Origin of the sequence: Qipengyuania benthica, from assembly GCF_030717865.1 — a bacterium.
Classification (GTDB): Bacteria; Pseudomonadota; Alphaproteobacteria; order Sphingomonadales; family Sphingomonadaceae; genus Qipengyuania; species Qipengyuania benthica.
In genome coordinates, this window is the sequence record NZ_JAVAIL010000001.1 from 334100 (window position 1) to 389573 (window position 55474).

58 protein-coding genes, 2 tRNA genes and 2 pseudogenes (1 of these 62 only partly in view) are annotated in these 55474 nt (G+C 66.3%); 36 read left to right on the forward strand and 26 right to left on the reverse strand.

What is annotated here, in order from left to right:
• Positions 1-39, reverse strand: partial view of a hypothetical protein gene (locus Q9K01_RS01645; RefSeq protein WP_305928472.1) — the 5' portion only. It extends 1659 nt beyond the left edge of the window; 39 of the gene's 1698 nt are visible here — the first part of the coding sequence; it begins with the start codon at positions 37-39; its stop codon lies beyond the left edge, outside the window.
• 131 nt (positions 40-170) lie between these two features.
• On the opposite strand from Q9K01_RS01645, the gene Q9K01_RS01650 reads away from it, so the two are divergent.
• The 8 genes and pseudogenes from Q9K01_RS01650 (at position 171) to Q9K01_RS01680 (ending at position 4647) form a co-directional block, all read left to right on the forward strand.
• Positions 171-1661, forward strand: a complete 1491-nt coding sequence (locus tag Q9K01_RS01650; protein WP_305928473.1) for a helix-turn-helix domain-containing protein — start codon at positions 171-173, stop codon at positions 1659-1661.
• Between the two features lie 184 nt (positions 1662-1845).
• Entirely contained in the window at positions 1846-2085 is a 240-nt protein-coding gene (locus Q9K01_RS01655) for a RebB family R body protein (protein ID WP_305928474.1), read from the forward strand.
• Between the two features lie 95 nt (positions 2086-2180).
• Positions 2181-2399, forward strand: a pseudogene (locus Q9K01_RS15440) (RebB family R body protein); the annotation flags it as partial.
• 94 nt (positions 2400-2493) lie between these two features.
• Positions 2494-2700, forward strand: coding sequence for a RebB family R body protein (locus Q9K01_RS01660; protein ID WP_305928475.1), 207 nt, complete (start codon positions 2494-2496; stop codon positions 2698-2700).
• 96 nt (positions 2701-2796) lie between these two features.
• A pseudogene (locus Q9K01_RS15510) lies at positions 2797-2862 on the forward strand (hypothetical protein); the annotation flags it as partial.
• Positions 2863-3028: 166 nt separating this feature from the next.
• Positions 3029-3208: a hypothetical protein gene (locus Q9K01_RS01670; protein ID WP_305928477.1), complete on the forward strand. Its 180-nt coding sequence runs from the start codon at positions 3029-3031 to the stop codon at positions 3206-3208.
• Positions 3209-3231: 23 nt separating this feature from the next.
• Positions 3232-3585, forward strand: coding sequence for a hypothetical protein (locus tag Q9K01_RS01675; protein WP_305928478.1), 354 nt, complete (start codon positions 3232-3234; stop codon positions 3583-3585).
• Positions 3586-3597: 12 nt separating this feature from the next.
• Entirely contained in the window at positions 3598-4647 is a 1050-nt protein-coding gene (locus tag Q9K01_RS01680) for a hypothetical protein (protein ID WP_305928479.1), read from the forward strand.
• 182 nt (positions 4648-4829) lie between these two features.
• On the opposite strand, the gene Q9K01_RS01685 is transcribed toward Q9K01_RS01680, so the two are convergent.
• Positions 4830-5456: a TetR/AcrR family transcriptional regulator gene (locus Q9K01_RS01685; RefSeq protein ID WP_305928480.1), complete on the reverse strand. Its 627-nt coding sequence runs from the start codon at positions 5454-5456 to the stop codon at positions 4830-4832.
• A 94-nt stretch (positions 5457-5550) separates the two neighbouring features.
• Between Q9K01_RS01685 and Q9K01_RS01690 the strand changes: the two genes are divergently transcribed.
• Genes Q9K01_RS01690 through Q9K01_RS01705 form a run of 4 tightly spaced genes read left to right on the forward strand, consistent with a single transcriptional unit; the run spans position 5551 to position 9933 of the window.
• On the forward strand, positions 5551-6687 hold the full coding sequence (locus tag Q9K01_RS01690; protein ID WP_305928481.1) for an ABC transporter permease: 1137 nt from the start codon (positions 5551-5553) through the stop codon (positions 6685-6687).
• Complete coding sequence (locus Q9K01_RS01695; RefSeq protein ID WP_305928482.1) at positions 6684-7430, forward strand: ABC transporter ATP-binding protein; 747 nt, start codon at positions 6684-6686, stop codon at positions 7428-7430. The genes Q9K01_RS01690 and Q9K01_RS01695 overlap by 4 nt, the downstream gene beginning before the upstream one ends.
• Entirely contained in the window at positions 7430-8485 is a 1056-nt protein-coding gene (locus Q9K01_RS01700) for an efflux RND transporter periplasmic adaptor subunit (protein ID WP_305928483.1), read from the forward strand. The genes Q9K01_RS01695 and Q9K01_RS01700 overlap by 1 nt, the downstream gene beginning before the upstream one ends.
• The gene (locus Q9K01_RS01705) at positions 8482-9933 is read left to right on the forward strand and encodes an efflux transporter outer membrane subunit (RefSeq protein ID WP_305928484.1); all 1452 of its coding nucleotides are present in this window, start codon (positions 8482-8484) and stop codon (positions 9931-9933) included. Before Q9K01_RS01700 ends, Q9K01_RS01705 begins: the two co-directional genes overlap by 4 nt.
• Before the next feature lie 3 nt (positions 9934-9936).
• Here the strand turns inward: Q9K01_RS01705 and Q9K01_RS01710 are convergent, their stop codons facing one another.
• From Q9K01_RS01710 to Q9K01_RS01730, 5 genes are all read right to left on the reverse strand, one after another.
• Complete coding sequence (locus tag Q9K01_RS01710) at positions 9937-10236, reverse strand: TFIIB-type zinc ribbon-containing protein (RefSeq protein WP_305928485.1); 300 nt, start codon at positions 10234-10236, stop codon at positions 9937-9939.
• Between the two features lie 95 nt (positions 10237-10331).
• On the reverse strand, positions 10332-12440 hold the full coding sequence (locus Q9K01_RS01715; protein WP_305928486.1) for a TonB-dependent receptor: 2109 nt from the start codon (positions 12438-12440) through the stop codon (positions 10332-10334).
• Between the two features lie 13 nt (positions 12441-12453).
• Positions 12454-12660 carry a hypothetical protein gene (locus tag Q9K01_RS01720; protein ID WP_305928487.1) on the reverse strand — a complete coding sequence of 69 codons (207 nt, stop codon included), beginning with the start codon at positions 12658-12660 and terminating at the stop codon, positions 12454-12456.
• Positions 12657-13814 (reverse strand): PepSY-associated TM helix domain-containing protein, encoded by a 1158-nt coding sequence (locus Q9K01_RS01725; protein WP_305928488.1) that lies wholly within the window; start codon positions 13812-13814, stop codon positions 12657-12659. The genes Q9K01_RS01720 and Q9K01_RS01725 overlap by 4 nt, the downstream gene beginning before the upstream one ends.
• A gap of 98 nt (positions 13815-13912) precedes the next feature.
• The gene (locus tag Q9K01_RS01730; protein ID WP_305928489.1) at positions 13913-14860 is read right to left on the reverse strand and encodes a GGDEF domain-containing protein; all 948 of its coding nucleotides are present in this window, start codon (positions 14858-14860) and stop codon (positions 13913-13915) included.
• A gap of 248 nt (positions 14861-15108) precedes the next feature.
• Here Q9K01_RS01730 and Q9K01_RS01735 point away from each other — a divergent pair, with 248 nt between their 5' ends.
• Positions 15109-15657 (forward strand): pseudouridine synthase, encoded by a 549-nt coding sequence (locus tag Q9K01_RS01735; protein WP_305928490.1) that lies wholly within the window; start codon positions 15109-15111, stop codon positions 15655-15657.
• A 9-nt stretch (positions 15658-15666) separates the two neighbouring features.
• On the opposite strand, the gene Q9K01_RS01740 is transcribed toward Q9K01_RS01735, so the two are convergent.
• The 4 genes from Q9K01_RS01740 to Q9K01_RS01755 all read right to left on the reverse strand — a co-directional run bounded on the left by Q9K01_RS01740 (position 15667) and on the right by Q9K01_RS01755 (position 18315).
• Positions 15667-16827, reverse strand: coding sequence for a cupin domain-containing protein (locus Q9K01_RS01740; RefSeq protein ID WP_305929152.1), 1161 nt, complete (start codon positions 16825-16827; stop codon positions 15667-15669).
• Between the two features lie 4 nt (positions 16828-16831).
• A complete protein-coding gene (locus Q9K01_RS01745; RefSeq protein ID WP_305928491.1) occupies positions 16832-17098 on the reverse strand; it encodes a hypothetical protein in 267 nt (88 codons plus the stop codon).
• Between the two features lie 95 nt (positions 17099-17193).
• Positions 17194-17280: transfer RNA gene (locus Q9K01_RS01750), tRNA-Leu, on the reverse strand.
• Between the two features lie 135 nt (positions 17281-17415).
• Complete coding sequence (locus Q9K01_RS01755; RefSeq protein WP_305928492.1) at positions 17416-18315, reverse strand: MJ0042-type zinc finger domain-containing protein; 900 nt, start codon at positions 18313-18315, stop codon at positions 17416-17418.
• A 164-nt stretch (positions 18316-18479) separates the two neighbouring features.
• Between Q9K01_RS01755 and ftsE the strand changes: the two genes are divergently transcribed.
• The 4 genes from ftsE to Q9K01_RS01775 are packed head-to-tail and all read left to right on the forward strand — an operon-like array spanning position 18480 to position 21383.
• On the forward strand, positions 18480-19235 hold the full coding sequence (gene ftsE, locus Q9K01_RS01760) for a cell division ATP-binding protein FtsE (protein ID WP_305928493.1): 756 nt from the start codon (positions 18480-18482) through the stop codon (positions 19233-19235).
• Positions 19232-20164, forward strand: coding sequence for a cell division protein FtsX (locus Q9K01_RS01765; RefSeq protein WP_305928494.1), 933 nt, complete (start codon positions 19232-19234; stop codon positions 20162-20164). Before ftsE ends, Q9K01_RS01765 begins: the two co-directional genes overlap by 4 nt.
• Positions 20161-20691, forward strand: a complete 531-nt coding sequence (locus Q9K01_RS01770) for a YdcF family protein (protein ID WP_305928495.1) — start codon at positions 20161-20163, stop codon at positions 20689-20691. The genes Q9K01_RS01765 and Q9K01_RS01770 overlap by 4 nt, the downstream gene beginning before the upstream one ends.
• 11 nt (positions 20692-20702) lie before the next feature.
• Complete coding sequence (locus tag Q9K01_RS01775; protein WP_305928496.1) at positions 20703-21383, forward strand: lysophospholipid acyltransferase family protein; 681 nt, start codon at positions 20703-20705, stop codon at positions 21381-21383.
• Between the two features lie 3 nt (positions 21384-21386).
• On the opposite strand, the gene hisC is transcribed toward Q9K01_RS01775, so the two are convergent.
• Positions 21387-22493: a histidinol-phosphate transaminase gene (gene hisC, locus Q9K01_RS01780; protein WP_305928497.1), complete on the reverse strand. Its 1107-nt coding sequence runs from the start codon at positions 22491-22493 to the stop codon at positions 21387-21389.
• A gap of 65 nt (positions 22494-22558) precedes the next feature.
• Here hisC and metX point away from each other — a divergent pair, with 65 nt between their 5' ends.
• The 3 genes from metX (at position 22559) to Q9K01_RS01795 (ending at position 25952) form a co-directional block, all read left to right on the forward strand.
• Positions 22559-23650: a homoserine O-acetyltransferase MetX gene (gene metX, locus Q9K01_RS01785; RefSeq protein ID WP_305928498.1), complete on the forward strand. Its 1092-nt coding sequence runs from the start codon at positions 22559-22561 to the stop codon at positions 23648-23650.
• The gene (gene metW, locus Q9K01_RS01790; RefSeq protein ID WP_305928499.1) at positions 23647-24267 is read left to right on the forward strand and encodes a methionine biosynthesis protein MetW; all 621 of its coding nucleotides are present in this window, start codon (positions 23647-23649) and stop codon (positions 24265-24267) included. The genes metX and metW overlap by 4 nt, the downstream gene beginning before the upstream one ends.
• A gap of 119 nt (positions 24268-24386) precedes the next feature.
• A complete protein-coding gene (locus Q9K01_RS01795; RefSeq protein WP_305928500.1) occupies positions 24387-25952 on the forward strand; it encodes a globin-coupled sensor protein in 1566 nt (521 codons plus the stop codon).
• A gap of 72 nt (positions 25953-26024) precedes the next feature.
• Here Q9K01_RS01795 and Q9K01_RS01800 read toward each other — a convergent pair whose 3' ends face one another.
• Positions 26025-26384 (reverse strand): argininosuccinate lyase, encoded by a 360-nt coding sequence (locus Q9K01_RS01800; protein ID WP_305928501.1) that lies wholly within the window; start codon positions 26382-26384, stop codon positions 26025-26027.
• A gap of 211 nt (positions 26385-26595) precedes the next feature.
• On the opposite strand from Q9K01_RS01800, the gene Q9K01_RS01805 reads away from it, so the two are divergent.
• Entirely contained in the window at positions 26596-26919 is a 324-nt protein-coding gene (locus Q9K01_RS01805) for a hypothetical protein (RefSeq protein ID WP_305928502.1), read from the forward strand.
• A 22-nt stretch (positions 26920-26941) separates the two neighbouring features.
• Here Q9K01_RS01805 and fghA read toward each other — a convergent pair whose 3' ends face one another.
• Genes fghA through Q9K01_RS01820 form a run of 3 tightly spaced genes read right to left on the reverse strand, consistent with a single transcriptional unit; the run spans position 26942 to position 29360 of the window.
• The gene (fghA, locus tag Q9K01_RS01810) at positions 26942-27817 is read right to left on the reverse strand and encodes an S-formylglutathione hydrolase (protein WP_305928503.1); all 876 of its coding nucleotides are present in this window, start codon (positions 27815-27817) and stop codon (positions 26942-26944) included.
• Positions 27817-28197, reverse strand: coding sequence for a VOC family protein (locus tag Q9K01_RS01815; RefSeq protein ID WP_305928504.1), 381 nt, complete (start codon positions 28195-28197; stop codon positions 27817-27819). Before Q9K01_RS01815 ends, fghA begins: the two co-directional genes overlap by 1 nt.
• A 53-nt stretch (positions 28198-28250) precedes the next feature.
• Positions 28251-29360, reverse strand: a complete 1110-nt coding sequence (locus Q9K01_RS01820) for an S-(hydroxymethyl)glutathione dehydrogenase/class III alcohol dehydrogenase (protein ID WP_305928505.1) — start codon at positions 29358-29360, stop codon at positions 28251-28253.
• A gap of 106 nt (positions 29361-29466) precedes the next feature.
• Between Q9K01_RS01820 and Q9K01_RS01825 the strand changes: the two genes are divergently transcribed.
• The 5 genes from Q9K01_RS01825 (at position 29467) to Q9K01_RS01845 (ending at position 33941) form a co-directional block, all read left to right on the forward strand.
• Positions 29467-29847: a hypothetical protein gene (locus tag Q9K01_RS01825; RefSeq protein WP_305928506.1), complete on the forward strand. Its 381-nt coding sequence runs from the start codon at positions 29467-29469 to the stop codon at positions 29845-29847.
• Positions 29848-29933: 86 nt separating this feature from the next.
• A complete protein-coding gene (locus Q9K01_RS01830) occupies positions 29934-30410 on the forward strand; it encodes a hypothetical protein (protein ID WP_305928507.1) in 477 nt (158 codons plus the stop codon).
• 69 nt (positions 30411-30479) lie between these two features.
• Complete coding sequence (locus Q9K01_RS01835; protein ID WP_305928508.1) at positions 30480-31151, forward strand: glutathione S-transferase family protein; 672 nt, start codon at positions 30480-30482, stop codon at positions 31149-31151.
• 48 nt (positions 31152-31199) lie between these two features.
• Complete coding sequence (gene msrB / locus Q9K01_RS01840) at positions 31200-31607, forward strand: peptide-methionine (R)-S-oxide reductase MsrB (protein WP_305928509.1); 408 nt, start codon at positions 31200-31202, stop codon at positions 31605-31607.
• 123 nt (positions 31608-31730) lie between these two features.
• Complete coding sequence (locus Q9K01_RS01845; protein ID WP_422785275.1) at positions 31731-33941, forward strand: transglycosylase domain-containing protein; 2211 nt, start codon at positions 31731-31733, stop codon at positions 33939-33941.
• Between the two features lie 89 nt (positions 33942-34030).
• Here Q9K01_RS01845 and Q9K01_RS01850 read toward each other — a convergent pair whose 3' ends face one another.
• The 3 genes from Q9K01_RS01850 to hflK all read right to left on the reverse strand — a co-directional run bounded on the left by Q9K01_RS01850 (position 34031) and on the right by hflK (position 37691).
• Complete coding sequence (locus tag Q9K01_RS01850; RefSeq protein ID WP_305929154.1) at positions 34031-35557, reverse strand: Do family serine endopeptidase; 1527 nt, start codon at positions 35555-35557, stop codon at positions 34031-34033.
• Positions 35558-35703: 146 nt separating this feature from the next.
• On the reverse strand, positions 35704-36537 hold the full coding sequence (gene hflC, locus Q9K01_RS01855) for a protease modulator HflC (RefSeq protein WP_305929155.1): 834 nt from the start codon (positions 36535-36537) through the stop codon (positions 35704-35706).
• 2 nt (positions 36538-36539) lie between these two features.
• A complete protein-coding gene (gene hflK / locus Q9K01_RS01860; RefSeq protein ID WP_305928510.1) occupies positions 36540-37691 on the reverse strand; it encodes a protease modulator HflK in 1152 nt (383 codons plus the stop codon).
• A 116-nt stretch (positions 37692-37807) separates the two neighbouring features.
• Between hflK and Q9K01_RS01865 the strand changes: the two genes are divergently transcribed.
• From Q9K01_RS01865 to Q9K01_RS01880, 4 genes are read left to right on the forward strand one after another with little or no spacing between them, the layout of a single operon-like run.
• Positions 37808-38770 (forward strand): Mrp/NBP35 family ATP-binding protein, encoded by a 963-nt coding sequence (locus Q9K01_RS01865; RefSeq protein WP_305928511.1) that lies wholly within the window; start codon positions 37808-37810, stop codon positions 38768-38770.
• Positions 38749-41043, forward strand: coding sequence for a molybdopterin cofactor-binding domain-containing protein (locus Q9K01_RS01870; RefSeq protein WP_305928512.1), 2295 nt, complete (start codon positions 38749-38751; stop codon positions 41041-41043). The genes Q9K01_RS01865 and Q9K01_RS01870 overlap by 22 nt, the downstream gene beginning before the upstream one ends.
• Positions 41040-42062 (forward strand): ferrochelatase, encoded by a 1023-nt coding sequence (hemH, locus tag Q9K01_RS01875; protein ID WP_305928513.1) that lies wholly within the window; start codon positions 41040-41042, stop codon positions 42060-42062. Before Q9K01_RS01870 ends, hemH begins: the two co-directional genes overlap by 4 nt.
• Positions 42063-42106: 44 nt before the next feature.
• Positions 42107-43492: a cytochrome P450 gene (locus Q9K01_RS01880; RefSeq protein ID WP_305928514.1), complete on the forward strand. Its 1386-nt coding sequence runs from the start codon at positions 42107-42109 to the stop codon at positions 43490-43492.
• A 36-nt stretch (positions 43493-43528) separates the two neighbouring features.
• Here the strand turns inward: Q9K01_RS01880 and Q9K01_RS01885 are convergent, their stop codons facing one another.
• Positions 43529-43687, reverse strand: a complete 159-nt coding sequence (locus Q9K01_RS01885; RefSeq protein WP_305928515.1) for a DUF1674 domain-containing protein — start codon at positions 43685-43687, stop codon at positions 43529-43531.
• Between the two features lie 55 nt (positions 43688-43742).
• On the opposite strand from Q9K01_RS01885, the gene Q9K01_RS01890 reads away from it, so the two are divergent.
• Complete coding sequence (locus Q9K01_RS01890; protein ID WP_305928516.1) at positions 43743-44993, forward strand: RsmB/NOP family class I SAM-dependent RNA methyltransferase; 1251 nt, start codon at positions 43743-43745, stop codon at positions 44991-44993.
• 84 nt (positions 44994-45077) lie between these two features.
• Here the strand turns inward: Q9K01_RS01890 and Q9K01_RS01895 are convergent, their stop codons facing one another.
• The 3 genes from Q9K01_RS01895 to msrA all read right to left on the reverse strand — a co-directional run bounded on the left by Q9K01_RS01895 (position 45078) and on the right by msrA (position 47229).
• Positions 45078-45839, reverse strand: a complete 762-nt coding sequence (locus Q9K01_RS01895; RefSeq protein ID WP_305928517.1) for a hypothetical protein — start codon at positions 45837-45839, stop codon at positions 45078-45080.
• Positions 45840-45997: 158 nt separating this feature from the next.
• On the reverse strand, positions 45998-46537 hold the full coding sequence (locus Q9K01_RS01900) for a hypothetical protein (RefSeq protein ID WP_305928518.1): 540 nt from the start codon (positions 46535-46537) through the stop codon (positions 45998-46000).
• A 155-nt stretch (positions 46538-46692) separates the two neighbouring features.
• Entirely contained in the window at positions 46693-47229 is a 537-nt protein-coding gene (gene msrA / locus Q9K01_RS01905) for a peptide-methionine (S)-S-oxide reductase MsrA (RefSeq protein ID WP_305928519.1), read from the reverse strand.
• 127 nt (positions 47230-47356) lie between these two features.
• On the opposite strand from msrA, the gene Q9K01_RS01910 reads away from it, so the two are divergent.
• The 5 genes from Q9K01_RS01910 to Q9K01_RS01930 all read left to right on the forward strand — a co-directional run bounded on the left by Q9K01_RS01910 (position 47357) and on the right by Q9K01_RS01930 (position 51089).
• Positions 47357-48214 carry a class I SAM-dependent methyltransferase gene (locus Q9K01_RS01910; RefSeq protein ID WP_305928520.1) on the forward strand — a complete coding sequence of 286 codons (858 nt, stop codon included), beginning with the start codon at positions 47357-47359 and terminating at the stop codon, positions 48212-48214.
• 49 nt (positions 48215-48263) lie between these two features.
• A complete protein-coding gene (locus tag Q9K01_RS01915; RefSeq protein WP_305928521.1) occupies positions 48264-49139 on the forward strand; it encodes a nitrilase-related carbon-nitrogen hydrolase in 876 nt (291 codons plus the stop codon).
• Positions 49140-49195: 56 nt separating this feature from the next.
• Entirely contained in the window at positions 49196-49651 is a 456-nt protein-coding gene (gene folK / locus Q9K01_RS01920) for a 2-amino-4-hydroxy-6-hydroxymethyldihydropteridine diphosphokinase (protein WP_305928522.1), read from the forward strand.
• A 41-nt stretch (positions 49652-49692) separates the two neighbouring features.
• Positions 49693-49768, forward strand: a tRNA-Lys gene (locus Q9K01_RS01925).
• A 421-nt stretch (positions 49769-50189) separates the two neighbouring features.
• Complete coding sequence (locus tag Q9K01_RS01930) at positions 50190-51089, forward strand: aminoglycoside phosphotransferase family protein (protein ID WP_305928523.1); 900 nt, start codon at positions 50190-50192, stop codon at positions 51087-51089.
• A gap of 287 nt (positions 51090-51376) precedes the next feature.
• Here the strand turns inward: Q9K01_RS01930 and Q9K01_RS01935 are convergent, their stop codons facing one another.
• Genes Q9K01_RS01935 through Q9K01_RS01945 form a run of 3 tightly spaced genes read right to left on the reverse strand, consistent with a single transcriptional unit; the run spans position 51377 to position 55320 of the window.
• Positions 51377-52570, reverse strand: a complete 1194-nt coding sequence (locus Q9K01_RS01935) for a zinc-dependent alcohol dehydrogenase (RefSeq protein WP_305928524.1) — start codon at positions 52568-52570, stop codon at positions 51377-51379.
• Entirely contained in the window at positions 52567-53217 is a 651-nt protein-coding gene (locus Q9K01_RS01940; RefSeq protein WP_305928525.1) for an SRPBCC family protein, read from the reverse strand. Before Q9K01_RS01940 ends, Q9K01_RS01935 begins: the two co-directional genes overlap by 4 nt.
• A 9-nt stretch (positions 53218-53226) precedes the next feature.
• Positions 53227-55320, reverse strand: a complete 2094-nt coding sequence (locus Q9K01_RS01945; protein WP_305928526.1) for a catalase — start codon at positions 55318-55320, stop codon at positions 53227-53229.
• Between the last annotated feature and the right edge of the window lie 154 nt (positions 55321-55474).

Here is a 55474-nt window from a genome sequence, read left to right on the forward strand (position 1 = left end):
GTCGGTGAGCTGGTGCCGGGAGCGAACACGATAGCTCACCAGCAGGCGCTGGAGATAGAAGCGCTCGATAATGTAGAAGGCCTGGACGCTCGCATCACCGCGATCTGCCGGGCACGCTCGAGGCTTTGGCCTGCGCTCTGGTTTCGCACGCCCGACTGCAGTCGCTCGATATGCACCTGAATGAAATCGGATCGCTGACGGTCGAGCGGCAGGCGCGCGAACCTGTCTCACGCTGGCAAGCGCCCTCCGAAGCGTCCGCGACCGCAGCCACGGTCACGAGCAACTCGGAGCTCGATCACGAAATCTCCTACGCCGGACGAAAGCTTGGCCGGATGCGCGCGCGCACGACGGGAGCGCGTGCGACCACCGGCCCGTATCCCGACCTGCTTCCGCAATTCGCGCGCCAATGCGGTCGGCTGGTCATGCGCGACCGGCTCGAGAAATGGTCGCTGGGGCGGTTGGGTCAGCCTCTAAGGCTGATCGGGCTGAGCGGCGCGATGCGCGATCTCGACCGTTTCGTCGAGATCGCGTCCGCCAGTCCGCTCCCGGTCCTGCTGCACGGCGAATTCGGGACCGAGAAACTTGCGGCGGCGGCGGCAATCCATTGCAGCGGACCGCGACCTGAAAAGCCCTTCGTTGCGGTGGACTGCAGCGATCCGGACGCCGCGCCTGCGGACTGGCTGGACAGGTCCAAGGGGGGAACGCTCTACCTGTCGGCGATCGACCGGCTTTCGTCGCCGCTGCAATCGGCACTGCCGCGCCATCTGCCATCGCGGCTGGCGCTCTGGCCGCACACCGCAAGTCAGCGGGCTCCGCGGATCATCGCATCGACCACGCTGGATTTGGCCCCGCTCGTGGCCGACGGCCGGTTTTCGCGCGAGCTGGCCATCGAGCTTTCGGTCCTCGAAGCAAGGCTGCCGCCCATCCGCGAACGCACCGGCGACATCGCCGCACTGATGCGCGATACGATCGCCCGGCTGGGCTACGACGCGGACGAAAAGATCACACAAGACCTTCTGAGCGCCTGCCTCGCCTACGACTGGCCGGAGAATTGCGCCGAGTTCGAGCGCCTGCTGGCACGCCTGGCGACGATGACCGGCGCGGCGCCGATCGACGCCGCTGCTATTCGCCGCCACGCTCCCCTGCTTGCCAAGGGACAGAGCGAGCCGCCGGGCACGATCTCGATCTGGACGCCGCCCAGGACCACGCTCCTCGATCGATGGGCCCTGCGTGCCATCGATCCCGACGAGGATTTCGCCGAGCTCGATGATACCTTGGCGAAAGCGCTCAGGCATATGGGCAAGCGCTTCGAGGAGACGATCGACCTCGCCGAGCTTGCGGCGATCGGCGGGGTCGCGCCCCTGCGGATGAGCGAGCTGTTCCGCTCCGCCATCGGAGTTTCGTTCAAGAAGCTGCTGCGCCAGATCCGCATTCTCGCCGCTTGCGAGCGGTTGGCGAGCCAGCCGGCGCTCTCGATCACGCAACTCGCCTTCGAGGTCGGCTTCGGGGACCTGAGCTATTTCGAACGCAGTTTTCGCAGCGCGATGGGCGAGACCCCGCGTCAGTTTCGCCAGCGCCGCCGACTCGGCAAGCAGGCTGCGCCTCGGCCGCTTTTGTCCGACTCGGGTCGATATTCGTCCGAACTGCGGTGGGAGGCCTGATTGTCGGCCTGAATTCGCTTCTTGCGCCGCATTAGACGCTAGACGAGACGGATTTCCGCCGCATTGGCCCGCGATCGCAGCGCCGCTTTCGTCCAAGTATTGCCGCGAGCCGGGGCGCATTCTCCTTCCAGCTCGACTCGCTTGGCAGACGGGCGATGCGACCCAGCTTCAGAAAGGGGATGAAATGGCTTTTCCAACTCATGTGAACGACCAGATTACCGACTCGGTCACCCAGGCGAACGTCAAGGTTCTGGGCGACGCGCCGGCAATCGCGATGGGCAATCTCTACCAGGCGACCTCGCAGGCTCTGGCGAATGCCGCACACAATGCGACCGTCGCGCAGCAGCAGATGAATGTGGCGGCGCAGGCCGCGACTACCGCCGGGGTGGCGCTGCTCTACGCGATCCAGACCGGCAAGAAGTGATCCCGGGCGCAATCCCGCCCCAGCGATGGAGACGAAACCCAGTGTGAACCCGCGGCCCCGCCCCGACGTGCGCCGCACAGCAAAGGAAGCAGACAATGGCATTTCCCAGCCACGTGAACAGCCAGGTCACCGATTCAATCACCGAGGTCAACACGCTGGTGCTCGGGGATTACCCGTCGATGGCCACCGGCAACATGTTCATCGCCACCAGCCAGGCGCTGGCCAACACCGCGCACAACGCGACCAACCAGCAGAACCAAGGTTTCCTCACCTTTCAGGCTTCGACCGCACAAGGCGTGTCGACTCTTTATGCGCTCAATATCGCCTCCACCGCACCGCGACCGTCGAGATCGCCCGGCGCGGACTGCTCTAGCGGAGCAATTCCGCGCGCGCGGTTGAGAATCGCCGATGGCTGCGCTCAGCGGAATCGCACCGGTCGCCGCGCTGACCATCGGCGAAGCGCCGTCGGCGGCGATGGCGATGACCTATCTGGCGATGACCAACAGCATCGGTCACGCCATGGAAAACGCCGTCGCCGCCCAGCATCGCGGCCAGCTGATGGCAGAAGCCGCGACCTTCAAGGTGCTCGCAATGGTTCTGAAAAACGGAGCGTAAGAAATGCCCAATCAATATGTGAACGATCAAATCGTCGAATCCGTTGCGAACGTGGTCACGCTCAATGTTGGCCAGGCTCCCTCGCAATCCTCCGCGATGCTCGATGTCGCGATGGCCGAGACGATCGGCATGACCATGTACAATGCGGTCAGTCGACAGCAATCGTCGAGTACGGTGGGATCGGCGGCAGTCACTACGGCTTGCGCCAAGATGTTGCAAACTCCGTTTCCGATCATCCATCTCCGGCCGCCCATTCCCCCCGCCCGACCACGGCGTCGAGCCGCTTCCCCACGACGAAAGCATCGCCAGTGTCGATGCCCGCGCCACCATGGCGATCGACGAGCTCACCGGGATCGCACGGGCGAGCGACGCCGCCGCGGCGACCGCGACACTCAAGGCGCTCGCCGACCATATCGCCGATGCGATCAAGTCGCTGCAGGGGGGCAACACGCCGCGGCCCAGTCCGCCTTCGCCTCCAAGCCCGCCCCCTTCTCCCAGTCCCGCCTAGAGCAGATGTAGGAAAGCCCAGCCATGACCCAGGTCAACCCGCTCATCACCGACGTCATTACCCAGACGCAGCGCGCCACGCTCACCAAGGGCCCGATCCAAGCCAGCGGCCAGGGCAAGGCCTATCAATCGGTGGCGCAATCGACCGCGATCGCGGTGCAGGACGCCACCGACGCGCTGCGCATTGTCACCACCGTGGCGAGCACCGCCGCCGGGGTCGCGCTGGCGCAGATCCTCGCGACCGGCAATGCGAAGCAATACCAGCCCGCGCTCGACACCGCGAAAGCCATGGTCACCACCGCGATCGAGGGTTTCGCCGCGGTCGGCGAGGCTGCGGGCAAGGTGCTGAGCTCCTTCCCCTCGGGCCCCTCCAGCTAAGCGAGCCGCGCCATGACCGTCCAGCTCGCCGATACGCCGCTCACCAGCGCCTTCGCCCTGTCCGAGACCGGACGGCTGGTGCTGGGTCTGATCGACGGCGGATTGCACTGGCTGGACTATGCGATCTCTGCGAGCTACCGGACCTACGGCTTTCCCGACGAGAGCACACTGGTCGCCGCGGTCCAGTCCGGTCTGCACGCCAACCGGCTGATGCTGCTCGGCGGGGTCGAACTGCCGGTCGCCCCGGTCAAGCTGATGACGATGAACCCGCGCGAACTGCAGATCCTGCGCCGCGCCGCGTTGGGGCAAATCGACCCCGAGGACCCGCAGGTAGAAGAAATTCTCTCCCGGCACAGCCTCGCCACGATTCAGGATCTGGCCGCAGTCGACGCCATGCTCGATCATCTCGAGATCGCCGACGATCCGCTGTTCCAGACGATGACGCTGGACGAGCGGCTGACCCTGCTGGCGCTGCAGACGGACGATCGCATCGCCGATCCGGGCAAGCCGGATCTGCGGCTCGAAGCGGCGCAATTCGCTCTCGATCAGGCGGGATCGCCGGTGGAATTCGCCGATTACCTGCGGGTCTTCCTCGATCTGATGCGCAATCTCGACGATCCCTTCGAAACCCCGGAAGAGCGCTACGAGCAAGCCGAACGCGCGGTCTATACGCTGGGCCCGATCATGCTCGCGGCGCTCGACTGCCCCGATGCTTGCATTCCGCGTATCGCGGCTGGAACGCCCGATCCTTCTGCGCAGCCAGCTCGGCACGAATGGTACGCCGCGCGCGAAGGGCTCGCTGCCGGTGGCGGCGGTGCCGCGCGGATCGACGCAACCCGCCGGGCGCTGGAACGCGTGGCGCAGCCCTTCCTGCCGCCCGAGAACCCGGCCGGGGCGGTGGTGCCCAATGTGGCGCAGGCCAGGCTGCTGATCGCCGCCGCCGCGCCCGCGCCGGCGGTGCTCGCCAATCTCAAGAATGCCATCAAACTGCTCGGCGAGGCGGTGGAAGGCCCGATCGCCCAACGCTTTCGAACAGACGCTCGCCAAAGCTGTCACTGGTGAATGCCACATGCCCCCCGACCAGCGCCCCCAAGGGGGCATGCCCCGAGACGATTGCGGAGCGCAAACGCAGCGATTGTGGAGAATGGGCGATTTAGCGAGTCTCGAGCGGCGTACATCCTCTGGTTGCAAGTGCGCGGCCATGCGCGATTTGCCTCCGCAATGGAGCTAATATTTCAGCCCGCTCAGCCGGTTGCATAGGCGCGGCAGAACACTTCGACCGCGCCGTCGATCCGCTGGCGGTCGCGCGCCTCGTCCCTGGGCATGCCGAAGCGGCGGTCGAGATCGCCCATGCCCTTGCACATCGCCGCGAACTGTTCGGCCGCCAGATCGGCATCGTCGATCTCGACTTCCCCCGCGGCGTTCATCGCCGTGAGCAGCGCCGCGAAATCCGCCTTCATCCGGTGGGGTCCGGCGGCGAGGAAAGCTTCGCCGATCGCCGGTTCCTGTTCGGTCTCGGCGGCGATGCGGCGCTCGAACTGGACCATCTCGGGGCGCGAGAGGAAGGCGGACATCGCCTCGCCGATCGCGGTCAGGCGGGCGCGCAGGTCCGCGCCCTCGGCAGGCGCGATGGAGAAGTGGTCGCGCAACCGCTCGCATTCGGACTCGACTGCGGCGGTGAAGAGTCCGCGCTTGTCGCCGAAATGATTGTAGACGGTCACCTTGGACACGCCGGCTTCGGCGGCGACCTGCTCGATCGAGGTGGCCGCGAAACCGACATCGAAAAAGCTGCGCCCGGCGGTTTGCAGAATCGCCTGCCGCTTGGCGAGATCGGCTGGTCGCCCCTGCTTGATATCCTTGCTGCTTGACAAAGTGAACGGCTCCGTTCAATTAAACGCTGTCGTTCAGTAATGGCGGGCGCCGGTCGATCCGGCAAGCCCTTGCCTCGTCGGGGGAAATCGGTCGATGCTCTGGATCGCGATCCGCATGCTGACCGGCGACAAGCAGAAATTCTACGGGCTGGTGTTCGGAATCGCGTTCTCGACGCTGCTGATCACCCAGCAGCTGACCATCTTCGTCAATCTGGTCGAGCGCGGCGCCAGCGGGGTCTACAACGTTCCCGCCGCCGACATCTGGGTGATGGACGAGGTCAGCCGCACGACCGACGTCAATTTCCCCATGCCCTCGACCGCGCTCGACAAGGTGCGCAGCGTGCCGGGCGTCGAATGGGCGGTTCCGCATCTGCGCGCCAATGCCTCGGTGCGCAGCGGCGACGGCGATCTGGAAGGCGTGAGCGTGATCGGGGTCGACGATGCGACGCTGATCGGCCTGCCCAAGCGGATGGCGCGAGGCAGCGCCGATGTGCTGTCGAGCCCGGACAGTGTCATCATCGACGATGTCGGCACGACGCGGATGTTCGAAGCCGGCCAGAGCCCGATCGGGCAGCGGCTCGAATTGAACGATCAGCGCGCGGTCATCCGCGGGATCGCCGATGCCATCCCCAGCTTCACCAGCCAGGTCACGCTCTACACCAAATACAGCCGCGCGCTGAACTACGTCCCCGGCACTCGCAACCGGATGAGTTTCGTGTTGGTCGGCGCATCCGACGATGTCGCACCCGCCGAATTGACCGAGAGGATCACGGAGCTGACGGGTCTCCGCGCCCGCACCCGCGACCAGTTCGCGCAGGACGGGGTCGATTTCATCATCCAGAACACCGGCATCCCGCTCAATTTCGGGATCACCGTGATGCTCGGCTTCATCGTCGGGGTGGCGATCGTCGGGCTGACCTTCAGCCTGTTCATCCGCGACAACATCAAGCAGTTCGGCGCCCTGAAGGCGATCGGAGTCACCAATGCAAAGATCCGCGGCATGGTCGCGAGCCAGGCGGCACTCGTCGGGCTGGTCGGCTACGGGCTGGGCGTGCTGGGGACCGTGGGCTTCATCTGGGGCTTCTCGGGCAATCCCACTTTCAAGGGGTTCTACATCCCCTGGCAGGTGCCGCTGGTCAGCCTCGCCGCGGTCACGCTGATCCTCGCGCTGACCGGCTGGCTGGCCTTGCGCAACGTCCTCAAGACCGAACCCGCCTCGGTGTTCCGGTGAGCGGCGTCCCCCCAACCGGCGCCCCCCCAACCGGCGTAGCCACCGGCGCGGCGATCAGCACGCGCGGCGTGACCCGCGATTTCAAGGCGGGGCAGCAGAGCATCACCGTGCTCCACGGGATCGATCTCGAGGTGCAGGCGGGCGAGCTGACGTATCTGGTCGGCGAGAGCGGCTCGGGCAAGACGACGCTGATCTCGATCATGTGCGGAATCCTGTGGCCGACGCTGGGCGAGGTCGAGGTGTTCGGCACCGATATCTACAATCTCACCGACACCCAGCTGGTCGAGTTTCGTCTCAACAACATCGGTTTCATCTTCCAGCAGTACAATCTCATCCCCTCGATCGACGCGGCCTCGAACGCGGCGGTGCCGCTGATCGCGCAGGGCATGAACCGGCTCGAGGCACGCGAGCGCGCCATCGCGATGATGGAAAAGCTCGCTATCGGCGATCAGAGCGACAAACTCCCCAACCAGCTCTCCGGGGGACAGCAGCAGCGGGTCGCGATCGCCCGCGCGCTGGTCCACGAACCGCGGCTGGTGGTCTGCGACGAGCCCACCGCCGCGCTCGACGCGCGTTCAGGCCGACGGGTGATGGACCTGCTGCGCGAGGTCGCGGTAGCCGAGGATCGCGCCTGCATCATCGTCACCCACGACAACCGCGTCTTCGATCTCGCCGACCGCATCCTCGTTCTCGAGGACGGGCGGATCACCCATGATGGCACATCTATGCCGGAGGACCACTGATGGCCTTACTCCCCGAGAATTTCAGCTTTTCGCGTCAGGGCCTGCCGGTGGTCGCGGTGATCGCCCTGGTTGGGGCGGCGATCTTCGTCGGCTCCGGCCTGCCCGACCGCCAGCTCGAGGAACCGACCCGTGAGCCGCCCCGCGCAACCGGCGAGCTGGCCGGTTCGCCGCGCGTAGCGGGAGCGGGGGTGGTCGAGCCGTCGAGCGAGACCATCCAGGTCGGCACGGCGCTCTCGGGTCTGGTGACCGATCTGCGCGTGCAGCCCGGAGACTATGTTTCGAAGGGGCAGCCGCTGTTCGTGGTCGATACAAGGGCGCTGCGCTCGCGGATTGCGGAGACCGGTGCTGCGGTCGGCGAGGCGCGTGCCGCCATCGCCGAAGCCCGCGCCGCGATCGCCGAAGCCCGCAGCGCCGAGGCGACGGCCGGGAGGCAGCTCGGGCTCTACCGCGAGGTCGAGGATCCCGCCGCGGTGAGCCGCGCCGAAGTCATCCGCGCGGAGGGCGAGGCGAATGCCGCGCGCGAACGGCGGCAACTGGCGGAAGCGCGGCTCGCGGCGGCGCAGGCCAGACTTGCCAGTGCGCAGGCGCAGGTCGGCAGCGCGCAGACCGAGCTGGACCGCGCCACCGTCCGCGCGCCGATCGCGGGCGAGATCCTCGCGGTCAACATCCGGCCGGGGGAATATCTCTCGACTATGGGCGGGAGCGGATCGCAGGCCTTCATCGAGATGGGAGAAACCCGCCCGCTGCATATCCGCGTCGATGTCGACGAGGAGCAGGCGCCGCGCGTCGCGCTCGGCGAGCCGGCCACCGTCTCGCCGCGCGGCGCAGCGGAGCGCCAGGTCAAGGCGCGCTTCGTCCGCGCCGAACCGCGCGTGGTGCCCAAGCGCTCGCTGACCAACAGCGCCGCCGAGCGGGTCGATGTCCGGGTGCTGCAGATCATCTACGAACTGCCCGATGCCGACGGGCTGTTCCGGGTGGGGCAGCAGGTCGATGCTTTCATCCCGGCACGGAACAGCGCAGGACAGCGCGGCGAAGCGGGACGTGCGGCGAAATGAACGCTCGGCTTCTCGTCCTCGCATCGGCGCTGGCCCTCGGCGCCTGCGTGGCCGGCCCCGCGCCCGAGATGGATACGTCGCTCCCGGCCTTGCCCGAACGCTTCGCCTTCGCGCCGGATGCCGCCACCGGCGAATCGCTGGCCGCTCTGCTGCCCTCGGAGGATCCGGCCTTCAGGGGCCTCACCGCGCTTGCGCTGACCAACGCTCCGACGCTGGCCGAGGCCGTGGCCCGCATCGAGATCGCTCGTGCGGGTGTCGCCCGAACCGGCGCGGAGCGGCTGCCGTCGATCGGCGGCGATGCTTCGGTCACGGGGGTGCGGAGCAATCCCGACCAGTTTGGCGGCCCGCTTCCGCCGGGCGCCGCTGTCGATAGCGAACGACTTCGCTATGGTGCCAATGTGACCGCCAGCTGGGATATGGACCTCTTCGGACGGTTGCGCGCCCGCGAACAGGCGGCACAAGCCCGGCTCGACGCGGCGGGTTTTGCCGCTGCGGCCGTCCGCAACGCTCTACTGGCCGAAATTGCCGCCGCAACGATCGACTGGCGCACGCTTGCCGCGCGGCAGACCGCACTCGAACAGGACCTCGCCGCGGCCGAGGAATTGATGCGGTTGGCCGGGGTGCGCGAACGCGCCGGCATCGCCCCGGGCTTCGACCGGGTGCGCGCAGAAGGCGCCGCAGCGGCGAGCCGCAGCCGGATCGCCGCGCTGGCGAGCGAGCGCGCGCGGATCGTCGGGCGGTTGGTCGCCCTTACGGGCCAGCCGGGGCAGCGCGTGGTGGAGGTATTGGCATCGTCCGCGGCGGAACCGGGCGAGCCGGCGCCGCCAGTGGCGCTCCCGAGCCGCTTGCTAATCAACCGGCCCGACGTGCTGGCTGCGGCGGCCACCTTGGCGGCGGAGGATGCCGAACTCGCGGCTGCGGCCGCGCGGCGGTTCCCGCAGCTGACCCTTTCCGCCACGCTCGGTCTGCTGTCCTTCGATCTGGGCGACCTGTTCGACGAGGATGCGGTGGTGGGCTCCGCAGGCGGGAGCCTGCTCGCTCCGCTGCTCGATTTCGGGCGCATCCAGGCCGACATCGACGCTGCCGCGGCGGGCAAGCGTCTGGCTTTCGCGAGCTATCGCGATGCGGTGTTCACGGCCCTGGGCGACGCGGAGGCGGCGTATGGTCTGATCGCTGCCGCCGATCGCGAACTCGCTGCCGCGCAGCAGGAGCGGGTCAGCGTCGATCGCGCAGCACGGCTGGCGGAGACCCGCTTTCGCGCGGGGCTGTCGGATTTCCTCACGGTTCTCGAAGCCCGGCGCACCGCCGACGCCAGCGGTGAGCGCGCTGCCGCGGCGCAGGGCAGAGCGCTTCGCGCACGGGTGCTGTTGTGGCAGGCGCTGGGCGGGACTTCGCCGGTTGCAGCGGAAGAACCCCAGCCCGCGTTTCCGCGGACCGAGGCCCGATAGCCGTCAGTCGAACAGCTCTTCGAGGAAGGACTTCTTGCGCTTGGGCTGGCGATAGCCGGTGTTGCCGTAGCCGCGCGCCTGATCGTGGCCGTAGCCGCGCGGATCCTGCGGCGGCGGCGGAGCCGCTTGCTGCTGCGGCGCCGCGGCTTGCGAGTTGCGCTCGATGATCTTGTCGAGCTCGCCGCGATCGAGCCAGACGCCACGACAGGTCGGGCAATAGTCGATCTCGATCCCCGAACGTTCGCTCATCACCAGCGTGGCGCCATCGACCGGGCAGGACATTGCAGGGCTCTGGTCGTTCATTGCGATCGTCTCTCCATGATTGCTCGAAAACCCAAGATAGGGTCCTGCAGATGAATGACAATCGAAGCGGGCCACGCGGACCCGCTTCGGGGCATTCAGAAATCCGCCGAGATCGAGGCCTTGATCGTGCGCGGCGAGCCTTGCAGCAATGCCGAGGAAAAGGCGTCGAAGGCCGAGGCCCAGTAGCGTTCGTTGGCGAGGTTATCGACGGAGAGCCGCAGCGTCACCGGCGTTGCATCGGCGACGAAGACGTAGCGCGCGCCGAGATCCAAGCGGGTCCAGCTGTCGAGCTTGAGCGTGTTGGCCTGATCGACCCATTGCTCTCCGGTATGGAGGATGCGCCCCGTCAGGGTGAAGCCGGGAGCGAAGCCCAAACCCCATTCGACATTGGCGTTGGCGGTGTATTCGGGAACGCCGGCCACCTGGTTGCCGCCGTCGAATTCGGCATCGTTCAGTGTCGCGCCGCCGATCAGGCGCAGGCCGGGTGCGAGTTCGCCGTTGGCGGTGAACTCCAGCCCCTCGTGCCGCTGGTCGCCGATATAGCCGAAGCTGCCGTCGGGCAGGATGCCTTCGCCGGGGCGCTCGATCCGATAGGCGCCGAGCGTCAGGAACATGTCGCCCAAGGCGAGCTTGCCGCCGATCTCGTACTGGACCGATTTGCGCGGGGCCAGCGTCTGGCCCGGATTGGTCACCGGTACGGCGGGGTCGATGGGTGCGGTCGCGCCGATCTGCAGCGCCTCGATCCGGTTGGCGTAGAGCGAGAGATTTTCAACCGGCTTGACCACCACCCCAGCTACGGGCGTGACCGCGCTTTCGTCGTAGGTCGTACCCGGAGTGCCATCGTAATTGATGTTCTCCTGACGGATGTCCTGCAGGCGCAATCCCCCCGTGATCAGGATACGATCGTTCAGCAGACCGATCGTATCGCTGGCAAAGGCGCTCCACAACCGGGTGTTGGTGATGGGATCGGGATCGCCGAGATTTCCGCCGACGAAGCCGCTCTGCGGCTGGCCGACCCGCGGCGTTGCGTAGAGATTGGTCGAATAAGGCGTAAACCCGCCGAGGAAATCGAAGGCGGTGCGGAACTCCTGCCAGTTGATGTTGCCGCCGAAATTGAATTCCTGCGTGATCGTGCTGCCGAGCGCAACGCGCAGGCCCGCCTCGATCGCTTCGTTATTGGTCGCGGCCGGAACCAGCAGCGCCGTCCCATCGGCCGCTCCGGTGGCGGCATCGGTCACGGTGATCCCGCCGTAGATCCCGTCCTCGCGCCCGTCGCGAGCGCCTGCTCGGGCGTAGAGCATGGCGTTGTCGGCGAGGTCGTATTCCAGGTTTACCGTGCCGAACACGTCGCGCAATTTGCTGTAGGTGAAATCCTGCGCGTAATTGGCGTCAGCTTGCGGCACTGCGGGTATCACGGCGGTCGCGATGGTCACCTTGGGACGCAGATTGTCGACCCGGATTTCCTGGAATGCGAGATCGAGTGCAGCGCGGAATGGGCCCGAATCATAATCGAACGCACCGCCGACCACCGCGGTGCGGCGGTATTCATCGTCGATCGAGGTTTCGCCGTCGCGATAGGCGGCGTTGATGCGCAGGCCCCATTCGCCGCCCGAGCCGAACCGCCGCGATACATCCACCGCGCCGCCGAAGCGGGCGGTCTCTTCAACACCGACCGTCGCGCGGAGAAAGTCGCGGGTTCCGGCGCGCTTGAGCACGAGATTGACATTGCCGCCCAGGCCCGAACCTCCGGGCGCCGCGCCGTTCAGGAAGGCGCTCGCCCCGTTCAGAACCTGAACGCTCCCGAACAGCTCGGGGGCGACCAGCTGACGGGGCGCGATGCCATAGAGGCCGTTCAGGCCCAAATCGTCGCCGAACAGCGGGAAACCGCGGATCACGAATTGCTCCGCCGCATTGCCGAACCCGTAGGTGGTGCGGATCGTCGGATCATTGTCGAGGACATCGCCCAGCGTCTGTGGCTGCTGGTTGAGGATCAGGCTCTCGTCGTAGGAGCGAATCGTGAAGGGCAGGTCTTCGGCGGGCTTGAGACCCAGCGCGCCCGCATCGCCGGCATTGACCACTTCGGTGGCGTTCCGGGCCTGCGCAGTAACGACAATTTCATCGGCCTGCTGCGCGAGCGCGGGCGGCGCGAAGGCGACAAGCGTGGTGGCGATAGCAAGGGCGGATACGCGCGGCAGGGGAGACATAGAATGGTGCTTTCTAAAGACGTGAAAAGGAGGAATCGGGTTGGCGGCGCAGCATGGCGCGAAAAATAGCGAGCGGGGTGAGGCCGAGCAGCACCCAGGCAGCGATATCGCGCCAGCCGTCGCCGGTGAGGCCCAGCACGAGTCCGGCGAGCGTCGCCACCGCCAGCGCCAGGGGCCAGAGAAAGATGCGCGCCGTCGTCTGGCGCGAAACGCGGCTCATGCGGGCACCCCCGAACGTGCGCCGCTGCGGATTTCCTCGATCCGCTGCTCTATGGAACGCGGGCTGCGCCGGAACCACAGCATCAGCCCGGTCCACAGCACCCAGATCGTCGCCAGCGTCAGCAGCGTCCACACCAGCTTGAGCGGCAGCCCGCCGTAATCGCCGAAATGCAGCGGCTTCGATATCATCAGCGCCTGGTTGAGCGCGGGCATGCTGCGCGCATCGGTCAGCTCGCCGCTGGCGGCATCGACCAGCGCCGGGGTCAGCAGGTGCTGGGTCACCGGGCGGTCGCCCTGAAAAAAGATCGCGAAGTGGTGACCCGAGGACCAGTCGCCGCCGGGAAAGCCGATGAATTGCGGGCTTCGCCCGGGCAGCGCCGCCTGCGCCGAGGTCATCGCAGCGTCGAGCGAACCGTAGCGTTCGGGCGGGAGCGGTGCCTCATCGGCATAGGCGGCGGTCATCGCCGCGACCTCGCCATCGCGCCAGCCCTCGATCAGCGGATCGGCGAAGGCGTTGATCGCCCCGGTCAGCCCGATCACGGCCATCCAGGCGAACGCGACGACGCCGAAGAGATTGTGCTGGTCGAGCCGCTTGACCCGTTCGCTGCGCGCCTTGCGCACCGTGCCGAACGAGAGCCGTCGCATGAAGGGGGCGTAGAGCACGGTGCCCGAGACCAGCGCGAGCACGAACAGCAGCCCCATCGCGCCCAGCAGCCACATGCCCGGCTGGCCCAGAAACATGTCGGTGTGGAGCTGGAGCAGGAAATCCATCAGCGCGTTGCCCGGCGCGGGGCCAAGCGACGCCCCGGTCGCCCGGTCGAAGAACAGCAACGTCATCTCCGAACCCGGCGCATCGGGAGCGGGGCCGGTGGTGACCGTCAGCAGCGGGCTGTCCTGGCTGAAGGCCATGAACAGCGGCACTTCGCCGGGGCGCTCGGCCAGCGCGGTGGCGAGCATTCTGTCGAGCGGGAGCCCGTCTTCGGCCGAGGGCGCTCCCACCAGCGGGCTTTCGGCATCGCCGCCCATCGCGGCATCGATCTCGTCGTGGAAGATCAGCGGCAGACCGGTTGCGCACAGCATCAGCAAGAACGCCGTGCAGATCAGGCTGCTCCATTTGTGGATCAGATACCAGGTGCGGATGGTGCTGCGGCTCACAGGCGGCAGCTAGATGGGCGCGTCTATCGCGTCAATGAGAATAGCTCGCAATAGCATTAAATTGCGGGTCCGGCGACCCGCTGGTCTGCGGAGTTCGGCTATCCGTGCAGGGACCGGAGCGTCGGCCTCCTGCCGATCCGCCGTGCGCGGGCAAGCGCGGTCGAACCCGTCGCCTTGGCGTTGTAGAGCGCTTCATCCGCCGATCCGTATAAGCGCTGCGGATCGCACGGCGCACCGGGCGCGGTCACCGCGATGCCGACCGACACGTCGAGCGGCAGAAAGTCCCCGTTCCAGGCGACCGGTCGCAAGAGAGCGCCCATCAACGAATGCACCGCATCCTCGGCTTCGCCGTGCGACCCGGCATCGGGTAGCAGCACCGCGAATTCGTCGCCGCCGATTCGCGAGACCAGCCGCGCCTGAGGGAAGGCCCGGCGCAGGCGTTCGCCGAAGGCGGCCAGACAGGCATCGCCCGCTGCATGGCCCCAGCGGTCGTTGAGCCGCTTGAAATTGTCCATGTCGAACAGGATCAGAGCGCCGCAGCGATCGCCTGCCGCCTGCCCGTCGACGCCATCAAGAAAGCGCTGGAATCCCACCCGATTGGCGATGCCGGTCAGCGGATCGCATTCCGCCTGCGCACGGAGCGCCTCCCAGCGCGCGCGGTCTTCGGTGATGTCCTGCTTCATGCCGTATAGCGTGTGAGCGCGCCCGCTCGATCCGCGGGTGGCGGCAGTAATCCGAATCCAGCGCTTGTCGCCATCGGGGCGAATGATTCCGGCATCCATCGTGAACCCCGAACAGGTCTCGATCGCCTTGCTGCGCTTGCGTTCGAGCAATTCGCGCGATTCTTCGTCGTAAAGTTCGAGAATGGCGCGGCGTTCGGGGGGGTGGCCGATAGACAGTCCGAAGATGTCGAACATGCCATCGGTCCAGGACAGCCGGTCGCTCGCGAGTTCGCACGACCAGGCGCCCATCGGGACCAGCGAGGCAGCCTGGTCATACAACTCCATCGAGTAGAGCCCGCCGTCGCCGAGACGCGCACGACCCACCTTTAGATCCCCCCGTGCGACAAACTGGTTCATCGGTTCCGCTCTTGCCCCCAAACTGCAGGCGCTGCCTGGAGGGCGGCCCAAATAGCAACGACGAGTCGACGGCAGGTTTAGACCGCATTGAGGCGGCTGGATTGTAAATTTCCGGCGGATCTGCATCCGGCTTCGTGCCATGACACCTTGCGCCCTGCCGCGCAGAGTGGGAACGCCGTTGCTCCCCGCGTTCGCAGTGGAGAAGGGGTCAGGGCATGGTGCGGTTGGTTCTGTTCAACAAGCCCTTCGAGGTGCTGTCGCAATTTACCGACCGCGGCGCGGAGACGGCGCGGCAGACGCTGTCGGACTTTATCGCCATGCCGGGTGTCTATCCCGCTGGGCGGCTGGACCGCGACAGCGAGGGCCTGTTGCTGCTATGTGACGATGGCCGGTTGCAGGCACGGATCGCCGACCCGCGCTACAAGCTCGCCAAAACCTATTGGGTGCAGGTCGAGGGAGAACCGGACGAAGCACCGATCGAGGCGCTGCGAGGCGGGGTGCGTCTCAAGGATGGAATGACACGGCCGGCCCGGGTCGAACGGATCGATCCGCCCGAGCTATGGCCGCGCGATCCGCCGATCCGGGTGAGGAAGAGCGTGCCCGATAGCTGGATCGAGGTGACCTTGCGTGAAGGCCGCAATCGCCAGGTTCGACGGATGACCGCAGCGGTGGGGCACCCGACGCTGCGGCTGGTGCGCTGGGCGGTCGGGGAGTGGACGCTGGCGGGTCTCGCTCCCGGTGAGTGGCGCGAGGTGACGGTCTGAACGGTGCAGTCAGCCGTTGGTGTCGAACGCCACGCTGCCCTGGTCCGCCAGGTCGGCGAGCAGGTCGATGACCGCGTCGGCGTTGGCCAGCTCCGGTTCGACCGACAGGCGATCCTTCGCACACAGCTGTTCGCCAAACTGGGCGGCGTCGCCGTGGCACTCGAAACCTTCGCCATCAACGTAGAGCATCAGCGCGCCCGGTCGCTCGCGAACGAAGGCAAAGCGGGTCGCCGGGTTGCGCAGCAGCGGAATGCCCTCGGCGAGCATGCGCTCGATTTCATCGCGATCGACCGGCTGTTCGGGCTGCCAGTCGATCTCGGGGTTCTTGGGTGCGGTGGCGTAGCGACCGAACCACCGGGCGAAACCCGCGCGGTCGCTTAGCTTCTCTGCCACCATGGCGTGCAGATCGGCGATCGCGTCGGGGGTGATCTCGCCGGGATTGTCCTGAAGCCCGAGGTCGGGATCGCGGTAGCGGTCGTCCTCGCCCTGCTCGCCCATTTCGGCCAGCAGGCTCTGCGCCCAGCCCGCGATCAGCTCGCCGCGCGACGGCGCGCGAAAGCCGATCGAATAGGTCATGCAATCGTCGCCGACCGCCACCCCGTCATGCGCGATCCCGGGCGGGACGTAGAGCATGTCGCCGGGTTCGAGCACCCACTCCTCGAGCGCCTCGAATTGTGTGAGCAGACGAAGGTCGGGGTGCGGCAGGAGTTCGGTCGCGGCATCGCAGCGGGCGCCGATCTGCCAGCGCCGCCGCCCCAGCCCCTGCACAAGGAAGACATCGTAATTGTCGAAGTGCGGCCCCACGCCGCCGCCGTCCTCGGCGTAGCTCACCATAACATCGTCCACCCGCCAGTTGGGGATGAAGCGGAAGCATTCGAGCAGCGCGGCGACTTCGGGTACGTGGTGATCCACTGCCTGCACCAGCAGCGTCCACGGATCGCCGCCCAGCTGGCCGAAGCGCTCGGCGGGCAGCGGACCGTTTTCGAGTTTCCAGCTATCGCCGCTTTTCACCACAAGTCGCGATTCGACTTCGGGTTCGCAGGCGAGCCCCGCCAGATCGTCGGGCCGGAGCGGATTGCCCCAATGATTCCACGGATTCCGGATCAGCAGCGGGCGCTGCTGCCAGATATCGCTCAGAAAACCATCGATGTCGAAGCCCGAGAGGTGCATCGGCTTAGCCATCGCCCTGTTCGGTCGCCGCGAGCATGTCGATCAGATCGCGCGCCGCTTCGCGGTCGGCCGGGCTCTCGAAAGCTGCTTCGAGATCGGGCGCGGCACCCAATAGATGGAGCAGCGACCACAGCGCGAAACGCTTGCCGCGATCCTGTTCCAGCCCGAAATCGACCAGCATCCGATCGATGCCAGCCATCAGCCCGCCTGGTTGAATTTCCGCGATTGCGGAGGAGCCGAAATACCGATGGAGGAGATCGTCGAAGTCCATGTCGCGTGGCTAGACCTCTACCCGCTCAAGCGGCACCGCTGCGGGTGCCGGTCGCTCGGTGGATCCCCGATGGGGGGTAACACAGCCGAGCTGTTTGGTGCGGTCGAGAAGACTCGAACTTCCACGGCCTTGCGGCCACAACGACCTCAACGTTGCGCGTCTACCAGTTCCGCCACGACCGCACATGATCGAAGGGGCGTATTGCCGCCCCCGCGTCGGTAGGAGCGCGCCCCTAGCAGGGGGTTTGCGGGGCCGCAAGCGTTTTGCCGCACAGGTTCGCGCTTCCTATCTCGGTCCCGAAGCGCAGGCTTCCGAGCCTAGCGCGGAGCCCAGCCGATGTATGCGTATTCCGCAAGCTTGGGTACGTCGGTGGTTGCCTCGTTGATGGTCATCGATTCGCCGGGTGCCAGGCTATCCTGAGGCGGAGTGATTTCCCAGCTGTAGACGATCCGGTCGCGCGCATCGCGCAGGACGATCAGCAGCGGCGGAACCGACCGCGTTTCGCGCGCGGTGTTGGTCACGATGATCCGGGCGCCGAAATATTCGGTGCCGTTTGCGAGCGTGCGGCGCTCCTGCTCCTCTTGCGGGAATTCGATCCGCAGATCGGGTTCGCCCACGCCGTAAAGCGGTTTGTTGACGGGCAACCAGTCGGGCGGCCCGAAATAGGCGACCGCGGCCGCTGACCCCAGCGCCAGCGCCGCGAAGATGCCTGCAGCCCAGGTCCACAGCTTCACATAATTGCGGCGCGGTTTGAACGGCGGTTCGGAATCGAATTGCGAAACACCCTCGTCGAAGGTCGGGCTGGAGCGCCGCGCCGCACGCAGATCGTCATAGGGCGGATCTCCCTCGTCGAAGCTGGGACCGCCGGCGAGCTCGTCATCGCGATCGCTCGTGCCCTGCAGATCATCGTACACCCGGGGCCGCGCGGCGGGTGCCGCGCGCGGGGGTGTGCCCTGTCTTGGCGAAGCTGCCGCCGAGGCGACCGGCTCTTCTTCGCTGGAAGGCGGGCGGGCCTTGGTTGCGGCAGGCGCGGGAGCGGGCGGTGGGGCAGGTGGCGGGCTCGGCGCCTCGGGGGCTTCAGCCCGTCGATCGAGCGGTGGCCCGTCCTGGTACCAGCTGTGCTTGCACTTGGCGCAACGCACCGTCCGGCCATCCACGCCGATCGCGCTGTCGGGCACGACGTAGCGGGTGGAACAGGCGGGACAAGCGATGATCATCTCATCCGGTCTTAGTCCGCTGCCCGAATCGCAACAAGTGCGACATCTGTCGGCAATCGGCCCGTTGGGCTTTTTTCCACACCGCTGCGCGGCTATATCCGAGGGAAGATGGGGATTTCCGGCAATATCGCGGCGTTGAGACGCCTTTCCGCTGGGCCGGGCGCGTGAGCAGATCCGAAGAGGAAATCGTCCGGTTCGACAATGTGGGCCTGCGCTACGGCACCGAAAAGGAGGTGCTGAGCAACATCGCGTTCAGCCTTTATCCCGGGCGGTTCTATTTTCTCACCGGGGCGAGCGGGGCGGGCAAGACCTCGCTGCTGCGCCTGCTCTATCTCGCGCAGCGCCCCTCGCGTGGCGCGATCCGGATGTTCGGCCGCGACGTCATCACCGAGCCGCGCGAGCAGCTGCCTTCGTTCCGGCGACGGCTGGGAGTCGTGTTCCAGGATTTCCGTCTGGTCGAGCATCTCTCCGCCTTCGACAATATCGCGCTGCCCTTGCGCGTCTCCGGCGTGCGCGAGGTGGATGTGCACAAGCCGGTCTCCGATATGCTCGACTGGGTCGGGCTGGCGAACCGCTCCGATGCGCGTCCGGCGACGCTGTCGGGCGGCGAGCAGCAGCGCGTCGCGATCGCTCGCGCTGTGATTGCCCGCCCCGATCTGTTGGTCGCCGACGAACCGACCGGGAATGTCGATCCCGAGATGGCGCTCAAGCTGATCCGCCTGTTCGAGGCGCTCAATCGGCTGGGGACCACGGTGGTGGTGGCGACCCACGACGTCCACCTGTTGCGCAAGGTGCCCGATTCGCTGATCATGCGGCTCGACAAGGGGCAGCTCTCCGATCCCACCGGGGCGCTGCGCTATCCGCCGCGCAACCCGATGCCGGCCCCCAAACCCGGTTCGCCAGGGGATGCTGCGCGATGAGCAAGCCCCCGGTAATGGCGCGCGCGGTTGAACGCGGGCTCGCGCCGCTCAGGGGCAGGCGCGCCTCGCATCTGCTACCGCGCGCGCGGCTGGGCGGACCGATGCCGTGGGTGATCGCGATCATGGTGGCGCTGACGGTGCTGGCAACGGGGGGTGTGCTCGCGCTGACCAATCTGGTCGATCGCGCCCGCGCCGATCTGGCAGGGGGTGTGACGGTCCAGATCGTCGAAGCCGATCCGGTCCTGCGCGCCGCGCAGGCGGAGCGCACGATGGCGGTGCTGCGCGATCTGCCCGGTGTCGGCGATCAGCGCCTCGTGCCGCAGGCGGAGCTGGAGGCGCTGATCGAACCCTGGCTCGGTGGCGGAGTGCGTAGCGAGGTCGTGCCGTTGCCGGCGCTGATCGACGTCCGGCTCGAGGGCGAAGTGCACGACGAGGCGCTCGATAGCTTGCGAAGTGCGCTCGCCGAGGTTGCACCCGATGCGCGGGTCGACGCCCAATCCGACTGGCTCGGGCCGGTGTTCGATGCCATCGCCGCGCTGCGGTGGTTGGCGCTCGGATTGATCGCGCTGCTCGCCTTCACCAGCGCCGCAGCGGTCTGGCTGGCGGCGCGCAATGCGCTTAACGCCAACCGCTCGACCATCGAGGTAGTCCATCTGCTCGGCGGCACCGACGGCCAGATCGCGCGGATATTCCAGCGCTCGGTGCTGATCGACGCCGCGCTGGGCGGGCTCGTTGGGCTGATCCTTGGCGCGGTCGCGCTGACGATCCTCGGGGCACAATTCGCCGCGCTCGACGCGGGGCTGGTGCAGGGTGGCGGGCTGGACGCCATCGACTGGCTGCTGATGGCGCTGGTTCCCTTCGCCGCAGTCGCAATCGCCTTGCTCACTGCGCGGATGACGGTATTGGCCTCGTTGAGGAAAATGTCGTGATCCTGCGCTTTGCCGCCTTTCTCCTGCTCGCCTACGCGCTGGGCTTTCTCGGTTTCGCGGTGACGCTGCCGCAGCCGCTGGGCGATGTGGAGACCGATGCAGTGGTCGTGCCAACCGGCGGGTCGGGCCGGATTGCGCGCGGACTCGAGATCGTGCGCGAAGGCAAGGCGGGCCGGATGTTCGTTTCGGGCGTCGATCCGGAAGTCAAACCGCAGGAATTCGCCGCCCAGTTCGGAGTTGCGGGGCGCGAAATGGATTGCTGCGTTACGCTTGGCTTTCTGGCCGTGGATACCCGTTCCAACGCGGGCGAGGTCGCGCAATGGGTGAGCGAGAACGAGATCGAGGATCTCCGCCTCGTCACCACCGACTGGCACATGCGCCGCGCTGCGGGAGAAATCCGCGGGGCGATCCCGGATACTGTTGTGATCTACGAAGACGCGGTGCCTTCCAGCCCGGATCTCCAGCAATTGTTCCTCGAATACAACAAGCTGCTCGCCTCGTCGGTCTCGCAGGGCATGCCCGCCTGAGGCGCCCGACCATGCTGCTCATCCGCAACATCGCCTTCTATCTGGCCTTCTATCTCGGTTCGCTGGTGGTGACGACCGGCACGCTGCTGGCGCTGCCGTTCAGCCATGCGCTGTTCCGCAAGCTGGTCCATGCCTGGAGTGCATGGCATCGCTGGTGCGTGGTTTACCTGCTGGGCTGCGAAGTGATCGTAGAAGGAGAGCCACCTACCGAGCCGGTGCTCTACGCGGTCAAGCACGAGAGCTTCTTCGAGGCGATCGACACGCCTGAACTGTTTCCGCTGCCGGCCGTGTTCGCCAAGCAGGAGCTGTTCAAGATCGTCGGCTGGGGCACAGCGGGGCGCGCCTACGGCCTCATCCCGGTGGCGCGCGCGGCGGGGGCCAAGGCCCTGATCGGAATGATCCGCGAAGCGCGGCGAATGGCGGCGAGCGGGCGTCCGCTCGTGATCTTTCCCGAAGGAACGCGCGTCCCGCATGGCGAGCGGCGGCGGCTGCAGGCGGGCTTCGCGGGTCTCTACAAGGCGCTCGGCCTGCCCGTCATTCCGGTCGCGGTGGATAGCGGGCCGCTGTATCATCGCGGCCTGAAGAAACGAGGGCGGATCACCTATCGTTTCGGCGAACCGATCCCGCCCGGACTCGATCGGCAGGAGGTCGAGGCGCGCGTGCTCGACGCGATCAACACGCTCAATTCGTGAGCCCTAGACCGCGGCTTCAGCCTCGCGGCGCAGCACCGCGGCGATCTCGTCCATGTCTTCGGTGCTGCCGATGGTGATCCGCAGGGCGTGGGGCAGTCGCTGGCCGGGCAGGTGGCGCACCGCGTAGCCCGCCTCGGCCAGCGCCGCCAGCGCACGCTCCGCGCTCAGCGCACCCTCGAACAGCACCAGCAGGAAATTGGCCTTGCTCGGCACCGCATGCAGACCCCGATTGCCGAGCGTTTCGACGGCTTCGGCAAAGCGCGCCAGCCCTTCGGCATTGTGCCGGCGCGAGCGCTCGACAAAGTCCTGGTCGGCGAGAGCGGCGCGCGCCGCCACCTGTCCGCTCACCGTCACGTTGAACGGCCCGCGAATGCGGTTGAGCGTGGCGATCAGCGCAGTAGCCCCGGTCGCCCAGCCGATCCGCTCGCCCGCGAGGCCGTAGATCTTGGAAAACGTCCGCGTGACCAGCACATTGTCGTGCCGCGCGGCCAGCGCGAGCCCGCCATCGTCCTCGCCGGGCTGCAGATATTCGCCATAGGCCTGATCGAGCACGAACAACACATCGCGCGGCAGGCCGGCATGGAGGCGGGCCACCTCGTCGACTGGCAGAAATGTCCCGGTGGGATTGTTGGGATTGGCCACGAACACCACGCGAGTGCTGGGCGTCACCGCCGCCAGCATCGCATCGACATCCGCGCCATAGTCGCGATCGGGCGCTTCGACGGGGACGGCGCCGCAGCGCCGCGCCGCGATATCGTATACCGCGAAGCTGTAGCGCGGGAACAGCACTTCGTCGCCCGGACCGGCATAGCCCTGCGCAGCGAGATTGAGCAGCTCGTCCGAGCCGGTGCCGCAGACGATCCGCGCCGGATCGATCCCGTGCAGCTCCCCGATGGCGGCGCGCAATTGGGTCGCATCGGGATCGGGGTAGCGCGCTCCGGTGCTCACCCCGGCCAGTGCTTCGGCCGCCGCCGGGCTGCAGCCGAGCGGGTTCTCATTGGCCGAAAGTTTGATCAACTTCCGCCCATCCGCGCCGGTCGCCCGACCGGGGACATAGGCGTGGATCGCTTCGATCCAGGGTTTTGCGGTGGGTCCGGTTTCGCTCGTCATCGCGGGGAGCCTTTACGCAAATCGCGGCCTTCGACAAGCGCGACTCCGGGCGATAAGGGAGACCGGTGACCGAAACCTATCGCTCCTCGACCCTGCAGGCGCCGCTCGCTCTCGATGGCGGCGGCGTGCTGACGGATGTCACCGTCGCCTACGAGACCTATGGCGCGCTCGCGCCCGATCGTTCCAACGCCATCCTGCTGTGCCACGCGCTGACCGGCGACCAGTTCGTCGCCAGCGCCCATCCGGTCACCGGCAAGCCGGGCTGGTGGGAACGGATGGTGGGGCCGGGCCGACCGATCGACACAGACCGCTATCGCGTCGTCTGCGCCAATGTGATCGGCAGCTGCATGGGCTCGACCGGGCCCGCCAGCCTCGCGCCCGACGGCGAGCCCTATGCCATGCGCTTTCCGGTGATCACCATTCGCGACATGGTGCGCGGGCTGGTCGGGCTGCTCGACGAGTTGGGGATCGAGCGGCTGCATGCGGTGGTCGGCGGATCCATGGGCGGGATGCAGGCGCTCAGCCTTGCGGCCAACTGGCCCGAGCGCGCCGGACGTGTGCTCGCCATCGCCACCACCGCGCGGCATTCGGCGCAGAACATCGCCTTCCACGAAGTGGGGCGACAGGCGATCATGGCCGACCCGTATTGGTGCAAGGGCGATTACTACGCCCATGAAGAGCGCCCCGGCGCCGGGCTCGCGGTCGCGCGGATGGCGGCGCATATCACCTATCTGTCCGAAGACGGGCTGACCGAGAAATTCGGACGCCGCCTGCAGGACCGGACCGAGAAGACCTTCGGTTTCGACGCCGATTTCCAGGTCGAAAGCTATCTGCGCTATCAGGGCAGCGGCTTTACCAAGCGCTTCGATGCCAACAGCTATCTCTACATCACCCGGGCGATGGACTATTTCGATCTCGCCGAGGAGCATGGCGGCAAGCTCGCCGAGGCTTTCGCCGGGTCGCAAGCGCGCTTTTGCCTCGTCAGCTTCGACAGCGACTGGCTCTATCCCACCGCCGAGAGCCGCCATGTCGTCCACGCGCTCAACGCCGCGGGGGCGCCGGTGAGCTTCGTCGAACTCTCCGCCCCCTTCGGCCACGACAGCTTTCTGCTCGATGTCCCTGCGCTCGACCGGGTGGTGAAGGGCTTCCTCGAATGAGCGCCTCCGTATCCTCCCATCTGCGCCCCGACCTCGCGGTCATCGCCGCGCATATCGAGCCTGGCACCCGCGTGCTCGATGTCGGCTGCGGCGACGGCGCGCTGATGGCGGCGCTGCTGGGCAGGGGCTGCGACGTTCGCGGGATCGAGATCGACGGCGCGCTGGTCGAGACCTGCGTCGCACGCGGGCTCAGCGTGGTCCAGGGCGATGCCGACCGCGATCTGGTCGATTATCCCGATCACGGCTTCGATTATGCCGTGCTCAGCCAGACGCTGCAGACCGCCGAGCGGCCCGATCTGATGCTGTCAGAGCTGGTTCGCGCCGGGCGACGCGCCTTCGTCAGCTTTCCCAATTTCGCCTATTGGCGGATGCGCTGGGCGCTGCTGCGCTATGGCCGGATGCCAGTGACCCGCCACCTGCCGGTAAGCTGGTATGCGACGCAGAATATCCATCATGTGACGGTGCATGATTTCGAGGCGTTGGCGCGAGAACTCGGCCTCGCGATCGAACGCCGCTGGTTCTTCACCGACGCCCGCGAACTGGGCCCGGGCGGTGCCAACTGGCGAGCCGAATTCGCGGTCTTCGAGGTGAGCGGCGGATCCGGGGCACCAGCGTAGCAGAGCTCCGCGCCGCGGGACGTCGTGACGCAAGCGAGAGCGCAGAAATGCGCATGAGAATTGCCGGAGAATGCGCCGCATCGGGCATCATGACTCTAGAATAGTAGCGTGATGCACGAATGGTGCTCCGCCGCTTTCATCAGGAGTCGCTTTTGTCTGACGCAATCCGTTCGCGTTTGGAATTCATGGAGTTCGGTACCGCCCAGCGCGAGGCGTTGCGCACGACCCGCCCGGCTGTGCGCGCGATCATCGGCAAGGCCCTCGATCGCTTCTATTCGCGAGCTCAGCGTACTCCAGACACGGCAAGCTTCTTCGACAGTCCGGCGCATATGGCCAAGGCCAAGGCCGCGCAGGAGAAGCATTGGAAGCGCGTGGTCGAGGGCGAATACGGCGCCACCTATTTGGAAAGCACTCACCGGATCGGCGCAACGCACGCCCGCATCGGTCTGGAGCCGCGCTGGTACGTAGGCAGCTATGCATTGGTGGTGGAGGAACTCGTCGCAGGCGTCGCCCGGCGGACGCCCTTCTGGAAACGATTGGTTGGGTTGTGGAACCCCGGCGCCACCCATGATGCCACCATCGCTCTGGTCAAGGCGGCGCTGCTGGACATGGAATTGTCGCTCTCGGTCTATTTCGAGGAAGCACAGGCCTCGCGCGATGCTGCGGTCGCTCACCTCGACGAGGCGCTGGCCTCGCTGGCGGAGGGCGACCTTACCCGCCGCCTCTCCGGTATGCCGGAGAGCTTCGCCGCGCTGGAAGACAGCTACAATGGCGCGCTGGCGAAGGTCGGGGAGATGATCGCTGCGGTGGCCGACGGCGCCCAAAAGATCGACGGCGGCGTGCATGAGATCGCGCAGGCTTCGGAGGACCTGGCGCGTCGCACCGAGGGCAATGCGGCCAGCCTGGAACAAACCTCCGCCGCAATCACCCAGATGGACGATCGCATCAGGACCAGTGCCGAAGCTTCGCGGTCCACCGTGGTGCGAGCCGACCAGGCGATCGCGACCGTCTCGAGCGGTCGCGGAATCGCCGACGAGGCAGTGCAGGCGATGACCCGCGTGGCGGATTCGGCAAAGGGCATCGACAGTGTGATCGAAGGACTCGACAAGATCGCGTTCCAGACGCGCGTTCTGGCCATGAACGCTGCCGTGGAAGCCGGCCGTGCGGGCGAAGCGGGCCGCGGCTTTGCCGTCGTCGCGGACCTGGTTTCGGCTTTGGCGATGCGTGCAGAGGAAGAAGCAGGCCGCGCTCGCGATCAGCTCACCGCCACGCAGACCGATATCGAGGCAGCCGTGGGGATGGTTCAACGGGTCGATGGGGCGCTGTCAGAGATCTCGCAGGACGTGGATCAGGTCCACGCCCTGCTCGGCAGCATGGCCCAAGACAACGATGCGCAGGCGCTCGCGATCGGCGAGATCACGATCAGCGTCGGCACCATGGACCGTTCCACGCAGCAGAATGCTGCGATGGTGGAGCAAACATCGGCCGCGGCGCGCAACCTCACTCAAGAGGTCGGCACATTGGCCGAGCTCACCCAGGCGTTCCAGGTCGGCAACCAGGGTGCGGGGGCGGAGGGAAGAGGTGGCGCGACGCGGTTCGAAAGCGCCGCGCCTGTCAGCGGGCGGGGGATTCCCGCGGCCCATTCACCCGCGCGGGCCGCAAGGTCGGATGCCGCAGCCGCCTGACCTGGGTCGGCGGGCGGAGACTGGTCTGAGGGTTCGCCAGCGGGAGTCCGCAAGGATCCCGCTGGCACCCCGTTATTCGTATTCCGCCCAGGCGCGGCCATTGTCCCAGTGCAGCGTGACTTGCGAGACGGTGCAGAGGTCGAAGCCCTGCCAGAAAGCCTCGTCGCCGTCGTCCCAGACGACCTTGATGTCGTAATTGCAGGCCTTCTGCCGCGGGGCGAACTCGATCGTCACGGTTTCGCCGTTCTCGAGGATGTCGCGGCCCATTACGTCCTCTTCCCACTCGTTGCTGGAAGAAGGGGCGACATAGACTTCGGAGATCGTATAGCCGGTCGCATTGACCAGATCGAAATCCTGCTTGCCCGCCGACAGGGCGGCCGAACCGACAAATAGCAATGCGGCAGGCGCCGCCAGTTTGAGCAATGCGTTCACTTGGTCCATCCCCTTGTTGGCCTCAAAAAACGGGACTTGAACCAGGGGGCGAGGAATGCAAGCGAAATGCAATGATGCTTGCAGCCGGTTGCAATTAACCGGCTGCGCAAGCATCACTTCGTCGTCGACCTTTCGGGCATTATCGAGCGGCTGCGGAGAAGCCAGTCAGCCAGCGCAGCGTTCGATGGCGGTCGGCAGCAGCAAAGGGACCATGATGCACTCCAGAACTTTCGCTCTTGCCGCCTCATGTGCGCTGCTCCCGCTGGCGGGCTGCGCGACCGTTGCCGAGCAGCGGGTGGAGGCCGGGCTCGCCGAGGCGGGGGTGCCGCTGGGTATCGCCACCTGCATGGCGGACATCTGGGCCGAGGAGCTGTCGATCCAGCAGATCCGCCGGATCTCGCGCTTCGCCGATGCGGTGCGCGACAAGGACAGCCGGCTCACCATCCCGCGACTGGTTGGCCATGTCCGCGACTGGAACGACCCCGAGGCGATGGCGGTGGTGAGCGCGTCAGCGGCGCGCTGCGCCTTCGAATGAGCCCCCAAGCCAGCTGAGGAGGTCAGGCCTTGAGCCGCTCCGCATGCCAGCGGACGTGCTCGGCCATGAAGGTCGAGATGAAGAAATAGGAGTGGTCGTAGCCCTCCTGCAGCCGGATCATCGCGTCCATTCCCGCCGCCTTGCAGGCTTCGGCAAGCCGGTGGGTCTGGAGCTGTTCGACGAGGAAATGGTCGGCCATCCCCTGATCGACCAGCACACAATCGGCGCGCGCGCCGTCCTCGATCAGCGCGACCGCATCGTATTCGCGCCAACTCTGGCGATCCTCGCCGAGATATCTGCCCAGCGCCTTCTCGCCCCAAGGGACGAGGCTGGGCGCAACGATCGGCGCAAAGGCGCTGATCGAGCGGAAGCGGTCGGGATTGCGCAAGCCGACGGTGAGCGCGCCGTGGCCGCCCATCGAATGGCCCATGATCGCCTGGCGCGCGGGATCGACCGGGAAGTTCGCCTCGATCAGCGCGGGCAGTTCGCGCTCGACATAGCTGCGCATCCGGTAATGCTCTGCATAGGGCGCCTGCGTCGCATCGACATAGAATCCCGCGCCCAGCCCGAAGTCATACTCGCCATCGGCATCGGGCACGTCCTCGCCGCGCGGCGAAGTGTCAGGGGCGACGAAGATTATGCCATGCTCTGCACAGGCGGCGCGGTATTCGCCCTTCTCGGTGACATTGGCGTGGGTGCAGGTCAGCCCCGAGAGATAATACAGCACCGGCAGCGTCTCTCCCGCCGCGAGGCTCTCGGCCTGCGGAGGAAGATAGACCGCAAAGGTCATCTCGGTGCCGGTTTCGGCGGAGGCATGGGAGTAGACTCCCTGCACCCCGCCGAACGCCTTGGCTTCCGAGACCGTCTCGAACGGGCGATGATCGGATGTCGAAGTCATCAGCCCATGCGCTTCAGGACGCAGACCTTGTTGCCCGCCGGATCGCGCAGATAGGCCAGATACATATTGCCGATCTCGCTCTCGCGGATGCCGGGCGGATCCTCGATCGCGGTGCCGCCGTTCTCCAGGCCCGCCTTGTGCCAGGCGTCGCCCTGTTCGGGGCTGTCGACAGCAAAGCCGATGGTGCCGCCATTGGCGCCGCAGGCCCTGCCGCCGTCGATCGGCTCGGAAATAAGGAAGATCCCGCCCTTGTGCATATAGAGCACGCGGCCCTTGGGATCGACCCGCCCCTCGGGGCCGCCCAATGCGGCGAAACAGGCGTCATAGAATTTCTTCGAGGCGTCGATATCGTCGGCGCCGAGCATCACGTGGCTGAACATGGCATTCTCCTCCTTGTCGTTATTTGCGTGTCGTTTTGTGAGCGTAGTCTCGCTCAGTCGTAGACCACCACGCTGCGGATGCTCTCGCCCGCATGCATGAGGTCGAAGCCCTTGTTGATCTCGTCGAGCTTGAGGACATGGGTGATCATCGGATCGATCTGGATCTTGCCGTCCATGTACCAGTCGACGATCTTGGGCACATCGGTGCGGCCCTTGGCGCCGCCGAAGGCGGTGCCGCGCCAATTGCGCCCGGTGACGAGCTGGAACGGGCGGGTCTCGATGGTCTTGCCCGCTTCCGCCACGCCGATCACGATGCTGGTGCCCCAGCCCTTGTGGCAGCATTCGAGCGCCTGCCGCATGACAGTGGTGTTGCCGGTGCAGTCGAAGCTGTAGTCCGCGCCGCCATCGAGCATGGCGACCAGATGCGCGACGACATCCTCCACTTCCCTGGGATTGACGAAATCGGTCATCCCGAAATGCTCGCCATAGGGCTTCTTGTCGGGGTTGATGTCGACCCCGACGATCCGGTCGGCGCCCGCCATCCGCGCGCCCTGGATGACGTTGAGCCCGATCCCGCCCAGTCCGAACACCACGACATTGTCGCCTGGACGGACATCGGCGGTGTTGACCACCGCGCCGACCCCGGTGGTGACCCCGCAGCCGATATAGCAGCTGGTATGGAATGGCGCGTCCTCGCGGATCTTGGCGACCGCGATTTCCGGCAGCACGGTGAAGTTCGAGAAGGTCGAGCACCCCATGTAATGGTAGATGGTGCGCCCTTTGTAGGAAAAGCGGCTGGTTCCGTCGGGCATCAGCCCCTTGCCTTGCGTCTCGCGGATCGCGCTGCACAGATTGGTCTTGCCCGAGAGGCACATTTTGCACTGGCGGCATTCGGGCGTGTAGAGCGGGATGACGTGATCGCCTTCCTTGACGCTGGTCACGCCGGGGCCGACTTCGCGCACGATCCCGGCGCCTTCGTGACCCAGGATCGAGGGGAACAGGCCTTCGGAATCGAGCCCGTCGAGCGTGTAGGCATCGGTGTGGCAGATCCCGCTGGCCTTGATTTCGACCAACACCTCTCCCGCCTTGGGTCCTTCGAGGTCGAGTTCGACTACTTCGAGCGGCTGCTTGGCTTCGAAAGCGACGGCGGCGCGGGTCTTCATGGGGCGGGGTCTCCAGCGGTTCGGTCGCGCCGAGGCCTAGGCGAGGGGGCCCGAGCTCGCAAGCCGGTAGCTTGCGGTTCAGGCTGCGGCGCCTAACACGGGTCGGATGACAGCCATTCTTTCCGCAACGCTTCTGCTCGCCATGCAGACCGCAGGGGCTTCGGCACCCTCGCCATCGACTTCTGCGCCAGCTCCCGCGCTCTCGCTCGAGCAACAGTCGGGGCTGCGCTGCGCCGCGGCCTTCGCGCTGATCGCGCGAGGACAGGCGGCGGGCGATGCCGGGGCCCTGACCTACCCTGCGCTGGGCAAACGCGGGCGCGAATTCTTCGTACGGACCGCCGCGCGGCTGATCGACGAGACCGGTCTCGACCGCGACGGCGTCGCCCGGCTGCTGTCGGCCGAAGCGGGCCGGCTGGCGCAGGAGGAGGGCGCGCTGGAGCGGACCATGCCCGCCTGCCTGCTGCTGCTCGAGAGCTCGGGCCTGTAGCGCGCCGGGGCGCCACGGGCGTCAGCGCCGGTTCAGCGCTGGGCTGCCAGAGCGCGGCGGGCTTCTGTTGAAAGGTACCGATTCGTATGCGCCGCATCATTCTCGCAGCCACCCTGCCGCTCGCCTGCCTCGCCGCGCCGGCGCTGGCGCAGGATAGCGACCCCGCACCGGCCGCAAGATCCGAGACGCTGGATCGTATGGCGAAGAGCCTGTCCGATCCCGCGCGTCAGGCGGAGCTGGCCGCAACTCTGGCCACGCTCACCGAAATCGTGCTCGACCTCCCGCTCGCCCCCCTTGTCGAGCCGCTCGCCGAGGCGGTCGGCGAGACGGCCGGCGAGAAGGTGGGCGAACCTGTCCGCCGAGTCGATCCCGATCTGACCCTGCGCCGGTTGGCGCCGCGCAGCGACGATCTCGCGCGAACCATCGAGAACCGGCTGCCGCAGACGATGGACCGCCTGGCGGGTCTTTCGGGCAGCCTCGCCGCGCTGGTCCCGGTCTTGCGCGACATGGCCGACCAGCTGGAAACCGCGCTGCCGCCCGAGGGCAAACCCGCAACGCGCTGATCCGCTGCGCAAACCCGTGCCGGGAAGGCTGGCATTCGCCTGCTCCATGCGCCATGGACGCTTCCCACCATGTGGCAATTGCACCAATTCCCTCTGTGTCCCTTCAGCCGCAAGGTTCGCCTCGTGCTCGGCGAGAAGAGCGTCGCCTACGAGCTCGTCCGCCAGCCTCCCTGGGAGGCCAGCGACGAGCTTATCGCGCTCAACGCCGCGGGGCGCGTGCCCGTGCTTCACGATCCGGCGCGCGATCTCGCGCTCAGCGACAGCCAGGCGATCTGCGAATATCTCGACGAGACCGTCGAGCGTAGCCCTTTGCTCGGCGGGACCGCGATCTACCGCGCGGAAATCCGCCGGTTGATCGCGTTGATGGACGAGAATTTCTTCGGCGACGTGGTCGCGCCGCTGTTCCACGAGAAGGTCCGCAAGCGGCTGGTGCTGCGCCAGCCGCCCGACGGGCGCGTGCTGCGCGAGGCGATGAAGCTCGCCCATGCGCATCTCGACTATATCGACTGGCTGGTCGACACGCGCAGCTGGATCGCGGGTTCGACGATGAGCCTCGCCGATCTTGCCGCCGCGGCGCAGCTGTCGGTGGCGGATTATCTCGGCGGAATCGACTGGTCGGGCCACGAGCAGACGCGCGGCTGGTACGCGGTGGTCAAGAGCCGTCCGAGCTTTCGCCCGCTGCTCAACGAGAAGATGGAAGGCATCCACCCCCCGGCACATTACGCGCTGGTCGATGTTTGAGTGGAACTTGCGGCCTTCCCCACCATATCGTGAGGGAAGGAGATCACGATGACCGACAAGCTCGAAATGGCCGACGCCCAGTGGCGCGAGAAGCTGACCCCCGAACAATATCACGTGCTGCGCGAAGGCGGGACCGAACGCGCCTTCACCGGTAAATACGACAAGAACAAGCAGACGGGCGAATATCTGTGCGCCGCCTGCGGCCAGCGCCTGTTCGACAGCGCGGACAAATACGACAGCGGCTCGGGCTGGCCCAGCTTCACCGCTCCGGCGGAGGACGACGTCGTCGAGCAGAACCGCGACGTCAGCATGGGAATGGTCCGCACCGAGGTGGTCTGTTCCAAATGCGAAGGCCATCTGGGCCATGTCTTCCCCGACGGCCCGGGCGAGAATGGCTTGCGCTATTGCATCAACAGCGCGGCGCTCGATTTCGAGCCCGAGGACGGCGCTGCCTGAGGCCCCGCGGCGGCTAGCTGCGAGAGGCGGGGCGAGAGGCGGGGGACGGCAGGGCGGTTCCCCGTTCACGCATGGTTACAACTGCCCTATGCAACGCCCGGATCATTGATCGGGTGACGTGAATTGGCGGGACGCAGACAGAACGACACGAACCGGCGCGGCGAGCGTCGCAAGGCGGCGGACGCCAAACCGGCCCGGCGCGGCTGGCGGCTCTGGCTGCGCCGGCTGATCCTGTGGGGTCTGGCGCTGGCGCTGCTGGCGGCGCTGTTCGTCGGGCTGGCGGTGGCCTTCGCCGCGCGCTCGCTCCCCTCCTTCTACCAGCTCCAGGCGACGCAGGTCGGCCAGACCATCGTGGTGCGCGCGCGTGACGGCAGCGAGATCGTCGAACTCGGCCCCAGCTATGGCCAGTGGCTGAGCTCGGAAGAAATCCCGCAGGTCATGAAGGATGCGATGATCGCGGTCGAGGATCGCCGGTTCCGCTCGCATTTCGGGATCGATCCGATCGGTCTCGCCCGTGCGCTCTATGTCGCTGTGACCGACGATACCCGCGTCGCGGCGACCTCTACCATAACCCAGCAGCTTGCCCGCAACGTCTTCCTCAATTCCAACCGCACGCTCGATCGCAAGCTGCGCGAGGCGGTGCTGGCGGTGGCGCTGGAGACCAAGTTCACCAAGGAGCAGATTCTCGAGCTCTATCTCAACAAGGTCTATTTCGGCGGCGGTGCCTATGGCGTGGATTCCGCCTCGCGCAAATTCTTCAGCCATCCCGCCACCCGGCTTTCGACCGCCGAAGCGGCGATCATCGCCGGGCTGGTCAAGGCGCCCAGCCGCTATTCCCCGACCGCCGATGTCGACGCCGCTGTGGACCGTGCCAGCGTGGTGCTGCGGCTGATGCGCGAGCAGGGCCGGATCAGCGCCAGCGAGGCGTCGGTCGATGTCTCTGCGGTCAATCTCAAGGAGGAAACCGGGCAGAATTCGGTGCGCTACTTCACCGATTGGGCGCTGCCCCAGCTCGACCTGCTGCTGCCCGAGACCTTCGAACCGATCGAGGTGTGGACCACGCTCGACACCGGGATGCAGCGCGCGGCCACCGCCTCGATCAAGGCCAACACGCCCGAAGGGGCGCAGGGGGCGCTGGTCAGTCTCGACCGCGATGGCGCGGTCCTCGCGCTGATCGGGGGCACCGATTACGTCCAGACCAATTACAACCGCGCCACCGACGCAATGCGCCAGCCCGGCTCCTCGTGGAAGCTGTTCGTCTATCTCGCCGCGCTCGAGGCGGGCTACACGCCGGAGGACCGCGTGGTCGATGCGCCGGTGACGATCGAGGGCTGGAGCCCGCGCAATTCGGGCGGCAGCTATGCCGGGCCGATCGATCTGCGCACCGCCTTCGCCTATTCGAAGAACACCGTGGCTGCGCAGCTCGGCAACGAGGTCGGCTTCGGGACGGTGGCCAGCATGGCGCGGCGCTTCGGCATCACCACCCCGGTCTCGACCTATCCCTCGATGGTGCTGGGTTCCTCCGAAGTCCGCCTGATCGACATGACCCGCGCCTTTGCCGCGGTGGCGACCGGCGGAAGCTCGGTCGAGCCCTATGGCATCCTCAAGGTGACCACCGCCAGCGGGGAGCTGCTCTATCAGCACGAACGCGCGCGCGAGGTGCAGCTGGTGCCCGATCACGTCGCTGCGGGGATCACCGATCTGCTCCAGACCGCGGTCAACACCGGCACCGGACGCGCCGCGCAGATCGGCCGTCCTGTGGCGGGCAAGACCGGGACCACCAATTCCAACAAGGACGGCTATTTCGTCGGCTTTTCCAGCGGCATCACTACCGGCGTATGGATGGGCCGCGACGACAATGCGCGGGTAGCCAGCCTGCAGGGCGGGCGCGCCCCGGCGCAGGCCTTCGCCGCCTATATGCGCTACGCCGTCAGGAACCGGCCGATCGAGGAATTCGACACCGATCTGCAATTGCCCGAATGGCAGCTGGAGCCCGACGACGAGCAGATGTTCGGCGATCCCGACGACTACTATTTCATCGACGAGCAGGGCAATCTGATCGAGCCGGGGCGGCCGCAGGACCAGGGCGAGGATTACTTCCCCTATCCCGACCAGCCCGGTGGCGGTGCGGGTGTCGGACCCGGTGAAGGCGACCGACCGCGCCTGCCCGGACAGCCGCCGCGCCGCCCGGTGGGGCAACCGCTACCCGGCGATCCCGCGCCCGATGCCCCGGCAGCGGCGAGCGACGATTTCCTGCGCCGTGCGACCGGAGAGGGTGCCGAGCAGCAGCAGCAGCGCCAGCCTCGCCAGCCGAACCCGCCACCTCCGCAATAAAGCCGTTCGGCAACAAAAAACCCCTCCGGTGAGGGAGGGGTTTTCATGGTCTCGACGATCGGCGGTCGCGAAGATCGCGCCGATGCGGTTCAGCGCAGGCGAACCGGCAGGTAGGTCGGCGGACGCCCACGGCGCTGCACGCGCAGCAGGACGGCATCGCGATCCTCGGCATCGGCCTGCGCGATCACGGCTTCGAGTCCTGCGATATCCGCCACTTCGCGATAATTCGCGCTGAGGATCACATCGCCGCGCTGGAGACCCTTGCGCGCGGCATCCGAATTGGCATCGACCGCGCCCACGGCCAGTCCCTGCGTCTCCGGCGAGGCGCCCAGCTGCCGGGCGATCTGCGGATTGAGCGGAACCACCTGCAGCCCGAGCCGCTGCTCGATCAGCCCGTCATCGGGGCTCTCGAGCATTTCTTCCTCTTCGGCTTCGGGATCGAACATCTGCTGGCGGGCCAGTTCTTCCGCGCTCGGTCGGCGACCGACGGGCACGTTGACCCGCATGCGCTCGCCACCGCGGATGAGTTCGACCGGGATCGTCTCTCCCGGCGGGATGTTCGCGACCAGGAAGGACAGCGTCTGGTCGGGGGTGACCGGCTGGCCGTTCACGCTGACGACGATGTCGCCGGGGCGGATACCGGCGCGCTCGGCGCCTTCGCCCGGCTGAACCGACTGGACGATTTCGCCGCGGTTGCGCTCGATGCCGAGCGAAGCGGCGAGGTCGTCGGTAACCGGCTGGATGCTGATCCCCAGATAGCCGCGCTCGATCGTCTCGCCGCGGACCAGTTGCTCCACGATCGGCGCAGCGGTTTCCGCCGGGATAGCGAAGCCGATCCCGACGCTGCCGCCCGAAGGCGAGAGGATGGCGTTGTTGATGCCGATGACATTGCCCTGCATGTCGAACAGCGGACCGCCCGAATTGCCGGTGTTGATACTGGCATCTGTCTGGATGAAGCGATCGTAGGCGCCTGTGCCGGTGTTGCGCAGCACGCTCGATACGATGCCGCTTGTCACGGTTCCGCCAAGTCCGAAGGGATTGCCGATCGCGACCACCCAATCGCCCACGCGCGCCTGGCTGGAATCGCCGAAACGCACGAAGGGGAAGGGCTCGCCCCGCACGATCTTGAGCACGGCGAGATCGGAATCGGCATCATTGCCGACGAGCTTGGCGGCGTATTCGGTGCCGTCGGGCATGGTCACGGTGATCTCTTCAACCGTTCCCCGGCCCCGCGGGCTGACCACGTGGTTGTTGGTCACGACATAGCCATCGGCGGAGATGATGAAGCCCGAACCGAGCGACTGGCCTTCGCGGTATTGCGGCTCATCTTGCGACTGCCCGCGGCGGCGGTTGAACATATTCTCGAAGGGGGTGCCGGCGAAGGGATTGGCGTTGCTCACCTCCACTCGCTGGCGGGTAGAGATATTGACAACCGCCGGCTGCAATTGCGCAGTCAGTTCGGCGAAGCTCTCGGGGCCTCCTGCGCGCGGGACGGCTCGCGACATCTCCAGGCCATCGTTCTGCGCCACCTGGGCGCCTGCGGGATAGCCGGTCGCCAGCGACACGGCGGCACCGCCGACCAACAGCACACTCGTCAATCCATAGGCATATCGCACTGGTTTCACGTCCTCTCGTTCCTTTTCGTGGGGGCCGCCTGCACCCGGTATCCGGGGCCAGCATGCGCCTTCATGGGGGCTCGGCTCGTTTCAACCCTTACCCGCTGAACCGCCATTGAACGCCGAAGGTTCCGCTCGACGAACGGTCAATTCTGTCCGCGGAACTGCCTGAGATACTCGTTGTCGGGCGACAGGATGATGCTGCTCTCGTTGCCGTTGCGCGCGGAAAAGGTGGTGTCGTAGCTCTGCATGGCGCGGTAGAAATCGTAGAACGACGGATCCTTGCCGAAGCTGTCTGCATAGATCCGCGCCGAATCCGCATCCGCCTCGGCGCGGATGATGCGGGCATCGCGTTCGCCCTGAGCGCGGATGGTGCGCGCTTCGCGTTCGCGATCCGATTCCATCCGGCGGAACGCCGAATTGAGCGGTGCGCCATCGGGCAGATCGGTGCGCTTGATCTTCACGTCGATCACCTCGGCGCCGTATTGCCGGGCCTGGCGATCCAGATTGGCGCGTACATTCGCCAAGGCGCTGCCGCGCTCGGCGGTCAGCATGTTCTGGAAGGTCCGGCGACCGAGTTCCTGGCGCAGCACCGAATTGAGGATCGGCTCGAGCGCGAGCCGCACTCCTTCGGTGGTCCCGGCGCGCTCGACCATCCGCACCGGATCGAAGATCCTGAACCGCGCATAGGCGTTGACCAGCAGGCGCTGCTGATCGTTCGACAGCACTTCCTCGTCGGACATCTCGAGATCGAGAACCCGCTTCTCGACCCGGCGCACCGAGTCGATGAAGGGCACCTTCAGGTACAGCCCGGCATTGGTGGTGCCACCCGGCGTGTTGACGACCCCGATCGGCTCGCCGGTGCGGATCACAACGGCCTGCTCTTCCTCGGGTACGATATAGACGCTGGCGAAGAACAGCACGATCAGCACCGCAAGAGCGATCAGGACGCCGCGGCGCTTTTCCCAGATATTGGTCATGTTCACTGGCTGTCTCCCTGCGGCTGGACCGGAGCGCTCGCGGCGGGCGCAGCATTGTTGCTGCGGCGGCGCACTTCGGGCAGCGGCAGATAGGTGGTGACGCCGTCGTTCTCGACCACGGTCGTATCGGTCTGGCTCAGCACCCTTTCCATGGTCTCGTAATAGAGGCGGCGACGGGTGACTTCGGGCGCGAGACGATACTCCTCATAGACTTCGTCGAAGGCCTCGGCCTCGCCCTGCGCCTGCGCGAGGACCTGCTGGGCGTAGCCGCGCGCCTGATTGCGCGAAGCGTCGGCGTTCTGTTCGGCGACCGAGACATCGCGGAATGCATCGACGACTTCGGCGGGAGGGTCGGCCTTGTCGATTTCGACACCGAGCACCTGGATGCCCGAATTGTAGGCATCGAGCGCGGTCTGCATCCGCTGACGCACGTCCTGTTCGATTTCGGCACGTCCCTGACCCGAGAAGGTCTGGTCGAGCGTCTTCTCGGCGATTTCGGCGCGCATCGCGGCTTCCGCCACTTCGCCGACGGTTTCGATCGGCTCGGCCAGCGAAAACATGAAATTCTCGAGGCTCTTGATGTTCCAGCGCACGATGTAGCTCAGATCGACGAGGTTCTGGTCGCCGGTCAGGATGAGCTTGGCGCTGTCGCCCGAGCCGGGGATGCGCAGCGCGCGGACGCCCTGGACGTCTTCGATGGAGACGTTCTCGATCGGGAATGGGGCGGTGAAATTGAGCCCGGGCTCCAGCGTCCTCGTGTAGTTGCCGAGCGTCTTTACCACGGCCTTTTCCTGCGCCTCGACCAGATGGACGCTGGTCGCGAGCACGAGGATCGCTACCAGGCCGATTGCGGCAAAGGGCAGCCAGCTGCCGCCGCCGGAGCGCCTGGGGAAACGGAAATTGGGCCCGCCGGGACCGCCCGAGCGGCGCGGACCTTCGGGGCCGCGGTTCTTGAAGATGTCTTCGATATTGGCGGGACGGCGCGGACCGCCGCCGGTGGCATCCGGCGGTAGCCATGGGTTCTTTGGCCCCTTGGGCTTGGCAGCGGGCTTGTCGTCCGATCCGTCCGACGGCGGTGTGTCGCCGTTATCGCCATTGCTGTCGCCGGAGCCCTTGCCGGGACCCTTGCCCCAGGGGTTGCGGCCGCCGGCCATGGCCAGCCCGATGTGTTTTCCAAACCCGTCCAATATTCGCATGCAATATCTATAGGGTCGATCTGCGAGAAAAACAGGGGTTGTCGCGCGCTTTTTGATGCTACACGGCGCAGCGCATGGTCGATCATCCGTTAATCGCTGCGCTTCCCGCTCCGCTCCGCGATCGCGTCACCTCGGCGACGATGAAGGACGGTCGCGCGACGGTCGTGCTCGACGTCGCCGGGCTCGATCCGCGCCAGCGCGAGCAAGCGGAGGCTGCCGTGACCCAACGGGTCGGCGCTGCTGCCGGCGTGAACGAGGTCCGCGTGATCCTCACCGCCGAACGCAAGGCGCGCCGGATCGTCGCAGTGGGCTCGGGCAAGGGCGGCGTCGGCAAGTCCACGCTGACCGCCAATCTCGCCGTCGCGCTCCACCGCATGGGCCACAAGGTCGGTCTGGTCGACGCCGACATCTACGGCCCCTCGCAACCCACGATCCTGGGCAATCAGGGCGTGCGACCCGAAGCGCGCGAGGACAAGCTGGTCCCGGTCGCAAGCGCGGTCGGGGTGCCGGTGCTGTCGATGGGGCATCTGGTCAAGCCGGGGCAGGCGATCGCCTGGCGCGGGCCGATGGCGGGCAATGCGCTGAGCCAGCTGATCGACGCGCATTGGGGCGATGCCGAGCTGCTGCTGGTCGATCTGCCGCCGGGCACCGGCGATGTCCAGCTAACCATGCTGCAGAAGTTCAAGCCCGCCGGCGCGGTGCTGGTCTCCACCCCGCAGGACCTCGCGCTGATCGATGCGGCGCGCGCGGGGCAGTTGTTCGACCAGGCCGGGGTGCCGGTGATCGGGCTGGTGGAGAACATGGCGGGCTATGCCTGCCCGCATTGCGGCGAGATTTCGGATCCCTTCGGCGCGGGCGGTGTCGAGGAGGCGGCCCGACGGCTCGAATTGCCTTTCCTGGGGCGAATCCCGCTCGACCTCGCTATCCGGCAGGGCAGCGATTCCGGTCAGCCGCCCGCGGCAGGCGACGGCGCGATTGCGGAACCGTTCCGCGCCATCGCCGCAAAGCTCGCAGCTTGGCTGGCAAAGACCTCCTGACCTCGGTCTCGCTGTCGCGTCGCCAGCTGCTCACCGGAGCGGCGGTGGGCGGGGGACTGCTGGTGGCGTGGTGGGCCTGGCCGCGCAGCTATCCTCCTTCCCTGCAGACCGGGGCGGGCGAGCATCGGTTCGGCGCCTGGCTGACCGTGGCCGAGGACGGAGTGGTGACCGTGGCGGTGCCCCAGCTGGAGATGGGACAGGGAGTGACCACCGTCCTGCCGCAGATCGTCGCGCAGGAAATGGGCGCTTCGTGGCGCCAGATCGCCGTCGCGACGGTGCCGCCCAACGGTGCGCAAGCCAACGTCGCGCTGGCTGCGAAATGGGCGCCGCTGTGGGCGGTGCTGCCCGACCTCGCAGACGCTCCGGACAGCCTTCTGGCCGAGCGCTTCGCCCGCGCGGAAAGTTTCATCGCCACCGCCGAGGGCTCGACCCTGCGCGCCTATGAAGACGATTGCCGCGCGGCGGGAGCCGCGGCGCGCGCCATGCTCGCCATGGCTGCGGCAGAACGCTGGGGGATCGCCTGGGAGGAGTGCGAGGCGGAGGACGGCCTTATCGTCCACGACGGCAAACGCCTCCGGTTCGGCGAACTGGCTGCACAAGCCGCGCAGATGATTGTGCCCGATCCTCCGCCGCTGCGGCCCTCGCCTCCGGGCGAGCGGCCTGCGGCAAGCGGGATGCCCGGGCCGGACGAGTTCCCCCGGCTCGACCTGCCGGCCAAGGTCGATGGCACCTATCTGTTCGCCGCCGACATCCGTCTTCCCGGAATGGTCTATGCTTCGATCCGACACGGGCCGGTGGGGCTGCCCGAGCTGGTGACTTTCGACGAAGCGGCCGCTGCCGGCGCGGGGCTGGTCGGGCTGGTGAAGGCGAAGCGCTGGATCGCGGCGGTGGCGGACAGCTGGTGGCGCGCCGACCGCGCGCTCGACCGGATGGCGCTGCGCTTTGGGGGGCCGGGCGGAGTCGATAGCGAAGCAATCGAAGAGGCGCTGGACCGCAGTGTCCGCACCGGTGAGGCGATGCGGATCGCGAGCTACGGAGATCCCGACGCGCTGCTGACCCGTCTCGATCCGGTCCAGCGCTATGATATCGCCCCTGCAGTCCACGCTGCGATCGAGACCGCCAGCGCCACCGCGCGCTATGCCGATGGCCGGCTGGAATTGTGGATCGCGTCGCAGGCGCCCGAAGCCGCGCGGGAGGCCGCAGCCGCTGCGGCGGGCTTGTCCCCAAGCGATGTGGTGCTCTATCCGGTCGGCGCGGGCGGCAGCTTCGATGCGCGGCTGGAAAAGCAGCATGCGATCGAGATCGCGCAGATCGCGCGGCAAATCGGCCGACCCGTGCAGCTGACCTGGCCCCGAGCGGAGGAATTCAAGGCGCTGCCGCCGCGGACCCCAGTCGCGCTCGTGCTCACGGCCAAGCTTTCACCCGGCGAAGAGCGGACCCCGATCGCCTGGCGGGCGCGGCTGGCTCTGCCGGCAACCATGCGCGAATTCGGCGAGCGCCTGTTCGACAATGCCACGCCCGAAGCGGCGATCGCACGGGCCGGGGCCGAAGCCGATCCGCTGGCCTGCGAAGGGGCGGTGCCGCCTTACGCGATCCCCAATGTCGCGGTCGATCACGTGACCGTTCCGCTCGAACTGCCAACGGGGCTGCTGCGCGGCAATTCGGCGGTCTATACCGGTTTCGCGACCGAGAGCTTCGTCGACGAACTCGCGCGCGAGGCGGCGCGCGACCCCTATCTCTACCGGATGACGATGCTCGGCCACGACGAACGCGTCGCCGAGGTGCTGCGCCGCGCTACCGAGCTGGGTGAATGGGATGGCGGCGGCGAGGGCAGCCGACAGGGACTAGCGCTGATCCGGATGGATTTCGGCGAGGCAAGCGGGGCGATCGCCTGCGTGGCGCAGGCGCAATTGGGGCAGGGCGGCGTGCGCGTGTCGCGGCTCACTGCGGTGGCGGATATCGGGCGGATCGTGAATGTCGACATCGCGCGCCAACAGATCGAGGGCGGGCTGCTGTTCGGGCTGTCGCTGGCGACCGGCTCGAGCGTTAGCTATCTTGGTGGTCTGCCCGTCAGCGCCCGACTGGTCGACCTGGACCTGCCGACCTTGGCGGACGCGCCCGAAATCGTCCTCGATCTGGTCGCCAGCGATGCGCCGCCGTTCGATCCCGGCGAGCTGGGTGTGGCGGTTGCGCCACCGGCCATCGCCAATGCATTGTTTGCCGCGACAGGCGTGCGCTTTCGCCGCCTGCCGCTGCTATCGGAGGGATTATGACCTGGCAGAACCAGACCTTGCCGCACGACCATCCCCCCGTCCGCTCGGGCGGGGTCGGCGTGCTGCTGGTGAATCTCGGCACCCCCGAAGCGCCCGATCCCGGATCGGTGAAGCGCTATCTGGGCGAATTTCTTTCCGATCGAAGGGTTGTCGAGATCCCGCAGATCATATGGCAGCCGATCCTGCGCGGTATTATCCTGACGACCCGCCCCAAGAAAAGTGCCGCCGCCTATGCCAAGGTCTGGACCGAAGAGGGTTCGCCGCTGGCGGTGATTACGCGCCGTCAGGCCGAGGCGATGCAGGAGCGGCTGGGCGAGAGCGTACGGGTGGACTGGGCGATGCGCTACGGTACGCCTTCGATCCCGAACCGGCTCGATGCGATGATGGCGGCGGGCTGCGAACGCGTGCTGCTGGCACCGCTCTATCCGCAGTATTCGGGCGCGACCACCGCCACCGTGGTCGATAAGGCGAGCGATGCGCTCAAGGCGATGCGCTGGCAGCCGAGCCTGCGAACGCTTCCGCCCTATCACGATGATCCCGCCTATATCGATGCGCTCGCCGTCGACATTTCGCGCCAGCTCGATGCGCTGGATTTCGCGCCCGAACTGCTGCTGCTGAGCTTCCACGGAATGCCCGAGCGCATGCTGCATCTGGGCGATCCCTACCACTGCCACTGCCGCAAGACGGCGCGGCTGCTCGAAGCGCGGCTGAACCGTCCCGGCCTGCGGCTCCGCACGACCTTCCAGTCGCGCTTCGGCCGCGCCAAATGGCTGGAGCCCGCCACGGACATCACGCTCGAGGAAGAGGCGCGCGCAGGCACCAGACGGATCGCGATCGCCGCGCCGGGCTTCTCCGCCGATTGCCTCGAGACGCTCGAGGAGCTCGCGATGGAGGGCAGACAGCAGTTCATCGAGGCCGGGGGCGAGGAATTCGCGGCGCTATCCTGCCTCAACACTTCCGACGCTGGGCTGGCGATGCTCGAGACGATCCTGCGGCGCGAATTGTCCGGGTGGATTTAGCCGGCGAGGTTGCTTACACGCAGGTAAGTATCAAGGAGCAACCTATGGCTACGCTAGCGTCCCACCAGCCCGCCGAATTCACCCCGAAGGAATGGCGCGACAAGCTGCCCGCAGGCTCGCTCGACCATATTCCGGGCGAGAAGGGCTATCCGCTCGTCGGCCACACCTTCACCCAGCTCTCCGATCCGCACGCTTTCGCGCGGCGGATGTTCGAGACCTATGGCCCGGTCTACAAGGTCAATTCGATGGGCGGCTGGCATGTCGCGCTGATCGGCCCCGAGGCGAACGAGCTGATGCTGTTCGATCGCGGCAAGATCTTCTCGAGCGATCAGGGCTGGAGCCCGGTTCTGCACCGGCTGTTTCCCGGCGGGCTGATGCTGCTCGATTTCGACCACCACCGCGCCGATCGCCGCGCGCTGTCGATCGCCTTCAAGCCCGGTCCGATGCGGCACTATGCCGACAGCCTCAACCGCGGCATCGCCGCGCGGGTGACGGATTGGGGCACGGGGGCAATGGAATTCTATCCCGCGATCAAGCAGCTCACGCTCGATCTCGCCGCGGACAGCTTCATCGGCCTGCCCTTCGGCGAGGAAGCCGACCGGATCAACCAGGCTTTCGTCGACATGGTCCAGGCCTCGATCGCACCGATCCGCCGTCCGCTGCCCTTCACGAAGATGAAGAAGGGCGTCGACGGGCGGGCCTATCTGGTCGACTACTTCACTCGGGAGACCATGCGGCGCCGCGCCGAAGGAGGCGGGCAGGACATGTTCAGCCAGTTCGCCACCGCCGAATTCGAGGACGGCAGCCTGATGGATGTCGAGGCGGTGGTCGATCACATGAACTTCCTGATGATGGCCGCCCACGACACCATCACCTCCTCCGCGACCTCGCTGGTCTATCTGCTGGCGAAGAACCCGCAATGGCAGGACCGCCTGCGCGACGAGCTGACCGCGATCACCGGCGGCGAGGGGCGCGATCTCGCCTATGACGACCTCGGCAAGCCCGAGCTGACCGAGATGGCGTTCAAGGAATCACTGCGGATGATCGCGCCGGTGCCCTCGATCCCGCGCCGCGCGCTGAGGAGCTTCGAATATGGCGGATACAGCATTCCCGCCGGGGCGCGGGTCGGGATCAATCCGCATCTGGTCCACCATATGGAAGAGCACTGGCCTGACCCCGAGCGCTTCGATCCGGAGCGCTTCATGGCCGACAAGGTCAAGGCGCGCCACAAATACGCCTGGGTCCCCTTCGGCGGCGGCGCGCACATGTGCCTAGGGCTGCATTTCGCCTATATGCAGATCAAGGTGCTGATGGCGCACATGCTGACCCGCTACCGGATCGAAGTCGAGCCGGGCTACGATCCCGCCTGGCAGGCATGGCCGATCCCGCAGCCCAAGGACGGGCTGAAGATCACGCTGAAGCAACTCTGAGGGCGGCGGCGAACCGCCGCTGCGCCAGAAGCTGCGTCAGAAATCGATTGCGATTCCGTCCTTGACCCAGTCGCCGTAGCGGGTGGGGCTGAGCTCCTCGTCCAGCTCTGGGCGCTTGGGTGGCGGGGCTGGCTCGTTGGTCCAGTGAGCGGGCTTCACGAAGCGCTCGGGGCGTTTGGTCGCGCGTTTGTCCATGGTCAAGAAATGCGCAGGCTGGCGCGGGGTTTCAAGGGCGGGTAGGGGAGCCGCGATGGCCATGCCCCCCGGTTTCCCCGCGCGCCGCGCCGCGCTGCGCCTGCTCGATGCCGTGCTGCGCCGCGGCGAGACACTCGATATCGCCTTCGGTTCCGCGACCGGCGACGTCCGCCGTTTCGAGGACAAGGCGTTGACCCGTGCCATCGCCAGCGAGGTGCTGCGCTGGCTGGTCGACTTCGACGCGCTGATCGACAGCGCCACCAAGGACAATCTGCCCCCCGACGCCAAGGTGCGCATGGTGCTGCGGATGATGCTGGCGCAATGGCTGCGGCTCGACACCCCGCCGCATGCGGTGCTGGCGACCGGGCTGCCGCTGCTCGCGGGTGGTCCGCGACGGCTGGCGCATGGCGTGTTCTCCACGCTAGAGAAGCGCGAGCACCTGCTCTCCGATAGTCCGACACTCCCGACATCCGTGGAGGCCCGCTGGGGCGAGCGCGCCGAGCCGATTGCCGCGGGTCTCGCCAATCCGCCGCCGCTGGACTTGAGTCTTCGCGACCCCGCGCGCACCGCCGATCTCGCCAACCAGCTTGCCGCCGACAGCCTGATGCCCGGCCAGCTCCGGCTGCCGCGCGGCGCCAGCGTCGAGAAAATGCCCGGCTTTGCCGAGGGCGAATGGTGGGTCCAGGATCTCGCCGCCTCGCTGCCCGCGCGGCTGCTCGGGCCCGGAGCCAATGCAGGAGAGGGCCGCCACGCGCTCGATCTCTGCGCCGCGCCGGGCGGCAAGACACTCCAACTCGCCGCCGCCGGCTGGCAGGTCACCGCACTCGACATCTCCAAGCGGCGGCTCGAACTGCTGCGCGACAATCTCAAGCGCACCGGGCTCAAGGCCGGCATCGTCCGCGCCGATGCGCTGGCCTGGGAGCCCAAGCATCGCTTCGATGCGATCCTCCTCGATGCGCCCTGCACCAGCACCGGCACCGCGCGGCGGCATCCCGATGTGCTGCACCGCATCGTTGCGCGCCAGATCGAGGAGATGGCCGAACTGCAGGCCGCGCTGCTCGCGCGCGCTGCGGAGTGGCTCAAGCCCGGCGGCACGCTGGTCTATGCGGTGTGTTCGCTGGAGCGGTCCGAAGGCGAAGCGCGGGCTGAGCAGGTCGCTCTGGTGCCCGAGCCGATCCGCGCCGAGGAACTGCCAACCGGATTGCTGCCGACGGCGGAAGGCTGGCTGCGCACCGATCCCGGCATGCTGCGCGAGGCGGGCGGGCTCGACGGGTTCTTCGTCGCGCGCTGGCGAAAGCCGGAATAAACGCAGCGGCGCTCTTGCTGCTCCGGATTTGAAAAAGCCCGGACCGTCGCGCGACGGTCCGGGCTGTGTCGTCTTGGCCGCGCTTCAGGTTGCGTCGCGGCGGTTCACATCGACATGATCGCGCGCGGTGACGAATGTGCGGTGCGGTGCTCCTGCACCCGCAGCGATTATCGCGGCCACGAGCGAGAGCAGCGAAGCGAAGAATGCATACCAGCTAGCGCTCGAGAGCGCATCCAGTGCGGATTCGGCGGTACGTCCGGCATCCTGCCGCAAGTCCTGGGTATCCACCCCTTCGATCTCGTTCCGGACCGAACCCACTGCGTCTTCGACGCGGCTTTCGACCTGCTGCTGCGAGACATCCTGGGGAACGGCGTCCTCGGGAAGGGCTCTGGCTGCAGTATCGGCAACCGAGCCGATTGCGTTGGCAGCACCCGCTACCGCGCTGGTGGCTGTGTTGACCGCAGCTCCGACCGTGCTGGTGGCGAACCACAGCATCACGATCGTGAGCAGGCCCCAAACGCTCGCGCCGTGAGCGGTGGCGGCGTTCTTGTCCGGGATGCCCGAAAGCCGCCCGGCGACATAGCCGCCGATGCCGAGCGCGATGATGCTGGTAACGATCCACCAGATCCCCGCGCCAAGCCCCACCCCGTCGAAGGCGGCGCCTTGCTGCGGATCGATGGCTCGAAAGCCTATCGCAGTGCCCAGCATTCCCAACAGGATCAGCACGCCCACGGCGATCACCGTGCCGGCGAAGATGGCTCCCCAGGAAACGCGCGACAACAGCGCCGGCGTGTCGGTGGCGCTGACCAGCGTCGCATCGTGATCGTGTCTATGTGTATCAACCATGTCGCTCTCCCTGACTAGAACATTGCTACAAGGTGAACCGATCGAAGCAGAGAACGTTCCGCCAGTCGAAACGGCGGCTCGGTTGGGGGCCTCCAACGAAGAACAGCCGACGACTGAATGTCGCCGGCTGTTCGGTATTCAGTTCCTGTAGCGCCGGTTCAGGGGCGCTGGGTGATTTCCATATCGTCCTCGTTCACCAGCAGGAAGACTTGCTGTTCCTCGGCGATCCGACGCGTATCGGCGTCGAGTTCGTCACCGGGAAGGTCCCCGATCGAGGCGGCGCTCATGACCGTCCCCGAGGAAATCCGCAATTGCTGGCCCGGATTGATATCCATCGGCTCTTCGAGTGGGCCATCATTGATCAGCGCGAACATGCGCTGGCCATTGTTCTCGACCCAGAAGCCGCGATCCGTCATCTCCGACAGCGGTCCGCCCACCGACACATCGCCCGAAAACTCGGTTCCGATATATTGCTCAGGGTTCGCCAGGATGGCGGCCAGCGTCACCTCGCCGACCGCGGGCGTCACCGGCTCTTCATCGACGACGACCGTTTCTTCCACCGCCACCGGCTCGACGAGTTCGGCTTCGTCATCATCCGCGCCGACCGCCCACCAGATGAGCAGCGCCAGCAGGATGAGCGCGAGCAGAATCCAGAGCCATGTCAGATTGCTTTTCTTTTCGACTGGTATCTCGGCCATTTCCCACCTCATTCGTATTCAAGATCACCGACAGACCGTGCGTCCGCCATGCTCCGAACAGCGGGCTCCGAGGAGCGAGTGGTCCAAAACTCACAGATGTTAAGTTTGAGAGCCGCGAGTCCTTCGCGGTAGTCGTGCCGGACGGCTTCCCAAACTCAGTCGGATTTGACCCTGGACTGGAAGCTCTTGCGCAGTTTCAGCAGCTTGGGCGGGATCGTGGCCTGGCAATAGGGATTGCGCTGGCCTTCGCCCCCCCAATATTCCTGGTGGTAATCCTCGGCGGGATACCATTGTGCCGGCCCCTCGATAGTGGTCACCGCAGTTCCGGAATTGTCGGCGTTCCAGCGGGCGATCGCCGCCTCGGCCTCGGCGCGCTGCGCGCCGTCCAGCGGGAAGATCGCGCTGCGGTACTGCGTTCCGACGTCGTTTCCCTGACGGTTGAGCTGACTGGGATCGTGGGTGCCCATGAAGACGTCGAGCAGATCGGGCAGCGCGATGACTTCCGGGTCGAAGGTGACGCGCACCGCCTCGGCGTGTCCGGTCGTGCCGCTGCACACCTCCTTGTAGGTCGGATCGGGCTTGTCGCCGCCGATATAGCCGCTCTCGACTGCGCTCACCCCCACCACATCGTTCATCACCGCCTCGGTGCACCAGAAGCATCCGCCCGCCATGATCGCCTGTTGAGTAGCCATTGAACTCTCCTTTGCCTGCCAGATAGGAAGCCGGCCCCGGCTTGTCATCCGCGCTTGTGATGGTCCGCTTGTCATTGGCCGGCCGCGCGGGCAGGGTTGCGGACAGAGAAATCTCGGGAGAGAATCGATGCGTACCCTGCTTGCCGCCTGCGCCACTGCTGCGCTCGCCTCCACCGCCCTTGCGACCCCCGCCATGGCCCAGCACCAGCATGGCAGCGGCGATGCCGAACACGCTGCCCATGGCCCGGCGCAGCACGCGATGATGACCGCGCTGGCCAGCCCGAACCGCGCCGAGGACAAGGCGCGCGACACCTGGCGCAACCCTGCCGAAACGCTCGCCTTCTTCCAGGTCGAACCCGGCATGACGGTGGTCGATTACATGCCGGCGGGCGGCTGGTACACGCGGGTGCTGGTCCCCTATCTCGGGCCGCAGGGCCGCTATGTCGGGCTGACCCCCGACCCCGCCGCCGCCGACGGGGAGCGGTTCGCCAAATATTTCGAGGGACTTCCGCCCGGTTTCGCCGAGGCATCGCCCGACTGGAATCTCTCCGGCGCGCCGGTCGCTCTCTACGCCTCGCAGGATATTCCCGAGGAACTCGAGGGCACTGCCGACCGCGTGCTGGTGTTCCGCGAAATGCACAATCTGCTGCGCTCGGGGGTGATGTACACCGAGCTGACGCGGATCCGCGATCTGCTCGCCGATGACGGGATGCTCGGCATCGTCCAGCACCGCGCCAAAGCCGATGCCCCGGCGGATTACACGCTCGGCAGCAATGGCTATCTGCGCCAGGACGATGTGGTCGCGCTGGTCGAGGCGCATGGCTTCGAACTGGTCGACGCCAGCGAGATCAACGCCAATCCCGCCGACACCGCCGACCACGAGGGCGGCGTGTGGCAGCTTCCCCCGTCGTGGAGCGGCAAGAAGCCCGAGCTGGAAAACATCGGCGAGAGCGACCGGATGACGCTGCTGTTCCGCAAGCGCTGAGATACGCTAGCGGTGGACTTCGCGCTCCGCGAAACCTAATTCGGGCGTCATGCGCACGCTCACCATCGCCGTCCTCCAATTGCCGCTCGCGGACCCCGACGAGGCGCGCAACATCGCCGCCGTCTCCGCCCTGGTCGAGGAGGCGGCGGGCAAGGGCGCGCAGGTGATCCTCCCGCCCGAACTCTTTGCCGGCGAATATTTCTGCCGCGAGGAGGACGAGGCGCTGTTCGCCCGCGCTTGCGCCACCGCTACCAATCCCTCGGTGCTCGCCATGCAGGAACTCGCCGCGAAGCATCGCGTCGCGATCCCGACCAGCTTCTTCGAGCGGGACGGCCACCATTATTACAACACGCTGGCGATGATCGGTCCCGATGGCGGCCTCATGGGGACCTATCGCAAGAGCCACATCCCCGATGGGCCGGGCTATGAGGAAAAATACTATTTCCGCCCCGGCAACGACGGTTTCAAGGTCTGGGAGGTGCCCTGCACCGGCGGGACCGCGACGATCGGCGTCGGGATTTGCTGGGACCAGTGGTACCCCGAATGTGCGCGGGTGATGGCGCTCAAGGGCGCCGAGGTGCTGTTCTACCCTACGGCAATCGGTTCGGAACCCTATGATGCCGATCTCGACACCAGCCGGATGTGGCGCCGCGCGATGGTGGGCCATGCGGTCTCCAATTGCATGCCGGTGGCCTCGGCCAATCGTATCGGTCCCGAGGGACCCGAAGACCGGGTGCAGAGCTTCTACGGCCACAGCTTCATTTGCAACGAGTGGGGCGATTTGGTCGCGCACTACGGCGCCGAAGAAAGCGGTGTGCTGCTCGCCAAGCTCGATCTCGACCGCGCCGCGACTCACCGCGCCGGGATGGGCTTCTTCCGCGATCGCCGGCCGCAGCTCTACACCCGCATCTGCGAGGACATCTGATCGCGGGCGCGGCTGCCGGGCACCGCTACCTGCTGGCGCTCGGATCGAACATGCGCATGCCGGGCATCGGACCGCCGCGGGCGGTGCTGCAGGCGGCGATCGCCGCGTTGGCACGGCGCGACGGAATCGCGCTGCTGCGGTGCTCCCCGATCGTCGACAGCGCCCCTATCGGCCCGGCGCTGCGCCGCTATGCCAATTGTGCGGTGCTGGTGGAGACCGGGCGCGATCCGCGGGCCATGCTCGCGCTGGCGGCGCAGGTCGAAACTGCCTTCGCCCGCCGCCGCTACGGCCAGCGCTGGCGCGCGCGCACGCTCGACATCGACATCGTGCTGTGGAGCGGCGGACATTGGCAATCGCGCGAACTCACCATCCCCCATCCCCGGTTTCGCGAGCGCCGCTTCGTGCTCGGCCCGGCTCGCGCGGTGGCGCCCGACTGGATCGATCCGCAGACCGGCGCAACGCTGAGGCAACTCGATGCACGCTTGACCCGGCCCCGCCCGCTGCCTAGGTGACGCGCCCGTGCCGGACACACCGGCCGCCAAGGCATGCGTGCGGGCCCTTAGCTCAGTCGGTAGAGCAACTGACTTTTAATCAGTAGGTCGCTGGTTCGAACCCAGCAGGGCTCACCACGCTACAAGAACAGCCGCTGGCAAACCCTTACGTCTGCAGATATGCAGGCTTATTCCCGCACACGCGGATTCCTACCGCTTTTGGCGGGATCAACATGCAGGAATACGCTCTCGTCAAGCTAATCGACCATCGCCCGCCGGCAGACCTGATTTTGCGGCATCGCGAGTACTGGCTCCAGCGCAATCGTCCACAAGGTCTTGGTTCCAGCACCAAGTGGCTCGAGACCATCGAGAATTGCTACCGCACGAGTTGGGTAAAATCCAGACAGCCCTCTCGCAGTATCTAGCTCATAACCTTGACTTTCCGAGAGATGTCACCAATGCTACTGGTGGTATTATGCGGCCTTTTAAGGAAGATCGGGAGTTTCTGATTCCCGTTCCTTTGGAGGAGCACGAGAATTAAACGTCGAGGAATCAAGTATTGAAAACTCGTTTGTTTGCCGGCGAGCGCGTATTTGGCGAGGGCGACATTCGAGAGATACTCGAATTCAGTCGGCCCGAATTGGCTGGACTCTCGTTGACGCCGGTCGGTGCGGGAACCGACAACCGGGTCTACCGGCTTAGCGAAGGCCTGGCGTTGCGGATCCCGCGCACCATCGATGCGTCCCGAAGGCTTCAAAAGGAAGTTCGCTGGATGCCTCGAGTTACGCAGAATCTGCCCCTGCAATGTCCGACCGTCATTTGCGATTTTGCGCCCACAGTGTGCGGCTCGTTTCGATGGGTAGTCTACGATTGGATCGACGGCACCCCCGGCAATGAAGATGTAAAGCTCGACACCGCCGAGAATGCCATCCGGCTGGCGGAGTGGATCATCGCATTGCGTGCGGTCGATCCCTGCGCAGGCCCGGGCCCCGGGAAGCATAATTTCGGTCGCGGCGGAGACCTGCGGAAACGGGCGCTTCGCATAAGCCATTTGATTGGCAGGCATGCCCCGATGTTCGATGCAGAAAAGGCGCTGGCGATATGGACGCGAGCGCTTGAGAGTTCCGAACAGGAATTCGACCACCGATGGCTGCATGGAGATCTCCAGCCGTCGAATATCCTGACACGCAACGGCTCGATCACCGGCGTCGTCGATTTCGGGGGGCTCGGGGTCGGCGATACGGCCTGTGAATTATTGGCCTGCTGGACATCTTTCGGGCCGAAAGGCCGCGCCGCCATGCGCGAGGTCCTGCAACCCGACGATGCTGAATGGCATCGCGGGCGGGGCTGGGCTCTTGCGACAGCGATTGAAGCATTCGACTACTATCGCGCAATGGATCATCCGATTGTTTCCCAGTCCGAGAACACTCTTCGCGCAGTGCTCTGCGACTCGTCATAATCATCACTGGTTCCGCAGATGCGTCACCAGAAAAAAGTAGCGACACTCAATTGGAGCGACCTTCCCCGCCCCGTCTCCCTCGATCAATTGCTTGATCGGGGCGCTCCGCGCCACCCCTGGCCCTCAGCTCTCCCAACGTCCGGTGAACATGCAACAGGTCGCCTTCGGTCTCCGACCGTAAAAAAGTGCTACGACCTCAAATTACAACGCCGCGCCCCGGCTTTATCGCCAGGACGCGGCGCGACGCATTTCATCGGCACGATCTGCCGCTCGGGATATGATCGCGATCAACCCTGCGCCGGCAGGTCCATGCCCGGCTTGAGTACCACCTTGGTCCAGCTGTCCTGCTCGGTGCGGAAGCATTCGTAGCCGCGCGCTGCATCCTCGAGCGGCAGGCGATGGGAGATCATGAAGGTTGTGTCGAGCGTACCGTCCTCGATCTTCGCCAGCAGATCCTTGGTGTAGCGCTGGACATGGGTCTGGCCGGCGCGGACCTGCAACCCCTTCTCCATCAGCGCGCCCAGCGGAAATTTGTCGGTCATCCCGCCATAGACGCCAGGGATCGAGACTCGCCCGCCTGGGCGCACCGCGAGGATCGCCTGCTTGAGCGCGCTGGCGCGGTCGGCGCCCATGCCGACCTTTTGCTTCACGATGTCGACCATGTTGTCGATCGCGAAGCCGTGGCTCTCCATGCCGACCGCATCGATCACCGCATCGACGCCGATCCCGCCCGACATTTCCATCAGCGCCTCGCGGACATTGGTCTTGCGGAAATCGATCACTTCCGCGCCGAGCTGCTTGGCCAGCGCGAGGCGGTTGGGATAGTGATCGATGGCGATCACCTTGCTTGCACCCATCACGATCGCGGACTGGATCGCGAACAGCCCCACGGGGCCGCAACCCCACACCGCGACGGTGTCGTCAGGCTGGATCTCGGCATTCTCGGCCGCCATCCAGCCGGTGGGCAGGATGTCCGAGAGGAACAGCACCTTGTCGTCGTCGAGGTGGTCGGGAACGACGATCGGGCCGACATCGGAATAGGGCACGCGGACATATTCCGCCTGTCCGCCCGAAAACCCGCCGGTCATATGCGAATAGCCGAACAGGCCGGCCATCGGGTGGCCGTAGAGCTTGGCCGACATGTCCTGCTTTTCGACCGGGTTCGAATTCTCGCAGGCGGAATATTGCTGGATCTGGCAATGGAAGCAGCCGCCGCAGCTGATCGTGAACGGCACGACGACGCGCTGGCCCTTCTCCAGCGTGCTGTCCGCGCCCGCCTCGACCACGCGGCCCATGAATTCATGGCCCAGCACATCGCCGGGGACCACACCGGGAATGACCCCGTCGTAGAGATGCAGGTCGCTGCCGCAGATCGCGGTCGAGGTGACCTCGATGATTGCGTCGCGCGGGTTGATGATTTCGGGGTCGTCGACAGTATCGACGCGGACGTCGTGCGTCCCGTGCCATGTCAGGGCTCTCATGATTCCTTCTCCTGCTGCTTGGCAGCGCGGGTGTTGTCCTTGCGGTGGGCGGAGGTGCTGATCTCGCCGGTTTCCATCAACGCCTTGAAGCGCTTGAGATCGTGGCGCGCCTGTACCTGCGGCTCGCGCTGAAACAGCTTGGCGATGGCGCGGCCAAGCTCGCCGGCGGGCGGATCGTAGGCCATCATCAGCGAGACGCGGGTCCCGCGGTCACCGGGGGCGTCGGCGAACTCGACGTTGCCGCTGGTCTGAATGTCCGAGCCTTCGACCGAACGCCAGCCGATCCGCCGGTTCTCGACGTCCTCGGTAATTTCGGTCTTCACTTCGACGGTCTGCCCTGCGGGGGCCTTGATGACCCAGACACGGTGGTCGCCCTCGGAGCGGATGGTCTCGACATTCTCCATGAAGCGGGGAAGATTTCCGAAGTCGCGCCAGTGGGCATAGAGCTCGCTGCGCGGCTTTCGGATGGTGACCGTGCGGCCCAGCACCGCATTCTCGCGGCCGGGGCTCTTGCGGGTGTAGAAGGGCGCGTCGTCGTCGCCGCCCTGGCGCCGCTGCGACAGGAAGGCGCCAAAAGCGATGCTCCCGATCGCCAGGCCCAGCCCGGCAACGGTGCCGGCGAGGCCGAGTTGTCTGTCATTGGTCATGGTAACTCCTCAATCCTTCTTCACTGCTTCGCGGTCCCAGAAGCGCAGCTTGGCGCAGCGGGCGATGAAATCCTTGGCGGCGGCTGGTTTCGACAGTTCGATGAAGCCGTCGTCCATTCGCTTGGCGACCCCGGCCCCCTCGAGCAGCGCCATCGCCTCGGGGACGTAGGCGATGAATTTGGAATGCGCGAAGGCGTCGCTGACGAAGTCGATGCTGGGCTTGTCCTCGCCGAAATTCCTGGCCGCGGCCTCGTCCATCACCAGCGCCACGGCGTCGTAGACCACCGAAGGTCCGCCATCGATCTTCTGATCGGCCGCCATCATCTTGCCATCGGAGAGCTTGGCCCCCGCGACATGCGGCGCGACGATCTCGACCATGGCGCCGGCACTTTTCGCAGCCTCCTGCAACGCCCGGACCATGTCCGCGTCGCCCCCCTCGGCGATGTAGATGCCCAGCTTGCGGCCCTTGAAGCTGTCGGGCCCGTTCTTGAGGATCGACAGCGCCGGGCTTTCGGGGAGATCGGTGATCGGCTGGCGCGCCGGGGTGGCTGCGGGCGGCATCTCGGTCATGCCGATCCCGTCGGCGACCACCTTGGCCAGCCCGTCGTCGATATTCCGCAAATGGCCCACCATCCGCTTGCGAATATCCATCCGCTCGACTTTCGAGAGTTCGAACACGAGCGCATTCCCCATATGCGTCTGCTCGACCGGGGTCTGCGAAATGTAGAACTGGCGCGCTTGGCTGTAGTGATCGGCGAAGGTCTCGCTGCGCACCCGCACCTTGGGTCCGGCGACGGGGGCTTCATAGCTGGTGAAGCCGCGTTCGGCGCTGGCCCGCGGACCGCGCGGCTCGCGATTGTCGTCCATATCGCCCGACCAGCTGTTGGGCTCGTAATTGGCCCGCCCTTTCGGATTCGTCATCGCCATGTGACCGTCCTGGTGGAAGTTGTGGACCGGGCATTTGGGCGCGTTGATCGGGATATGCGTGAAATTCGGGCTGCCGAGACGCTTCAGCTGGGTATCGAGATAGGAGAAATTGCGCCCCTGCAGCAGCGGGTCTTCGCTGAAATCGATCCCGGGCACGATGTTCTGGGTGCAGAAAGCGACCTGCTCGGTCTCGGCGAAGAAATTGTCGACATTGGCGTCGAGCGTGAGCGTGCCGATGATCTCGACGGGGACCTGTTCCTCGGGGATGATCTTGGTCGCGTCGAGCACGTCGAATTCGAAGGATTCCGCGAACGCCTCGTCGAACACCTGAATGCCCAGATCCCATTGCGGGAAATCGCCCGCCTCGACCGAATCCCACATGTCGCGGCGATGAAAATCGGGATCCATCCCGTTGATCTTGAGCGCCTCGTTCCAGATCACCGACTGCAGGCCCTGCTTGGGCTTCCAGTGGAATTTCACGAATTTCGCTTCGCCTTTCGCATTCACCAGCCGGAAGGTGTGGACCCCGAAGCCTTCCATGAAGCGGAAGCTGCGCGGGATGGCGCGGTCGGACATGATCCACATGATCATGTGCATCGATTCCGGGCTCAGGCTGACGAAATCCCAGAAATTGTCATGCGCGGTCTGTGCCTGCGGAAAACCGCGGTCGGGGGCGGGCTTGGCCGAGTGGATGAGATCGGGAAACTTGATCGCATCCTGGATGAAGAACACCGGAATGTTGTTTCCGACCAGATCCCAATTGCCCTGCTTGGTGTAGAATTTGGTGGCGAAACCGCGCACGTCGCGCGCCAGATCGGGCGAGCCCTTGTTGCCGGCGACGGTTGAGAAACGGGTGAAGGTCGGGGTCTTTTCGCCGACCTCGTTGAAGATCGCGGCGCTCGAGTATTCGGGGATCGCTTTCTTCAGCTCGAAATGCCCGTGAATGCCGTAACCGCGGGCATGGACGACGCGTTCGGGGATCCGCTCGTGGTCGAAGTGGAAGATCTTCTCGCGGGCGATGTGATCTTCGAGCAATTGCGGCCCGCGCGGCCCGGCGCTGAGCCAATTCTGATTGTCGGCGATCGGCGCCCCCTGCGCAGTGGTCAGCACATCGTCATCGCCTCTGGGCTTTTGTTGGGGTGCTCCGCCCTTGGACAGTTCGAGATCATCCGGCACACGCATTCTCCGATTGTATGAAATGTGTATCGCTAACGAAGGGCTGGCCGTTCGGTTGCGTCGCCGAAGAATAATCGCTCAACTAAACTAATGTTAAGGAGCGAATTGTTCGGTCCGTACGGTTGCCGCGCATTGTCCGCTCTGACATTGGAAT

Coding starts and splice junctions, on each gene's coding strand:
- hflC (WP_305929155.1), bottom strand. CDS start 36,537: ATGACCAATATCTGGGAAAAGCGCCGCGGCGTCCTGATCGCTCTTGCG.
- fghA (WP_305928503.1), bottom strand. CDS start 27,817: ATGACTTCGACATCCGATCATCGCCCGTTCGAGACGGTCTCGGAAGCC.
- Q9K01_RS01720 (WP_305928487.1), bottom strand. CDS start 12,660: ATGAGCCGCGTTTCGCGCCAGACGACGGCGCGCATCTTTCTCTGGCCC.
- Q9K01_RS01895 (WP_305928517.1), bottom strand. CDS start 45,839: ATGGTTGATACACATAGACACGATCACGATGCGACGCTGGTCAGCGCC.
- Q9K01_RS01890 (WP_305928516.1), top strand. CDS start 43,743: ATGGCCATGCCCCCCGGTTTCCCCGCGCGCCGCGCCGCGCTGCGCCTG.
- Q9K01_RS01660 (WP_305928475.1), top strand. CDS start 2,494: ATGGCTGCGCTCAGCGGAATCGCACCGGTCGCCGCGCTGACCATCGGC.
- Q9K01_RS01815 (WP_305928504.1), bottom strand. CDS start 28,197: ATGTTCAGCCACGTGATGCTCGGCGCCGACGATATCGACGCCTCGAAG.
- Q9K01_RS01700 (WP_305928483.1), top strand. CDS start 7,430: ATGGCCTTACTCCCCGAGAATTTCAGCTTTTCGCGTCAGGGCCTGCCG.
- Q9K01_RS01865 (WP_305928511.1), top strand. CDS start 37,808: ATGGTCGATCATCCGTTAATCGCTGCGCTTCCCGCTCCGCTCCGCGAT.
- Q9K01_RS01940 (WP_305928525.1), bottom strand. CDS start 53,217: ATGACCAATGACAGACAACTCGGCCTCGCCGGCACCGTTGCCGGGCTG.
- Q9K01_RS01835 (WP_305928508.1), top strand. CDS start 30,480: ATGTGGCAATTGCACCAATTCCCTCTGTGTCCCTTCAGCCGCAAGGTT.
- Q9K01_RS01900 (WP_305928518.1), bottom strand. CDS start 46,537: ATGGCCGAGATACCAGTCGAAAAGAAAAGCAATCTGACATGGCTCTGG.
- Q9K01_RS01775 (WP_305928496.1), top strand. CDS start 20,703: ATGCTGCTCATCCGCAACATCGCCTTCTATCTGGCCTTCTATCTCGGT.
- Q9K01_RS01675 (WP_305928478.1), top strand. CDS start 3,232: ATGACCCAGGTCAACCCGCTCATCACCGACGTCATTACCCAGACGCAG.
- hflK (WP_305928510.1), bottom strand. CDS start 37,691: ATGGCCGGCGGCCGCAACCCCTGGGGCAAGGGTCCCGGCAAGGGCTCC.
- Q9K01_RS01805 (WP_305928502.1), top strand. CDS start 26,596: ATGATGCACTCCAGAACTTTCGCTCTTGCCGCCTCATGTGCGCTGCTC.
- Q9K01_RS01765 (WP_305928494.1), top strand. CDS start 19,232: ATGAGCAAGCCCCCGGTAATGGCGCGCGCGGTTGAACGCGGGCTCGCG.
- msrB (WP_305928509.1), top strand. CDS start 31,200: ATGACCGACAAGCTCGAAATGGCCGACGCCCAGTGGCGCGAGAAGCTG.
- Q9K01_RS01830 (WP_305928507.1), top strand. CDS start 29,934: ATGCGCCGCATCATTCTCGCAGCCACCCTGCCGCTCGCCTGCCTCGCC.
- metW (WP_305928499.1), top strand. CDS start 23,647: ATGAGCGCCTCCGTATCCTCCCATCTGCGCCCCGACCTCGCGGTCATC.
- Q9K01_RS01755 (WP_305928492.1), bottom strand. CDS start 18,315: ATGATCATCGCTTGTCCCGCCTGTTCCACCCGCTACGTCGTGCCCGAC.
- Q9K01_RS01795 (WP_305928500.1), top strand. CDS start 24,387: ATGGTGCTCCGCCGCTTTCATCAGGAGTCGCTTTTGTCTGACGCAATC.
- Q9K01_RS01715 (WP_305928486.1), bottom strand. CDS start 12,440: ATGTCTCCCCTGCCGCGCGTATCCGCCCTTGCTATCGCCACCACGCTT.
- Q9K01_RS01910 (WP_305928520.1), top strand. CDS start 47,357: ATGCGTACCCTGCTTGCCGCCTGCGCCACTGCTGCGCTCGCCTCCACC.
- Q9K01_RS01690 (WP_305928481.1), top strand. CDS start 5,551: ATGCTCTGGATCGCGATCCGCATGCTGACCGGCGACAAGCAGAAATTC.
- folK (WP_305928522.1), top strand. CDS start 49,196: ATGCCGGGCATCGGACCGCCGCGGGCGGTGCTGCAGGCGGCGATCGCC.
- hemH (WP_305928513.1), top strand. CDS start 41,040: ATGACCTGGCAGAACCAGACCTTGCCGCACGACCATCCCCCCGTCCGC.
- Q9K01_RS01745 (WP_305928491.1), bottom strand. CDS start 17,098: ATGGACTTCGACGATCTCCTCCATCGGTATTTCGGCTCCTCCGCAATC.
- Q9K01_RS01655 (WP_305928474.1), top strand. CDS start 1,846: ATGGCTTTTCCAACTCATGTGAACGACCAGATTACCGACTCGGTCACC.
- Q9K01_RS01740 (WP_305929152.1), bottom strand. CDS start 16,827: ATGCACCTCTCGGGCTTCGACATCGATGGTTTTCTGAGCGATATCTGG.
- Q9K01_RS01825 (WP_305928506.1), top strand. CDS start 29,467: ATGACAGCCATTCTTTCCGCAACGCTTCTGCTCGCCATGCAGACCGCA.
- Q9K01_RS01880 (WP_305928514.1), top strand. CDS start 42,107: ATGGCTACGCTAGCGTCCCACCAGCCCGCCGAATTCACCCCGAAGGAA.
- Q9K01_RS01735 (WP_305928490.1), top strand. CDS start 15,109: ATGGTGCGGTTGGTTCTGTTCAACAAGCCCTTCGAGGTGCTGTCGCAA.
- hisC (WP_305928497.1), bottom strand. CDS start 22,493: ATGACGAGCGAAACCGGACCCACCGCAAAACCCTGGATCGAAGCGATC.
- Q9K01_RS01820 (WP_305928505.1), bottom strand. CDS start 29,360: ATGAAGACCCGCGCCGCCGTCGCTTTCGAAGCCAAGCAGCCGCTCGAA.
- Q9K01_RS01650 (WP_305928473.1), top strand. CDS start 171: ATGCACCTGAATGAAATCGGATCGCTGACGGTCGAGCGGCAGGCGCGC.
- Q9K01_RS01705 (WP_305928484.1), top strand. CDS start 8,482: ATGAACGCTCGGCTTCTCGTCCTCGCATCGGCGCTGGCCCTCGGCGCC.
- msrA (WP_305928519.1), bottom strand. CDS start 47,229: ATGGCTACTCAACAGGCGATCATGGCGGGCGGATGCTTCTGGTGCACC.
- Q9K01_RS01670 (WP_305928477.1), top strand. CDS start 3,029: ATGGCGATCGACGAGCTCACCGGGATCGCACGGGCGAGCGACGCCGCC.
- Q9K01_RS01680 (WP_305928479.1), top strand. CDS start 3,598: ATGACCGTCCAGCTCGCCGATACGCCGCTCACCAGCGCCTTCGCCCTG.
- Q9K01_RS01915 (WP_305928521.1), top strand. CDS start 48,264: ATGCGCACGCTCACCATCGCCGTCCTCCAATTGCCGCTCGCGGACCCC.
- Q9K01_RS01935 (WP_305928524.1), bottom strand. CDS start 52,570: ATGAGAGCCCTGACATGGCACGGGACGCACGACGTCCGCGTCGATACT.
- Q9K01_RS01710 (WP_305928485.1), bottom strand. CDS start 10,236: ATGAACGACCAGAGCCCTGCAATGTCCTGCCCGGTCGATGGCGCCACG.
- Q9K01_RS01885 (WP_305928515.1), bottom strand. CDS start 43,687: ATGGACAAACGCGCGACCAAACGCCCCGAGCGCTTCGTGAAGCCCGCT.